Source organism: Halobacillus trueperi (genome assembly GCF_003386945.1).
In the GTDB taxonomy this organism is placed as follows: Bacteria; Bacillota; Bacilli; order Bacillales; family Halobacillaceae; genus Halobacillus; species Halobacillus aidingensis.
The window spans coordinates 1-57,671 of sequence record NZ_QUAE01000009.1 but is presented as its reverse complement, the minus strand read 5'-3'; the positions used below and the strand labels follow the sequence as shown (position 1 = coordinate 57,671).

Here is a 57,671-nt window from a genome sequence, read left to right as displayed (position 1 = left end):
TACAACATCTGCTTCTTCATACATGCCGTAGATGTGAGCGAAATAAATGTTCCGTGAACTCAAGATGATTTTAAGGATAGGAGATTCAATCAGTGCCTGCTCGCCAAGGGCTGCAGCAGCATCATCTCCGCCTTTGGTTCCATCTCCTTCTTCTCCTGAAGGATCCTCACCGGCTCCTTCTTCAATTCCATCTTGATCAGGGTCTTCAGTGGCTTCTCTTTGTTCATTGATCTGACCGACATCTCCTGAAACGTTCGAGAACGTCGGAGAGAAAGGTGTAGCAACCAAGAATAGAATCAAAAAGATCAGAGAGCTGATCAATCGTAAATGCAGGTGAGATTCTTTTGTCGTTGCTTTCACTTTTGAAATCAACCAATAAATAAGATAGCTCACAAAGACAATGACTGAAGCTCCTAAGACGGCGAAGAAACCGACTTTCGTCCCGAGAAGGATGGAAACAAGGGCAATGAAGATCATCGGGATAAAGTAATACAGTTTTTTAAGATGATCGACTTTATTCAACGTATAGATATAAACCAACGGGAAAGAGATGGCGATGATCGAGCCGATTTCATTTCCGGAGTTGAACCAGCCTTTGAATCCGAACTTGCTCCATTCATACGTTTCTGAGGACGTTCCTGTAAGGATGGCAAGGAACATACTGACAGCGATGATGACCATTGCAATCGTGATGGATTTCATGATCCGCATACGTACGATTAACGTTTTATCTAACGTGGTAAACAATAACAGATATGCACCAAGCATAATCGGGAAGTAGACGGTTTTTGCCAGGAACTGCAGTTCAAGGAACGGATTAAAGATCGGTTTTGCAAAAAAGTTATAAATCAATCCGATCGTGAGCACAGCGGCTAAGGCTATTAAGTAAGTAATGACGTATTTCTTTAAGCGGCTGGAATTACCAAAGAAGATAAACCAGAGGGAAGCGGCCATGAAAAGGACTCGGACGATTATGCCGATTGTCAGGCTCGCATTCAACGCTTGCATTGAAAAGTATGTTAAAATATCTAGTATTGGCTGTATGATGATGAAGATCAATAAGAGCTTTTCGAACAGTTCTCTGTTTAATAATTTCGACATGAATAACACCTCAGTAAGTTTCCTTGAATATGGGTTTAGCCACATTGAAGTATAAACCATTACATGGAAGCTGTCTATAAATGATCGAACTTGTCTAACGGCGTTGAGAAGTCGAAATTTATGTTGATGCTCGAAGGGAAAAACAAGTATAATGAATAGTTGTGAATACATGATCATAATTGCAAATTCCCTTGAATCTACAGGATAGAATGCTTCGTGTAAACAGATAATACGAGTAATGGAAACAAGGGATTATTCGCAATAAACAGAATAGTATGAATGTCTGAATGGAACGTCACAAACCGGCTGAAGAAACGAATAATATAAACAAAGCGCTTTTAAGCATAATCGAAACAAAGATATTCAAAGAATAAACTAATTTCTACATAGGAAATTATGTTTTTATATTATCATGGAACAAATCATTACAATTCATCCACATCAGGTCGCCTTTTAAGGATTACCGGCCAATCGTGAGTGCATCTGGTTAAGATGATCAGCAGGAATGTTTGGAAGAGAAAGGGAGTATTGGAATGAAGAAGTCATTATGTGTTGTCGGGTTAGGTTATATCGGGCTGCCCACATCAGTAATGTTTGCTATTCACGGCCATAAAGTTCATGGAGTGGATATCAACCATAAAGCAGTAGAAATGATCAACAATAAACAACTTCATATAGAAGAGAATGGATTGCAGGAACGGTTGGAAGAAGCCGTTGATGCTGGATTGTTCAAAGCTTCGGTAGAACCTACGGAAGCAGATGTCTTCGTCATTGCTGTACCATCTCCGATCCGCGAAGATAAAACGGCGAACCTTGATTACGTCAGGAAAGCGACAGAAGCAATTGTACCTTTTGTGAAAGAAGGAAACTTAGTGATCCTGGAATCGACGGTCCCTCCAAGAACGGTAGAAGATGTCATGATTCCAGTCTTAGAACAAACAGGGCTTTCTATCGGTGAGGAATTGTTCGTATCTCACTCACCAGAGAGAGTCATCCCAGGGAAGGTCTTCCAGGAATTAGTGGATAATGACCGGATTGTCGGAGGAATCAACGAGAAGTCCTCCATCATGACGAAGGAGCTGTACGAGTCGTTTGTTAAAGGAAACATCCATTTAACGGATGCCACAACAGCAGAAATGGCTAAGGTCATTGAAAACACTTACCGGGATGTGAATATCGCTTTTGCCAATGAACTGGCTCTGATTAGTGATAAAATCGGTGTGAATTCATGGGAAGCAATCAAGCTGGCCAATTACCACCCACGCGTGAACATTCATACGCCGGGCCCTGGTGTCGGGGGACACTGTATCGCTGTTGACCCATGGTTCTTAGCAGAAATTGAACCTGATCTTTCTAAAATCATTCAGCTGTCCCGGAATACGAATGATTACATGCCGACGTATACGGCTGAACAAATTCAGCAGGTATCGAAAGAACAATTCATCAACGATCCGAAAGTGGCTTTGTTCGGTCTTTCGTTTAAAGCAAACATTGATGACCAAAGGGAAAGCCCATCTCTTAAAGTGATCATGGAACTCGTTGAAAAAGGGATCAGTTTCACTACGTTTGACCCTCATATTAAAGAAAATGTGGCTTCTAACCAAACACAGGATATGGACGAAGCGCTCAAGGATGCCGACATTCTTGTCATCCTCACAGATCATGATGAGTTTAAACAACTTGACCCTGAGTATATAAAAGGTAAAATGAAAAATAGGCTTGTCTTTGATACGAAAAATGCGTTATCGTTAGATGAATGGAAAAATGCAGGATTCGTAACGAAGCGCTTGGGAGATTCAAAAAACGGATAAGGGTCTAGGTGAAAACATGAAGGAAAAGTTTTTAGGGGTTGACGTTAGTAATTACACATACGATCAGCTCAAGAAAAATATAATGACGGATATTAATGAGCACCGCAAGTCCTTTATTGTGGCCATCAACCCTGAAAAAATATTGCAGGCGCAGAAGGATGCAGACTTGTTACATTTGTTGAATACCGCCACCTATCAGATTCCTGATGGTGTGGGAATTCTTATCGCTTCCAGAATGACGGGCGGTACGATACGTGAGCGAGTCACCGGTATTGATATGCTGCTCGCCTTATGCGAACAAGCTTCCCTTCATGGAAAATCCGTATTTTTATATGGAGCAAAGCCTGGAGTAGCAGAAAAGGCCAGTCATCGTTTAAAAGAAATGTATCCTGACTTGAAAATAGCCGGCATCATCGATGGTTATGAAAAAGACCAGGATCATATAAAAGATACCATTAATCAGGCAAAACCTGACATTGTCTTTGTGGCACTAGGCAGTCCTAGACAGGAATACTGGATTGTCGACCACATGGAAGAAATGGACGCGAAAGTCTTCCAGGGAGTAGGGGGTTCTTTTGACGTTTTGTCTGGACGGGTGAAACGGGCACCAGCTGCCTTCCAAAAAGTCGGTCTTGAATGGTTGTACAGACTCATTAAAGAACCGTGGAGGATCAAACGTCAAATCAAGTTACCTACATTCTTGTTGAAGGTTTTGAAAACGAAAAAATAGAGAGCATCCGACTCAGGATGCTCTCTATTTTTTTTGTTGGATGTGATGCAAAGCCGCTCGGGCCGTTTCCTTCGCTCTCCTCGATAAGGTAGAAACCGTATGTTCCAGCTTTCCTTTGTGAGCGGGCAAATCTCCATACAGTCGCTCGACTTCTTTCGTAATGGCTGAAGACTCCCAACCCGGGTCGTTGACATCGACGGTGACAGGAAAATCGAGTTGGTCTGCCAATGCATCAATTTTAGGATCGTAGGAAAGGGCGACAAACGGCACAGAGCAAACCCCTGCAAAAATAAGGGAATGAAGTCGCATGCCGATCAATACGTCTGCCTCTGACAACAAGTGCAATTTCTCATCGATTGACAAGTGTCCGGGGTGAACCTCCACCTCCTGGTCTAACTGTTGAGCCACTTTTTTAGAAAAGGCTTCATCTGATTCCCCGTGCATAGGGATAAAGCGCAGCCGATACCCTTTTTCCATACAGTCGTTGAATACTTTCGTTAACTTCTCTTCAAGTTTATCTGAGTCGCCCCATTCACGAATACTCACAGCAATCAAAGGTTTTTGTGAATTTCGGTCTTCCTCCATATCCTTGTAGTCGTATCCGAAAACGGGATCTGGGAAGAGATGAATGCTTTTTCTTACCCCGATTCTTTCAAGGAATTCTTTTGATTTCATATCACGAACAGAAATTCCAGTGACCCCATTCAAAGCGATGCGAACCAACAGTCGATGGAAAGGTTTTCGTATAGGTCCCATCCCTTGGGCATAGATGATAACAGGCTTCCTTAACCATTTGGCCATATGCATGATTCCCGTATAGTACAAGACGGATCTCGGCCCGGTGGCATCTTGTAATAAGCTGCCACCACCACTGATCAAGCCATCCGATTCCTTTAATGTTCGAATGATTGCCTTATAATCCCATCGATTAACGGCTGATACTCCATAATCGCTTTCCGTCTTAGATGGACTCTGAGATAGAACAATGATTTGGATTTCAGGGTCGAAGGTTCTCAGATGTTGGATCATCGACTTTAATATCGCTTCATCCCCTGTATTATCGAAACCGTAATAACCGGAAAGTACGACTTTCATTGTTCCCACCTCTTCCACTCACATAAAATATTTAATAACCTCCACCTGTTTACACGTATGGAGAAAACTTCTATATCATTAATTTCAACTAAACTAGAGCGATCACTTAAGCCATTTCGACAATAGAGGAACATGCTGAATCATCTCATGGTCGAAGGCCTTTAACTTCAGTAGCGATAGACAGTAAACCACTACAAAAAGTAAACCGGTCATGGCAACGAACGAAAAGGAGAAAACTCTGGACCATTCGAATGGGGTAGCAAGTAAGTAAGTGGTCGCCGTCATTCCCCCCAACAGGACAGACATCACCAGAATTTTCAACAAGTGTGCCGGAAAGACAGGAACTTCGACAAGTCTCCTGATCATCCTGTTATTGATAGCAACAATTAAAATGTAAGTAATCAATGTTGCTAATGCAGCTCCCTCAATACTGTAAAAAGGAACGAGAACGACATTGGCTGTTGCTTTGATTAGAGTACCGAACAGAATGATTGTCGCTGCTAACCGGGAAGCATTCATTCCTTGTAAAATGGCTGTTCCAACGAGAGTCATAGAGATGAATACAGAGGAAAAGCCAGTAATGCTTAGCATGAGACTTCCTTCAGCGTTGGTGAAAAGTGCAACGTTGATCGGTACAGCTAGGGTGAGAAGAAGGACTGCTGCCGGCCATGACAACACATGTGTCGCCCAGCGCGTCGTCTCGATCAGTTTTCTTGCTTCCTTTATATTCTTTGATTCTAAATGTTTGGTAAGTGATGGAATCAGCGGAAGCACAACAGATGTTGCGAAAACGGTCGCGATTTGCACGACCGCGAGTCCACGGCCATAGATGCCATACAAATAGGTGGTTTCGCTTCCACTTTCCGTCCGTAAGAAATGCGGGACTGTGAGTGAATCGACCACGTTAAAAAGAGCCATAGTGACAGTACCTATGGCAATGGGCAGGGAGACAGACAGAATTCTTTTTCCCCAGACTTTAAATGTATTCAGATTATAGTTGTACTTTTGGTCAACCTTCAATTTAGAACGGTATAGTCGCGTTTTTAAATAGGCCATGGAGCTGAGTACGCCTAATAGGGAACTTACCATCACTCCAGCAGCTATGTAAGGGGGGCTGTACCCTAGCGAAACCATATATGAAGCAACACCGATAATAAAAATCACTCGAATGAACTGTTCAATGACCTGTGATACAGCTGTAGGTCTCATATCTTCATACCCCTGGAAAAATCCCCGGTCTACAGCCATATAAGGGGCGAAGAGTAAGGTTAAGGAAACAGCGATTAAAGCAGGTTCTGTCGAGACACCGCCAATCAGCTGGGATATGGAACGGGAAAAGAGCAGGATGAGGCTCAGGCTGAATGCACCCAGCAGCAAGCCGAGGATCCGTGCAGTCTTTTGAATATAAAAAATATCCTGTTTTGTTCCTGATGCTCGTGCTTCAGCAATCAACTTCGAAATAGCGATAGGGATTCCAGCTACAGAAAGAATGAGAGCGACCATGTAAACAGGATAGACAAGACTGAAAATCCCCAGAACTTCGTCTCCCGCAATATTTTGCAAAGGCACACGGAATAAACTTCCTAAGATTTTTGATAGCAGAGTAGCTACCGTTAATATTAAGGTGCTTTTTAGAAAAGTAGAAGGTTTCACGATTGAGAATCAGACCTTTGTCGGAAAACTTGGTAGGCAAATCTCGGCAGAGCAAGCATCCGTTTCCATCGGCTCGGCTGTTTGAGCAAGCGATAAAGCCACTCTAAATTCATGTTCTGCCACCGTAAGGGTGCCCGTTTTACATCACCAGCCACGACATCAATACTTCCTCCCACACAAATGAATACGCCCCGGTCAAAGTCAGAGAAGTTTTCTGCGATCCATCGCTCCTGTTTCGGTACGCCGAGAGCGACAAATACAATATCCGGTTTCTTTTCTTTGATGTCTTCCGCTACGGAAGAATCATTCCAGGTGAAGTACCCATTTCTATGGCCGACCACTTCGATATTCGGGTAGTCGATATTTATATTTTTTTTAGCTCGATGCAACGTTTCTTCTTTTGCACCGAGTAAATAGATTCGATAGTTGTTTTCGTTCGCTTTTTCAAGGAATTCCATCATAATATCATAACCGGTCACCCGCTCAGGAAGAGGGGCTTTCAAGAGTTGTGAAGCTTTCACAATACCTATTCCATCAGCAGTTATATAGGAAGCTCGTTGAAGGCAGTCCATATAATAGGAATCATCATGAGCACGCATAACAATTTCAGGGTTTGCTGTTACGACGAAGGATTTTTCCTTGTTTTCTATATGTTTTTGTAATTGTTGGACTAAGGTGATATGGTCCATGTTGGTAAAAGGTATTCCTAAAATGTTTACCTGCTTCATTTTATGATGTGACTCCTTTAATTTACACGTTCATGCTCTCCATAATATAACATAAAACGGGGAGTAACATATAGTTGTTACTCCCCGTTTTTCGTGTAGTCGGAATTATTCAGCTATTGGGAGCTTCTCTAAGCTCGTTCCATAAGCACCGTAACCGTGACTGTAAACGAAAGCTTGTTCATAATCATGGTCACTGTAGGCTTTTGGCGTGATTTCATACCATGTGCCATTTCCTTCTATGGTGTTTAGAATCTGCACATTTGATGCAGGTTTTTTCATTTGGTAAAGTAAGTTGTCTGTCCCTGTTTCAGGCGTAGAACGGACATTGACGTTTGATGTTATGGTTTTTGCAAGTTCATATTGACCGTATTCCGGCTCTGTATCGTATTTCTCGCTCAAATAGGCATCTGCTCGATACATGAATCCAGCGATTTTCTGTCCCCAATAAGGATCTGATGCCCAGCGGACATTCATGCCGGAACTCTTGTTTCCTAAGTGAGCTCCATTAGCTTTCCAATTTTCCTGGTTGAAATACCCTGGAACAATAAAGTCTTTAGCAGCTTCTAAAATGCCTGTTTCATAACTCTCATAAGATTTTGCACTTCCCATGGGATCCGTATCGTAGGCTTCAATTCCGAAGAGATTATTTTTTGTGACGGCGATTTTACTTGTTCCCCATGTACTTTCATGGATAGCGTGTGCCATGAGGTAAAGAGCATTCGTGCCATAAAGTTCTTCGGCCTTTTTGAACGATTCTCCCGTCCCGATTAGTAGATTGTCTGGACGACCATATTCTAAGTATTCATTCAGTTGTTCAGCGGTGTAGTTGGTTTCTGTGTACAATGGCATGCGGTTGAAGTACTGATAAGCTTCCCCCACATGGTTTCCGTTCTCGTCATAAAAGCTATTTCCATTATCACTATAATACTTGCTTCCTGCTTCTATAAAAGAAGGAGCTGGACCGTACATGTAGCTCTTAAATGTATCGGTGATTGGAAAATAGATGCGGTGGTGTAGGTTTCCATTTTCGCTGTAGTAATAGCCTTCATTCTTGATCAAATGCTTGGGAATCAAGTTGAAATGTTCCTTTTTCACATATCCTTCTGTGTCTGCAACTTTAACTTCCAGTGAGCCTTGATTCACGTCTAACAATTCGACTTCCATTCCAGGCTCGATGTATGTGGCATGAGCAGAAAAAGCTTCACTTGTATATAGGGTAGCTACTGCATTTGAAACAGCCGTCCCATCAGAGATCCATACAATCTTAGTTCCACTCAGTACGACTTGATTGCCTTCAGCGTTCTCCACAGCTTCCTCGTATGTTTCATATTCGCCTTCAATCACTGGATCTTCCAATTCAGTAAGAGACGCAACTTTAAAATCCATCTCCACAGGTGGATAAAGAACTTTCAGTAAACGATTGATCACAGCAGCCGTTTCCCCGCGAGAAGTTTCATCGTAAGGGGCGAAAAACAATGTTCCATCTTTGTGCTGCTTACCGCTGATAATCCCTAAGCTCGTCAAGCGTTCTACTGATTCAACGGCATAGTCACGGATCTTGTCGTTATCTTCAAAAGCTAACTCTTTCCGTTCAGAAATGACATTCTTGGAATCAGCCGCATTCATAATCATGACCGCCATATCCTGGCGGGAAATGATTTCTTTAGGGCGGAACGTCCCATCCGGATACCCATTGATTAACCCTTGGCTGTAAGCTGTCAAAATGGGGCCATAATACCAATCTTCTGGTTGGATATCACTGAACTGATCAGGAGAAACATCCAGTTCCGTTTCATCCAATTCTAAAGCTTTGTTAATAAAAACAGTAAATTCTGCACGAGTGACTGATTTCTCTGGTTGATATGTACCATCTTCGTACCCGGTCATAATTCCGGCTTCAATTAATGCTCTTAAGTCTTCTTCGAAAGGTGTTCCTGTGATGTCATCTTCGGCATGAACAGCGGAGCCGAAAGACGCGAAGAAGAGGAGAAAAAGCATAAGTAACGATATTTTTTTCACAATCCATCCTCCTTTATTTACCACTATTAATCTATCAAATAATGAACAGGATGAATAGTTTAATTCAAGAATTTTTGGAAAAGTGGGGTCAAAAGAAGGAGAGAATACCCTTTTTTATGATAAATAAATCTATAATTCTACAAAAAATCATTAAATGAGACTTTCGTATGATGTAATTCCTTGATATAGTGAACGATATAAAAAGAGACAAAAATTTGGTTTCGTTTACATAAAATTACAAAATAGCACAGGAACCCACAAAGGAGTGGTCGGTGAGTCATTTTTACAAATGTCAAAATGAACGCGAGGATTATGGACAATCTAAAATACTATTTAGAAGGAGCATGAGAATTACTATGCTGAAGAAAATTGGAAGTCTGCTGTTTGCCCTTTCTGTTTTGTCCCTGGTCATTTTCCATCCGATTCAAGAAGTTTCTGCGGAGACATTAAGTGATATACCGGATCGATCTAAAGAGAACATCAATCTTTTAATAGAAAAAGAGATTATCTTTGGTTATACAGATGGTACATTCAAGCCGAAAAATCCTGTTTCCAGACAAGAAGCTACAGCAATGATTGGTCGTGCTTTAAATTTAGACAACACAAAACAAAAAACGACTTTTCCAGATGTCACCTCTGATATGTATGCTTCAGGTTACATAGCTTCTGCCACAGAAAAAGGAATCATTACAGGACATTCCGATGGGAAATTCCGCCCGAATGAGACGGTAACGAGAGCTCAAATGGCCATTATCATCTCCCGTGCTTTTGATATTAAAGGGGAGACGAAGAAATCTTTTCCGGATGTAGCGAATGACAGCCTTTACTATGAAGCAATCAATTCCATCGCTTCTGCAGGAATTTCTGTCGGTTACCCGGATGGAACATTCAAGCCTTATAATAAGCTGACTAGAGAAGAGTTCTCCATTTTAGTTGCTAAGGCCATCAGCGAAAACGGAGATTACGTTGTTCAGGAACCATCAGAAGAAAAACCTGAACCTCAAGAACCAGAAGAGCCAAAAGATGAAACACTTGATGTGTTGGAAGAAAGAATCGTAACTGCGGATTCTTTAAATGTACGTCAAGGTCCAAGTATTGATTACGATATCGTTGGAAAATTAACGACAGGCAACGCCGTGAAAGTTCATAAACTTGAAGGGGACTGGGCTTATGTTTCTTACGGGGAACTAAAAGGCTATGTCCACACCTATTATCTTGTCGCTAAACCAGGAGAAGCAACACCTCAAACCGTAGCCATTGATCCAGGGCATGGAGGCAAAGATCCAGGTGCATCGGCCAACGGCTTAGTAGAAAAAGAAGTCGTTTTGGATGTTTCTTTGATGGTCCGTGATTATCTGAAAGACTCTGGGATCAATGTGGTGATGACACGTCAGAGTGACTGGTATCCATCTCTGGATGGACGAGTAGCCATTGCTCAAAAAGGCAAAGCAGATGCTTTTGTCAGTGTCCATGCCAATGCATTCATGAGCAGTGCGACAGGGGTTGAAACGTTCTATTATGCGGCGGGCATGACCGATCGTGAAAGAAAGAGTTACCATCTGGCGAAATTCATCAATGATCGTTTATACAAAGCGATGGATATGAATAACCGCGGAGTCAAAAATGCAGGGTATCGAGTGATCAAAGCGACCACTCTACCATCTGTTTTGACAGAGATCGGGTTCCTTACGAACGATAATGATGCAAGAAAACTTAAAACCCAGCATTATCGTGAAGAAGCGGCTCAAGCTATTGCTTTAGGGATCATTGATTATTACAATTGGAGAGATTGATAAATGAAGAGCGGGATTTTGTTCCGCTCTCTTTTTTTTTAGCTTCATAGATTATATTCATAGGAGGTCCTTAAATGAAAGAATGGGTAAAGGTCTGTTTGATCGCTTTTCTAGTAGTCGCTGTAACGCCATCCCTCGTCACTGCATCAACCGAGATAGATGATCCAAAAAGAGTGATTCTCACATATGAAAAGGATGAAGGAATGGACTTTTTGGATGAAATTCCTCACTCAATTCATCATCATTATGAACGGTTAGGAGCAGTAGCGCTAACAGTAAACCAAGACGATCTTCCATTATTTGAAAACGAAGAGGCGGTTACTTCTATTGAGGAAGACCAGCAGGTGAAAGTAAGTGCTCAACAAGAAGGATGGGGATACACAAGTGTAGGCACACAAAAATCTGAACACCTCGGCCTGACTGGTGAGGGAGTGAAAGTGGCGGTCATTGATACAGGGATTAACACAAATCATCCAGATTTAAAGGTCACTGGTGGAGCAAGTTTTGTGGAAGACGAGACATTTGTAGATGATAATGGGCACGGCACCCATGTAGCGGGAATTATCGGAGCTTTAGATAATGATGAAGGAACGATAGGGATAGCTCCTAAAGCACAACTCTATGCGGTGAAAGTATTGGACCAGGATGGAAATGGTCTTGTCAGCTCTGTACTTGCTGGGATTGAATGGGCCATAGAAAAAGAAATGGATATCATCAACTTAAGTTTGACGGCTTGCACTCCATCTGATCTAACGAAACAAGCTTTGCAAGATGCGAAGGATGCAGGGATTATAGTGGTTGCTGCTTCTGGAAATAGAGATGTATGTACATACAATGATGTGACGGATGTTCTTTATCCAGCCAGGTATCCGGGGATCGTAAGCGTAGGGGCGGTCGAAGAGGACCAATCAGATTCCGGCTATACCTATGGAGGGCCATCACTTGATTTTACGGCTCCTGGGATGAACATAAAGAGCACCTATATCGCTACGGAAGATCAACAGAGTGGTTATGAAACGCTGAGTGGATCTTCGATGGCGGCCCCACACGTCACTGGCGTTTTGACCTTATACAAAGAAATGTTCCCGGAGTTCGATAAAGACGAACTGCTGAATATCGCAATCAATAACAGTTTGGACCTTGGAGAGAGTGGCAAAGATAACATTTACGGACATGGGATGATCCAGGCACCTACCACACCTTTTTCTGATTTTGAAAGAGACCGCTGGTACAGCGGAGCCCTTGAATTGATGGCTCGAAACAATTGGATTAGTGGATATAGAGATGCTTCTTTCATGCCACAAAAAGAGATTACGAGGGAAGAAGTTGTTTCCATAATCGGTAGAATCCTGGACTTAGACAATGAACAGAGAGAAACACGATTTTCGGATGTCCCCAAAGAAACGTTTGGATCTGGATATATAGACTCAGCGGTTGAAGCTGGATTTGTTAATGGATATCCTGATGGCACATTTAGGCCTAAAGATTTGGTTACACGCGGAGATGTAGCTATTCTTATTCATTATGCTTTCAATATAGAGGGGGATAAGGAATTAGAATCTTTCCCGGACATATCAACAGAAGATTATTATTACGACAGTGTAACCACCCTGAAAGACTCAGGAATTGTTAATGGATACCCAGACGGGACCTATAGACCTACGGAAGACATCTCAAGATCTGAGGTCGTTTATATGCTTTATAAAGTAATAGAATTGAAATAATGGAGGAATAAAATTGAAATAGCTCCACCGAATATATATTCGGTGGAGCTATTTTTTTGAAAAAATACCAGTAAAATGTTAAAGATCTCATAAATTATGTCGATATTTTCTATGTAAACGCCAAATTTATGTAAATTTATTGGCGCTTTTGGAAGGAATACCCTATTTTGTGTTGTATACCTATGTAATGAGTTTGTAATTGGAATTCGAATCTACTAAAAATATTTTCTTCCAATTTATTAGGTAAAATGGTTGACCTTCCAGTATAAGTGAAATATACTAAGACTTGTGTCATCAGGAATTTGTTGTAGTTTTATTACTTATCTTGGAGATTTGTATACATAAAGACTCATGATGGCATCTACGATCTATGAGTCTCTGGGATCAGTATTATTTTATAGTATATTCAAGGAGGAATTATTTACATGTCTTACAAATCAAAGTCACAACGTAAATTGTTTGCTACATCATTGACAGCTGCTATGGTAGCTTCAGCTGTAGCACCAGTTGCAGTTTCTGCAAGCACGGATTCAAACTTCCCTGACCTTCCGGACGGTTACCAGTTCAACGAAGCGATCAATGCCCTGGTAGCTAAAGACGTCATCAATGGTTACCCAGATGGTGATTTCCACCCAACAGCGAGCATCAACCGTGGTCAAGCGGCTGTTATGCTTACAAAAGCGCTTAAGCTTGACACTGATGTTGCAGCGGCTGACTTCCCTGATGTCGATCAAGAAGCTTGGTATGCAGAGTACGTTAACGCACTTGTAGCTTCCGGTGATATCAATGGTTATCCAGATGGAACATTCGGTCCACTTGATAACATCAACCGTGCTCAAATCGCTGTACTTCTAGTCAATGCATATGACATTCCGAAAAAATCTGCTGATACTACTTTTGAAGATGTAGATGGAGATGCTTGGTACACAGAAGCAATCGAAACTCTTTACGCACACGGTCTTATCTCTGGTACGAATGAAGAAGGAACAGAGTTCAGCCCGATGGAAGACATGCGTCGTGACCACTTTGCATGGTTGCTTTATAACGTTGAGAAAGAATTCGGAAGCCTATTCGATGAGGAAGAACCAGCACCAGAAATCACAGTTGAGAGCGCTACTGTAGTAGACGCTGATACTATTTCTGTAACTTTCTCAGACGGAGAAACTGTTGAATACGATCTAGATGAAGCACTTGTCGACGGTGAGAATGAAGTCGCTGTTGAATACGAAGGTGAAACTTTCACAGTTACTGTTGATTTTGATGCACCAGACAACCCTGGTGACGATGGTGACGATCCTGATGTTGAAGCGGATACAGCTATCCAAGGTTTCGTCACTCCTGGCGCAACAGTTAAAGTCGGCGACGAAGAAGTAGTTGCTGATTCAAATGGTTATTACTCAATCCCTGCAAATCCAGGACTTGTTGAAATTGAAGTAAGCAAAGAAGGTTACTTCACGAAGTCTGAAGAAGTAAATGTTACTCGTAACCACAAAACGGCTGAGAACATTACACTTGAGCTGGTAAACCTAAGTGAACTAGCAATCGAAGGTAACATTGTCGATGATAAGACGGGTGAATCGGTTGAAGGTGCTGTAGTTACTCTTCAAGAGAAAAATGGTGATGAGTGGTTAACTCTTGACTTCACAACTACACAGGACGATGGTAAGTACGGTTTCTATAACAGTGGTGTTTCTGCTGACGATGGTCGCGCATCTGTAGAGTTTAAGAATGTCTTGAACCAGCGTGTAAACGAAATCAGCACAGATAGTGAGTACCGTGTCGTAGTATCCAAAGATCTTTCAAGTGAAAATCTTGATGATGTTTACCACGAAACGACTACAGAATTCACTTCTAGTGATGACAAAGCTCTTACAACAGTCGGTACAGAGTTCACACCAGTTAAAGAAATCGAATCTATGAAGCTATCAGGCGTTTGGAACACGCAAAACGGTTCCGTGGAACTGCTTGATGTAGACGGCTCTTCTGTTCTAGCTTCCCTGGAAGATGTGAACCTTGATGATGATACTAAGAACAGTAATGATAAGTTCGAAGCGGAATTCAACTTGGTTGAAGCATTCGGAAAAGAAGCAGTAACTCTTCCATCCGGAACTTACTTCCTTCGTATCAATGATGAGAATGCGGCAACTGAAATTGTTGCTGTTGAAGTGACTGAAGGAAACAATACTTCTTCTACTGTTTCTCTGGAAGCAGCTCAAGAAGTAACAGCTACAAGCACGTTCACAAGCTTCCCTAAAGATTCAACTGGTGAAACATTCGCTGGGGATTTGAACGTTTATAAAGAAGTAAGTGGCGTGGAAGTATTGGTAGAAACACTTAATGCTAACGATACATTGAAGTATTCCATTGATAACGATGCTCTAGTAGCTTCTTACGACTTTGACAAAGCTGAGACGACAGATTACAAGTTTGAAGTTAGTGGTGAATACATCTTAAACCCAGTCTCTGAAACAGTTTCTATCGTTAAAGATAAGACGACATCACCGTCCTTGGAAGTTGAACCAGCAGGTACCGCTTCCGCAGATGTAGCCTTGTTGGATAGCGAAGGTGAAAATGAGCTTAACCTTCCTGTAGGAACTCATGTACCTGTAACAGCTGAACTTCTAGACGCATCTGGTGAAACTGTTAAGACTATTAACTACTCAGAGCTGGATAAATATAATGATGGAAGTCAAGACCTTACAATTCCTTCAGACGCTCCATTCTTTAGAAGTGTCAATCCTGGTAAATATACAATCAAAGTATCTGCACCTGGTTTCGAAAGTAACACATCTGAAGAATTTGAAGTAGTTGAATTCTCTGATCAGTCACCTGCAAACTTTGGTATCAAGGCAGATCCAGAAGTAACTGTTGAAGGATATGTACGTTATGATGGAGACCTTGAGAATCAAGATGTGACTGGCGAAGTGTTCGTCTATGACCAAGATGGAGAATTCGTATTAAGTGATGATGTTAAATTCAATAATAATACGAATAAAGGAACATACGTAATTGGTGATGACGAAGATCTAGCTGAAGGTTCTTACACATTCGTTGTTCGTGGACCTGGAGACTTCGAAACAGTTACAGATACCATCACTGCTAACAAAGGTGAGCAAACGCTTAACTTCGCAGTTGAAGGTGGATCTCAAGCAATCGCTAACCTTACATTGGTAGATACACTAGGTAATAAAGTGTCTGGAAACGATGTTAATGTTACGATTACAGATAAGTGGGATGACCCAACAACAACCGCTGATAACGTTTACTCTGTAAACAGTTCTAAAGCAGGTAGCTTCGTAACTCCAGCTTACCTTTCTGAAGGAACATACACAGTAGATGTAGACGGTGATGCTGGCGTTTACAACGATACAGAGTTCGGTCTATCCGTTGGTAAGAACGAAACAGTTTACGAGCGTATCACAGTTCAAAACACTGAAAATGACCTTCTATTCAACGTATCTGGTACAGTTACAGGACTTAATGGATCAGACGTTGTTGTAGCAGCAATCGATGAAAATGGAAATGTTGTTGCTAAAGATGCTGGCGTAACTGGATCTTATTCCCTAGACGTGCCAAACGGTAACTACGAAGTAGCTGTCTTCGCTGACGGTACTTATGTAGGCGACCAAGAGGTATCCGTAGAAGATACTGATCTTGATAACATCAACTTCTCACTAACTGCTACATCTCGCTAATTTAATCTAGCTCATTAACCCTGCAGAGGATATTCTCTGCAGGGTTTTTTATGAATCTTTGAAAGTACAAAATTTGTAAATAAATCGTTTGAAAATCTTTAAAGTTATGAAAATTGTGTAGGAAATGATAGAAAATTCTTGTAAGATATAAATGTATGGGGGTATTTGTCCCTTATTAAGTTACATAGAATGGGACCGAAGTCCGCCAGATTATATATTCAAGGAGGAGTCATTTTAATGAAGAAAGTTAATAAGAAAAGTGCTTTATTCCTATCCTCAGTGAGTGCCGCGCTGGTTGCATCAGCTGTAGCCCCAGGTACAAGTGTATCCGCAGAGGATGTATTTCCAGATGTCCCTTCCGATCATTCCTACCATGATGTGATTCATGCTCTAGCTGAAGCTGGAGTTGTAACCGGTTACGAAGACGGAACTTTCCAATTGTATTCTTCTGTCACTCGTGCGGAAGCAGCAGTCATGATGGCTAGAATTCTTGATTTAGATATGGAAACAGGAGAGGGTTCTACTTTCTCTGATGTATATGAAGGAGATTGGTACGCTGCATCCATTAATGCTTTGCATGAAGCGGGGTACATCAGCGGTATGGAAGACGGTACTTTCCAACCGAAAAAAGAAATGACTCGTGGTGAATTTGCTCAATTGATTGTAGAAGCCTATGGTCTTGAGAGTGATGCAAGCGAACATCCATTTGAAGATGTCCAAGAAGGTGCCTGGTATGAAGATGCCATTGCGACTCTTTATAATCTTGATCTAGTAAGCGGTCAAAGTGAGACGAAATTTGGACCGAAGGATGACATCCGCAGAGGTGACTTCGCCTGGTTGCTTGCGAACACAGATTATGAGTATGGAATAACCCTTGGTGATGAGCATTTTGAACTTTCTTTAATGCATACCAATGATACGCATGCTCACTTGGATGATGTCGCTAAACGTGTGACAGCAGTGAATGAAGTGAGAGCAGAAAATCCGGATGCACTTCTTCTTGACGCTGGGGATGTTTTCTCTGGAACGTTATATTTCAATGAATTCAAAGGTCAGGCAGATTTAGAATTCATGAATATGATGGGTTACGATATGATGACACTTGGAAACCACGAATTCGATCTTGGCTCCAGTGAAGAGGGTCATAAAGCTCTTGCTGATTTCGTCGGAGGAGCAGATTTTCCTTTTGTAAGTTCGAACGTGAACTTCTCTCAAGATGAGAATATGAAAGGACTTTATAACAGCTACATCAGCAAGAAGCCTGCAGATGGTGAAATCTACAATAGTGTCATTAAAGAAGTAGACGGGGAAGAAGTTGGTTTCTTCGGATTGACTACAGAAGAAACGGCTGATATCTCTAGTCCTGAAGCTATTACTTTCGATAACTATATTGATACAGCTGAAGAGCGAGTGAAAGCACTGGAAGCTCTTGGTGTTGATAAGATTGTAGCCTTAACTCATATTGGATATGATGATAATCCGAATTATGACAATGACCAGTTGCTAGCCGAAGTAGATGGAATTGACGTCATTGTCGGAGGGCACAGTCATTCAAAGCTTTCAGAACCAGTGGAAGTGACAACCGATGAGAATGGAGATCCTAAAGATCCTACCGTCATCGTTCAAGCCGGCCAGTATGGAGACTCCCTTGGTACATTGGATGTAGAATTCGATGATGAAGGTGTCGTCGTCGGTTACGCGGGCGACTTGATTGATGTAAGTGAAAAAGAAGCAAACGCTGAAGCTGCTGCAGCTCTCGAAAAATACACATCCAAGATTGAGGATATCCGTGACGAAGAGAGTGGAGCCGTTGCTACAGAAGCCTTCCCGAATCCACGTCTGGAGGATGGGGACGAGGTAAGTGTACGTAACAGTGAAACGGCACTAGGGAACCTCATCACAGATGGAATGCTGGATAAAGCGAAAGAGTATAACCCGGATACAGTCGCGGCTTTCCAAAACAGTGGCGGAATTCGTGAAGCGATCGACAAAGGACCAATTACGATTGGTGAGATCCTAACGGTTATGCCATTTGGTAATACCCTTGCAACGATGGAGCTGTCCGGCGCTGAAATTATGGAAGCATTAGAGCACAGTGTGAGCAATGCTCCTAAAGAGTCTGGTGGATTCCTGCAAGTTTCTGGGTTGAACTATACGTACGATAGCTCCCTGGCTGTTGGTGAACGTGTACAATCTGTTGAACTGAATGTTGATGGAGAATGGGTTGCGCTAGATGAGTCTGCGACTTATACGGTTGCAACAAACGCATTCACAGCTAAAGGTGGAGACGGTTATGATGTCTTTGCTAACGCCTATGACGAGGGACGCGTGACAGACCTAGGTTCATCAGACTGGGAAAACTTCCGTGACTATGTTGCTGAACTAGGAGAGGTAACACCAGTAATTGAAGATCGTATTGTAGACGTAGCATCAGAGGAAGAATAAAAAACAATAAAGACGCAGGAGATCATCTCTCCTGCTTTTTTTTAATGTGGATATATGGAATAAAATGCCACACCAGGTCATCCAATATATGGATGACCTGGTGTGGCAATGTTTTACAATTGATATTCACTTGGAGTTGGGGCGGTTTTTCAGGGCTTCTAGTTTTGCTTTAGCTTGTTGTCTGCGTTTTTCGGTTTGCTTTTGAAGGATACGGTAGTCACCGTTGTCAGATGTCTCTAGTAGGTCTCCTTCTTTAGCAGACTCGGGTAATACGTTTCGATCTACCAGTTTTTCTGTAGTCTCGTTTCCTTTTAACAACAAGACAGCCTTGTTACCTTCAAACCGATCTATCGTGTACGTTGGCATAAGATCACCCCAGTGTAATTTCTGGTCGCATTTCTTCTAATGTAACTTCTCCAATATAGCTGACATTTAACAATTCGCTATACGTCTCAAATGGACCATTCGCATTTCGATAATCAATGATATTTTGTGCGATCGTCGGGCCGACGCCTGTAATTTCCTGAAGCAATTCAAAACCAGCAGTATTTACATTGATAGGATAGGAGACCTCTCCATCATCGGATCCATTTCCACCACCAGATCCTGAATCATTATCATTATCTTCCGTCGTACATTCATCACTTCCGTCAAAGGGAGAACCATGGACATCATAAGTGGTTCCATTTGTAGTTATGGTAATGTCGCCTGTATCACATGTGGAATAAAGATCCGTTCCGTGATCCCATAAGCGGTTGGTTACTTCGGATTCAGGGTGACCGTAATGGTTGTCCCCGTAAGATAAAATCCCGACTTCCGGGTCTACATAATGGACAAATTCATCTGAAGTCGAGGTGTCAGCTCCATGGTGGCCGACCTTTAGGATTTCTGCTTCGACGTCATATAAACGACTCATCGTCTGTTCATTTTCTACAGTAGCATCTCCCATTAATAAGAAATCAATCTCATCATAAGAGGCCTTCAGTACAACCGACGACTCATTATTATCACTCGATGTATTTTCAGAATTAAGGATTTGAATCTCCAGTTGTGGAAAGTCTAACGTATTTCCATCTTGCGCAATTTCAAGCGGAATATCTTTTCTCTCAATAATATCCAGGTATTCAAAATAAGTATCCGTCGTATGTGTCTTTCCACTATCCAGCACTTTATTTACTTGGATGTTTTCCATGACATCGATCAACCCACCGATATGGTCCGCATCCGGATGCGTAGCGACAAGTAAATCAATCGTGTTGAATCCAGCGTTTGATAAGTAATCCACGACTTCTTCGCCAGCAGATTTCCTACCACCATCAATCAGGATCGTTTTTCCTGAGGGTGTTTCGATAAGGGTGCTGTCACCTTGACCAACATCGATAAAATGAGCGGTCATTTCAGGGTCTGGTCGCAGATCTTCATTAATGGTGAATGCAAGAATAACAGAAAACTCAGCACGAATGATGGATTTCTGTGGTTGGAATGAACCATCTCGATAACCATTAATGATTTGGAGTGAAGCCAATTCTTCAATCGATTCTTTGGCCCAGTGATATTCCAGATCATTAAATGTTGCTGTGTGATCTGTCCCTTGAACGTCATAGGCTTGGTCGATCATGTAAGAAGCTTCGGCACGGGTGATGGGTGCTGATCCTCGGAATGTACCATCCGGGTAACCACTGACCAGTCCTTTTTCTTCAGCAATGGCTATGGCCTCATAATAAATACTATCTTTATCCAGATCACTGAAATCCGGGTGAGATTGAGGCGTTTCATTCGGATACAAGTCATTCACGAGCATCATGGCTGCCTGCTGGCGTGTAATAGGGTCCCTCGGCCCAAATAAGCCATTTCCGTAGCCGTTGATAATTCCTTCATCATTCAGATATAAAATTTCTTCTTTCGCCCATGGGGTCTGGTCTAAATCATGAAAGGTTTCTTCCGCGCTCACCATATTCCACTGTCCAGCTAACAAAAGAGTGAGCATGATGATCCATGTTGTTAAAAACCTCATCCAAGTTTCCTCCTCATTTTATGTTTAATATCTCTAATACTAGGAAATTAACATTATAAAATGGTTATGTAAATAAAAAGTAAAAGATTGACAACTTTTGTAACATAAATCTTATAAATGGTCGTTTATGTTACAATTAGATTACAAGCAATAGAATAGTAGGAGGAACTCTCATGAGAAAAAGACCCCTGTTTTTAGTACTAATGACTTGTTTTATGATCACTTTGTCGGGTGTCTTCATTCATACCAAGGTAAATGCATCTTCAGATTTTCAGAACATCCAAGAATCCTATGAAAAGGAACAATACCAAAAAAGTTCATTGAGAGTAGATCTTTCAGAAATAGACCAACGTAGTATAGTAGTGAAAGGGCAAGAAACCTCCGTCCAACAGGTTATACATACATATAATCTAAACCCACTGGGTGTATCACAGACACTAAGTAAGCGAAACTTTCATGTACTTCAAGTGCCGGAATCACAGAATTACCAGGAAGTTTTGCAGAAACTGAAAAGTGAAGCAGACCTTCAACGCGTGGAACCGAACTACATCCGAACATCGACAGCTGCACCTCAAGACCCTTATTACGAGGAACAATGGCAATTCGATCCTTTGAATATGAGTGGCGTTTGGGGGATGCGCGGCTCCCATGATACAGTGATCGCTGTTTTGGATACAGGAGTGAACGCTGATCATCCCGATTTGAAGGGGAAGATCTTACCGGGTTATAACTTTTTAGATGATACAACAGATTCCTCAGATGATCATGGCCATGGAACCCATATTGCTGGATTGATTACAGCGAATGCAAATAATGAAGGAATTGTCGGTGTGAATCCATCAGCCAAAATCCTTCCCTTGAAAGTAGCTGGAAAGGAAGGGAATGTCAGTTTTTCCGCAAGTTTGGATGCGATCTACCATGCTATTGATCAAGGTGTCGATGTGATCAACATGAGCTACTCCAGTTATCAAAAGATGGACAGTGAGCGGGAGGCCCTCTATGAAGCCTATAAAAAGGGGATTGTATTGGTAGCTGCCGCATCCAATGATGACTCTTCCAAACCTGCGTATCCAGCTTCTTATCGACCAGTCATCAGTGTTGCGGCAACAGACGAAATGGATCGCCCAACAAGCTTTTCTAATTATGGAAACTGGATCGATTTGACAGCCCCGGGTCAAAACTTAGTAAGTACGCATTTTGAAGGTGGATATGCCTATAATGACGGGACTTCTTTTTCATCTCCTCTTGTGGCGGGAGTGGCAAGTTTAGTGAAAAGTCATCATCCTTCCTGGGATCCTTCGGAAATTGAATGGGCCATGCAAAATACAGCGAAGACGTTTACGGGAGTGACTTGGAACTTATATGAGGGATTCGGTATTCCTGATGCATCTCTATCTATCAATAGTCAGCCCTATGACTCAAGTGCAGATGCAGCGGACACGTATGGAGATGCTTACCAGATGACAAGCACTGACGTAAGCAACCGAATTGGAAAACCGGGAGACACAGACTGGTACACGTTCGAGGTTGAGGGAGATGGAGAAACAAAGATCAGCCTTGACCAGTTGGATGACCATATGGACCTGGTGGGAGTTCTTGTAGACGAAGAAGGAGACCACACCGTCCTGGATGACAATGGAAAAGGTGAGAAGGAATCCTACACATTTACAGCAGAGCCAGGTCAATATCACTTGCAGGTTTTTGAATATTACAATCATTGGTCATCAAAATCTTACAAACTGAATGTAACGACCCCAAATGGTGAATATGAACCAGCAGCTCAAACCTTCCCGGACGTCAAAGGGACATGGGCTGAATCTTATATCAATGATCTAGTAGAAAGAGAATTGATGGTCGGCTACCCAAATGGCAATTTTGGTTTCAAAGATTCGATTACACGCGCATCTGCTTCGGTCATGATTGCCAAAGAGATGGATTTACCACTGAAAGAATCACGCTTCCCTGATGTCAGCCCCGACCATTGGGCAGCGAAGTATATAGGAGCGATGGAAGAAGCAGGGATCTTTCTTGGCTATGATGACGGGACATTCAAACCGAACAGAGCTTTATCTCGTGAAGAAATGGCGGGTTTGGTTGTCCGTGCTTATGAGTTAACAGGCGACAGGGAGAATGAGTTTACGGATATTCAAGAAGGAACATGGTCGTATAAACCGATTTCTATTCTAGTATCCAACGATCTCGTATCAGGGTTTCCAGACGGTACATTCCAACCTAAGAAAGAAATCAACAGAGCTGAATTCGCCACGCTCATGGCTCGTTTATTAAATAATGATAGGTAAAAGAAAAAGCCAGCTTCTGTCCAAGAAGCTGGCTTTTCAGATTGAAATAGACAACAATTCCTTTACGTCAATGTCTCTAATAATCAGTCGATCCTCACTTCAAAAGGAAGGTATAAAAATTGGTGTGAGAGAAAAGTTATAAGAAATAAACTTAAAAAATAATATAATCTTCTAGTGATTGAGATTTATGGAACCAAGAAACATGTAAATACATTTGACTTAGTATTATCCAACCACCTTTTACCATATAAGGCCTTGAATGAAGGATAATGAGAGGAAGAAAAAGTTTACAAATTTGGTGGAATGTTAATAATCCTTATGATAATCTATGAATAATAATCTTAACAACCATAGGTAATGGCAAAAGAAAGACAGGGGGACATCAACGAAGATGAAAAAGCAGGTAAGTGTAAGGGTCAGTGAGTCATTAAATGATGAAATTGAGCAGAAAGCGAAAGAGCTGGGGCTTAGTAAAAGTTCCTTTATTTCATTCTCCACGCAATTTTTCCTTAATCAATTGAACCATATGGAAAGCTCACCAGCTTCTAAAAGTGTAAACATGTACGAATTGTTAAGAACAAATATGGAAAATACATATAAAGAACAATAAAAAAGCCACTAAAAAGTGGCCTTTTTTATGTTTATTTAGGGTAAACCTTCCATCTCGATAAGTCGACCTCATCACGGTTTACCTTGTTTTTTGGGAATACAAAAGTCCATGGCTTACTTGTATGGGCTTTTACTTTTAAATCATTCAGTTTAAATCCACCCTTAGCAATGACCTTTCCTGTTGCATCTTCAACTATAAGGGGAATGGATTTTAAAGTAATATCTTCTTCATTTCCATTTCTCACAAGAAGAGTCACATGCAAATTTCCCTCGTTGCCAAAAGTCACTTGCAATCCTAAGAAGTTGACTTCTCCGGGCTTTGGTGGGTTTATATTACTCACATATTCTTCAAGTTTATCAATTTCTTCCGTATCCAAAGATTGTTCCCAAGTCTCTTCAAGATCCAGGGAGTGTTTTCTTGTGTGGGTCTCGAAAGCTAACTTCCAACCATTGACCGGAATGTTGGTATCACCATTGATAAAGTCCTTTTGATGAAAGTCGAAAATCCATGGACGGCTGGATCGACCCGGTAACAACCCTACGTCAGTGAGATCAAAATGCTTTCGAGCCATTAATTGTCCTTGTTTATCTAATAGCAAGATTGAGGTAGGTTTGAAATGAATTCCTCTTTGCAAAGAATTACGTAGAAAGGCTTTGACGAGAATATTTTGATCCTTCTTTTGAATATCAAACCCCGAGACACTCACTTGATTCGGTTTGAGCGGAGGCAAATCACTGTTATAAAAGCGATAAACATACGCTTCTTCTTCGGGAAGGTGCCAGTCCGGATGGAGGGAAAGTTCTGTGTAAACTTCATCCGTATCTTGAACCTCTTCTTCTTTTCCGGTGAATAAGGAAGCATCGACCGCTCCCTCGTCATACGATTTCGTTTCTTTCTCTTTCTTTTTCCATTTAAACATTCGCTTCATCCTCCTGTTCCGCCTTTTCCTGTTGTTTTATGAGCTGCGGCTTCATCACTTGAGCTAGCATGAACACCATCTCTTTATTGATTTCGGCATAATTATGCTGGAAGATGTCATACCCATCCTGCTGGTAAAGGCGCAGCGGATCTTCTTGTTGGTATTGTCTGATCCCGACCCCTTCTTTTAATCGTGTCATCATTTCTAAATGGCGGACCCAAAGCTTGTCTAATATACCAATGGAGAACTGGCGCAGCTTCATTTGAAGCGACTCATCCTCAGACCATGATTGGAGTTGGGCGCAGTACTCATCAGCATAGGAAAGAACATCTGCTTTTAATTGCTCTATATCTTCATAGTGCTTTTCTGATAAAGCTGGAGCGGCACCAGGTGCACTTCGCTGAATTTCATTTTCAAGCCTTTCGATCGGCCAATTCTCTGGAACAACCGTTTCTGGACATAGCTTCTCTATGAGGTGTAAGAAATGCGTGCGAACTTGTTTGGAAATAAGGTTAAGAATATCTTTTTCAACCAGGAGCTTCTCTCTGAATTCATAAATGACCTTTCGTTGATCATTGACGACATCATCCATTTTCAGTGTAAACTCCCGCACGTTATAGTTGCTGCCTTCACTGATCAGTTGAGCGGTATCGACGAATTTGTGAATGTCTTTGTTCGTCACCTGTCCCTGGTCATTCGTTTTGATGGATTTCATCTTTCTTTCCTTTTCATCTCTGGCAAAACGAACAATCAAATCGTCCTCTAGAGAGATAATAAACTGCGAAGAACCAGGGTCTCCTTGACGGCCGGATCTCCCTTTTAATTGATTATCAATTCTTCTCGCTTCGTGACGCTCGGTTCCGATGACATGGAGACCGCCTAACTCCGCAACTCCTTCTCCAAGAACAATGTCGGTACCGCGGCCAGCCATATTGGTAGCGATAGTGATTTGACCTTTTTGTCCGGCTAAGGAAATGAGGCGTACTTCCTGCTCTACACTTTTCGCGTTCAATAGTTCGTAGGAAAGATCGGCCTCATCCAAATAGCTGGCGACTTCATCTGACTGCAAAATGGAAGTCGTCCCAATCAGAATCGGTTGACCGGTACGGTGGACGTCTTGAACTTCGCGCACCAATTCTTCGTACTTCTGTTCTTTTGTAAGGAATACTTTATCAGAACGGTCTTCTCTGGCAACGGGTTTGTTCGTAGGAATTTGGACAACATCCATGCCATAAACCGTTTGGAATTCTTTTTCTTCCGTTTTGGCTGTTCCGGTCATTCCAGCTAGGGAAGGGTACATACGGAAATAGTTCTGGACAGTGATTGAAGCTTGAGCTTTGTTTTCTTCGGTAATCTCAAGACCCTCTTTGGCTTCGATGGCCTGGTGAAGACCATCAGACATTGTACGTCCTTCCATCATTCTTCCTGTAAACATGTCAATCAGTTTGACTTCCTGGTCATGCACGATATAATCCACATCTCTTTCAAAAAGAACGTTGGCTCTTAATGCTTGAATCATATAATGATAGAGCGTTTGATGTTCGAGATCATAAAGGTTATCAATACCGAAAGCACGCTCGATTTTGTTCATGCCATCATCCAGTAGATTGACGGCTTTCGTTTCAGGGTCAAAGTGATAGTCGACATCTGCTTTGAAGGAACGGGCAAGCATAGCGCCCACTTTATGTAAATTAGCACTTGGTTTCATTTTTCCAGCAATGATCAATGGGGTTTTCGCTTCATCGATCAAGACGCTGTCGATTTCATCAACAATGGCATAGTGGTACGGGCGTTGTACTTTTTGGTGGACGGCTGTCACCATGTGATCCCTCAAAAAGTCAAAACCGAATTCTGTTCCTATTCCATAAGTGAGGTCAGCCATGTAGGCCTTCTTCTTATCCGATGATGAGATTCCAGGAACATTCAAACCGACCGAAAGACCTAAAAACTCATATAAAGGACCCATGATTTCTGCATCTCTACGAGCAAGATATTCGTTCACCGTAATGACGTGGACGCCTTTGCCTTCCAATGCTTTTAGGTACGTAGGGAGGGTTGCGACCAATGTCTTTCCTTCACCCGTCGCCATTTCCGAAATATCCCCATCGGTCAGCACAAGGCCGCCAATCAATTGGACATCAAAGTGACGCATGCCAATGACACGTTTCGCCGCTTCACGTACGACCGCAAACGCATCATTCCGAATGTCGTAAATCGACCGTCCATCTTCCAGTTCTCTTTTGAACTCATCTGTTTTCGCTCGAAGTTGATCATCGCTGAGATTCTTGTACGTTTCCTCTAGTTCATTCATACTCTCTATGTATTTATTATACTTTTTAAGCTGCCGATCACTTTTATTCGGCAGTATACGCTTCACTGAATCTATCATTAGTCCTAGACGCTCCTTGATGTAGTAGTCATTATCTTTCATTTTACCATGTTCCTGGTAGTCATTTCTACACAATAGAAAGAGTGTTTAGGAAATTTGTAGAAAAGAACTGGTAATTGTTTGATTAGTAAGAATAATACGAATATAATGGAGGAGCATGATGAAAGGGGGAGTATGGTCGCACGATTCTGGAAATTATTTGAGGAGGAGAAATATTGAATTTGAAAAAGACGTTAATTTTGTTCTTTGTATTCCTTCTAGCATTCTCTCATTCTGTTTTCGCTGCAACTGGAATTCCAAACAAAAATTTGGAAGGTTCAACCCAATCCGCAGATAAAAAGACAGAACGAGTATTTTCGCTGGAAGATGACCGTGAGAATTATGGACCAAATGATGAAGTACGAATCATTGTTGAACTAGAGGAAGAGCCTACCATTTATTCGGCTCAGAGTTTAGGGAAGAGTTACAGCGAATTATCAGAAGCGAATAAGAACAAATTGCGGGAGGAAGCTTTAGATGCGCAGGCGAAAGTGAAAGCTGCCATCAAGAAGCAATCCGTCCCGATGGATTACAAGCAAAGCTTTACAACAGTAGTGAACGGCTTTAGTGGTACAGTGAATTTCAAAGCTGTAGAAGTGATTGAAACACTACCAAATGTCGGCAAAGTACATATCACAAATGAATACCAACGCCCGACAGAACAGCCGGAGATGCTTTATAGTAAAGAGCTTGTCAATGCACAAAAAACTTGGCAGGAGTATGGCTATAAAGGGGAAGGAATGACGGTAGGTGTCATCGATACAGGAATCGATCCGGAACACAAGGACATGGTCCTGAGTGACGAAACAGATCCTGAGATTAGTAAGAGTGATGTCGACACACTAAAACAGTCTGGTGAATTAAAAGGGAAGTATTTCACTGAAAAGGTCCCTTATGGTTACAACTATGCAGATGAGAATGACACGGTACTAGACCTTGGGCCTGATGCGAGTATGCACGGCATGCACGTATCCGGAACAGTAGGTGCCAACGGAGATGAAGACAATGGAGGAATTAAAGGGGTCGCTCCGGAAGCGCAAATCCTTGGATTGAAAGTTTTCGGTAATGATCCTCAAATGCCATCCACTTATGGAGATATTTATATTAAAGCAATTGATGATGCGATCCTTCTGGGAGCGGATGTCATCAATATGAGTCTTGGTTCAACAGCAAGTTTCGTCGATGCTGAAGACCCTGAACAGAAAGCGATTGCAAGAGCTGTTGAAAATGGCGTTATGATGGCTATTTCCGCAGGTAACTCTGCACGCTTGGGAGAAGGCTTCGCTAATCCGCTGGCTTCGAACCCTGATATCGGGGTAGTGGGCGCGCCAGGTCTTTCAACAGAGTCCCTGCAAGTCGCTTCTTTTGAAAACGAGTACCTGATGCTGGACGGATTCAATACTCGTGTAGATGGGGAAGAAGGCATACCGGTCCCATTCCTTTCAGCGAGTGATGTCCATCCTGATACTTTAGAAGAAGGATACCATGAATTGGTTTATGCTGGACTCGGACGCACACCAGGTGATTCAGAGGCTAACCCGGAGGCGAACGATTTTGAAGGCGTTGATGTTGAAGGGAAGATCGCTCTCATTCAGCGTGGGGAATCCACATTCGTAAGTAAGACGCTGAATGCCCAGGAACGCGGGGCAAAAGGAGTCATCATCTTCAATAATGTTTCTGGTTATATCAGTATGGCATCAAGCGGGGAAATCACTATTCCTCAATTGTCCATTCTGAAAGATCTTGGGGAGAATTTGAGAGATCAATTACTAGAAGGAAGTACAGTTGAAGTTTCCTTTGAAGGGGAAGAAGTAAAGTCGATCAACCCTGAATTCGGCAATCTTTCTTCCTTCACTTCATGGGGAGTAACACCGAACCTTGACTTCAAACCTGAAATCACAGCACCAGGTGGAAACATTCTTTCAACCTTGCAAGATGATGAATATGGTTTGATGAGTGGTACATCCATGGCTGCTCCACACGTAGCTGGAGGTTCAGCGTTAGTGATGCAACGATTGGAAGATGAATTCGATCTTGCTGGTGAAGATCGTGTAGAAATGGCGAAGAACCTTCTTATGAACACGTCTGTACCACAAGTAGATACAGGTTTGTACAATGACTACTACCAGTCAGGACTTGCATTCTCGCCACGTCGACAAGGGGCAGGGCTGATGGACCTTCATGCCGCTATGCAGACTCCTGCCATTGTTACTGAGAAAGAAACAGGTTTAGGTAAAGTCGCTTTGAAAGAAATGGATGGTAAAGAATCCTTCACATTGACCGTTGATAACTTCAGTGATGAAAACACGGTGTACAATGTGTCGGGTACCGTTCAGACAGACCTTGTATCAGCGGGTGAAAACCTTGTAGAAACACAAGGAATTTACAAGGAAGGAACAATCAGTGAAGAAGCACCGTTCGCAGGTGATTTCCCTATTGAAATCACTTCAGATGCTGGAAGTGAAGTGGATGGGGAGTATCAAGTGCTTGTACCAGCCAACTCTTCTATTGAAATTGATGTAACCGTTGATTTATCAGAAGGTATTGACTGGTTCGGAAACCAGCCGTTGGATGAAATCTTTGAAAATGGCTACTTCGTAGAAGGTTTTGTAACACTTGAAGACCCTAATGATGTGAATGCACCACTTAATGTTCCTTATGTAGGCTTTGATGGAGAATGGGATCAAGCACCAATCGTTGATGATACCATCTATGAAAAAGATGGGGATTCTTTCTATGGTCAGTCAGGTCTCCTTGCTCCATTCGGATTGGAGCTTCAGTATTTAGGAGTCGATCCATTGCTGGGTACAGATGAAGAACTTGTCGGCTCCCGAAATAATATTGGTTTCTCACCGAACGGGGATGATATGGCCGATGAAGTCATGCCGATTCTCTCATTCTTGAGAAACGCTAAGGAAGTAGAATTCAATATTTTGGATGAAGATTTGAATGAGTTACGTACGATCAGTTCCCAAGAAGAAGTAAGAAAGAATTACTATGACGGAGGAGCAGCCCCATCGTATTCCATTTACGATCAAGGCGCATGGGATGGAAAAGTAGATGGAGAGTTCGTCGAAGACGGTCTTTACTATTATGAAGTGAAATCTGTTGTCGACTATCCAGATGCTGATTGGCAGTCCAAAGTGATTCCGGTCCGTGTCGATACGAAGACACCTGATTTAGATGTATCCTACGATTCTGTATCAAAAGAAATCACTTGGGATGCGGAAGATCAAGGTGCTGGACTATCCCACTATGATGTCATTGTTAACGGGAAAGATGTCACGGAAACACCTTTAGCTGCAGATACAGATGCTTACACGGTTAAGGCAGAGGAAGTTTCAAGCGTGAAGGTCGTCGCTTATGACTATGCGGGTAATACGACAACAGACAGCGCGCTTGAAGGTGAAGATGATACCGTTCCATCTGTGAATGCTCTGACACCTCTAGCTCTAGAGCCTACAGACAGTAGAGAAGTAATCGTCACTGGTTATGTGACGGATGATTCCAAAGTGGAAAAACTTACAATGAACGGTAAAGAAGCGAAACTGACATGGGATGCAGAGAATGATCGTTATTCTTTCAATGAAACCATCAGCTTCAAATCTGACGGTTTCAAAGAAATCGAATTCCATGCCGTGGATGACAGTGGAAACGATATTTCATTCATGCGTCGTTTCATGATTGATTCTACAAGCCCAGAGTTGGCGGTTGAAGGTCCACACTACACGGATCAAGATGAAGCAACTCTTGATGTATCTATGGCAGACAACTTTGATGAGCTTCGCTTGACTGTCAACGGGGACGAAGCCTACTCTAAAGTGTTCAAAGAGCCATTTGAAATGAGAGCAATTGAAGAAACGCTCGAGCATACGGTCGACTTAAAAGATGGCAAGAACACGTTTGCAATCGAACTCGTCGATCTTGCTGGAAATACAACGACGAAGAATATTACAATCTACAAATCTGACGACGCACCAGCTTCCTTCGACGATGTAGCGGATGGTTACTGGGCGAAGGATGCGATTGAAAAGCTGAACGTTGCTGGTATCATTTACGGTTACCCGAATGGTGACTTTGGTGTAAACGATGATATTACACGTGTTCAAGCGGCTCAAATGATTACTCGTGCGCTTGGTTTAGACACAGACGATGTCGAAGATCCAGGATTCAGCGATGTTGAAGCGGGCGATTACGGATATGATGCCATTGCCGCCATTGCCGAAGCAGGCATTATGGTCGGTTCACCAGATGGAGAGTTCAATCCGAAAGCTACGTTGAAGCGTTCTGAAATGGCGAAGATCGTTGTCGATGCTTATGACTTGGAAGGAAGTACGGATGATCGATTCAGCGACGTTCCTGTCGCACATTGGGCTTCCAGCTATATCAACACGCTGGCAGCCAATGAAATCACTGTCGGTTATCCTGATGGAACGTTCAAGCCGAACAAAGAAACGACACGTGCAGAATTCGCTCGTTTCCTTGCGAAAGCAGAAGACGATCGTTTCTAATCACAATCAATAAGAAAAGCCGGATGGGTGGATGCCTATCCGGCTTTTTTACGTTTTGAAATTAGAATATTTTCATAGGTTGAGTATGCATATATGGAAGACTTTGTAGGAGTTGATTTCGACAGATGAATGTGAGGAACGGGCAGGGGAAATATTAGATATTTTTGACTTACTTGGAGGGCTTTCTTCTTAGTAGCAATTAAGTAAAAACACACTATGATAGTGAATAGTTTCCAAGTATAATAGCAATAGAAACGAAAAAACTCGAGAAAGGGAGATTTTTGGAGAATGTTGCAAAATCGTATAAAAATGTTGGTGTTCCTTTTAGCTTTAGTCACAGCAGCTGTTTGGCCATCGAATGTGGCAAACGCTGATTCGTTATCGGATATACCTGATCGGTCACAGGAAGAAATCAATTACTTGATGAATCAGGGAGTATTAAGCGGTTACCCGGATGGAACCTTCAAGCCCCATAAGGAAGTCACAAGGGAAGAAGCGGCGACATTAATTGCTCGGGCGCTTAAACTCGACGGTACTCAGAGAAATACGGTATTTTCGGATGTTTCACGTTATTCCTACGCTTCTGGATACATACAGTCTTCTTATGAACAAGGAGCCATTTCAGGATATCCTGATGGTACATACAAACCAAAAGAAACGATGACACGTGGACAAATGGCTGTTTCGGTCTCTAACGCTTTTTCGCTAGGTTCTGGAAGTAATGGAAGCTACGGAGACGTCAGCCCATATGCGTACTATTATGACGCCGTCAAAAGCGTAACAAGTGCCGGGGTAGCTGCAGGATACCCGGACGGTACTTACCGGCCGGAATCAGCGATTACAAGAGAAGAGTTTGCCTTATTTGTTGCTCGCGCTTTGAACGAACAATTCAGAGTTTCCACGGACATTGACTCCTACGAAGAACGCGTAGTCACAGCAGGTATTTTAAATGTCCGTTCCGGTCCAAGTACGGGTTATTCCATTGTCGGTAAACTATCCGAGGGAACAACGGTTCAAGTTCACAGAGATTTAGGTGATTGGCTGAAGATTTCATATGGTAGTTTAAACGGTTATGTGCATGAAGATTATACGACCACCGACCAGTCGGGTTCACACATCATTGCTATCGATGCAGGTCACGGTGACTTGGACGGCGGTGCCACAGCTAACGGGTTGGTAGAGAAAGAGATCAACCTTGATGTAGCACAGCGTGTTCAGAAGTATTTAGTGGATGCAGGTATTCAGGTAGTGATGACAAGAGATGATGATACTTTTGTTGAATTGGAAGACCGCGTAGATTATGCCGTCAATCGTAATGCGGACACGTTCGTAAGTATCCATTCGAATTCTTTCTATATGGAAAGTGCCAATGGTATTGAAACGTACTATTCTTCTGCAAGTTTAGATGAACGAGCGAGAAAGAGTAAACAGTTGGCTACATATATCCAAAACCGACTGGTCCCAGCGCTGGATTTAGCGGATCGTGGAGTAAAGGATGTTCCTTATCGTGTAATCAGTGAAACTCCATTACCTTCAGCTCTTGTAGAATTAGGATTTGTTACAAACGATACCGATGCATCAAGACTAGGATCGGATTATTGGAGAGAACGTGCAGCAGAAGCCATCGCACAAGGTATACAAGACTATTACAATTGGGTAGATTAATAGCCGCCCCTCTGCAAAAGCAGAGGGGTTTTTTATGTTTGGATTCGTTAAGTGTAGTGCGGATATTTATAAAGGATAGCAGCTAATTTAATTAGAAATAACAATCTTGGATGCTTTTAATCCTTCCCTGCTACTGCTGCTTGTATTTATATCTTGTTCTTCAGCCAGATCGACTTTAACACCTTTAGGGGTGTTTGTTTTTTCTACATCCAACTCAGCCAAATCATTTACATTTAATTTTTTGCCATCTTCGGTTTCAATGATCGTATTTTCAGTGACCTCTACCTTGCACATATAGCCTATATCTGTATCGTAAGGATCATTTTCTTGGACCGCTGAAGAACAATCAATTCGTAGTGTGTTAGAAGCTTCGACAGTATGAAAATAACCCTCAAAGGATTTAATAGGTCCAGCGTTGGTGCATCCAGTGATTAAACAAAGCGTCAACACAACAAATAAATATCTTATTATTTGCACCTCCCAGCCTAAATCCCATATACCTGCTCCACTAGTTGAACAAAAAATAATAGTTCCAATGAAAATTTGAAATGGTTAAGCTAAGCGTATCATATGTCCAGGCTCTTGAACCAAAAACCAACAGAAGACTTAAACAGAATTAAATATTTAAATGCAAAGAGATTTTCTCTGCCGACTATAGTGTATAAACAAAATCGTTTTACTTAGCATGGCAAGGGATAGGGAAGGGGATCAACACGCTCCCGTGGAAAGCGAGCACCCCATATCCTGCATTCTGAAGTGAAAGCTTAAAAAATAGGGAGTATATCTTGAATTTTGCTAGTAATATAGAGGTGAAAATATTATAAAAAGGATGTTTGGATCTTAAAGCGAGCGGGAAATGTCTTGTAAATATTACTTAAATAAATGAAGATTATGTTCTTTCCCTGTAAAGGAACAGAAAAGAAAGGCAAATATGATAACTAACGTTCATTAAAAAAAGACAACAAAAAAGCCCAGAGTCATAAACTCTGAGCTTTTATAGGAATCTCTTATTGATAGAGAGCTCTGTACAAGAATACAGCGAACTCACTACGGATTGTTTCTTTACCAGGCTTGAATGTGTTATCAGAATAACCTGTTGCGATGGAGCTTGCAGACAATGTCTGGATATCTTCATAAGCCCAGTGATCAGAACTTAGGTCACCGAAGCTGCCGGATCCGCTTGCATCAAGGTTGAATGCACGAGTGAATAGAGCGGCGATTTCTGCACGTTCAATCGGCTCGTCCGGTTTGAAAGTACCGTCTTCATATCCGGAGAAATAACCTTTCGCTGTAACACCGTTGATGTAATCCGAAGCCCAGTGGGAACTGGATACATCAGAATATTCGCTATGAGAAGAAGTCGGAAGGTCCAGCGCGATGCTTAACATTGTAGCGGCTTCCGCACGTGTAACTTTGTTGTCAGGCTTGAAGAGGCTTCCTTCATATCCGTTGATGATGCCTGTTTCTCCAAGGTGGCTGATGTGATCAAAAGCCCAGTGGTACTTGTTGACGTCGTGATATTCACCTGCTGGAAGTTCTTTAACAGCAGACTCTGTGACAGTTTCTCTTTCTTTGATGATGCGTTTCGCACCAGCATAGTTGCGATCCCAGTAACCTGTAAGAGAAGCGACTTCGATATCATCTGTCGGGTTTTCCGCAGAAATCATTTTGTTATTTCCTATGTATATACCTACGTGCCAGATCGGGCTGCCGAAGAAGACTAAGTCACCTTTCTGCAAATTGGAGCGGCTCACATATTCGCCTTGCTGATACTGTTGACGAGAAGTTCGATTAAGGTCAATGCCCGCTTTTGCGAAAACATACTGCGTATATCCTGAGCAGTCAAAACCGTGTGGCGATGTGCCTCCATAAACATACGGTGAACCTGAGTAATCATATGCAATATCTACTACTTGGTCCCGAACACTTTGTCCTGCGAAAGCATTAGGTGTAAATAGTAGAAAAACCGTGGCAAAAGCGACAATCGACGTTAAGAATTTTCTCATTCTAGTAAGACTCCCCTTGTGTTTTTTTTGTCTGTCCTTGTAATCCTTTACAAGCGTAACATAACAAGATTCGTCATAGTTTTACAGTTGTGTAACAATTAAGTTTCATAGATTTTACTAGTGGGGAATAGTCTCTACATACATAACAAAAACGACCAGCAGATGCTGGTCGTTTTTCCTTGTTTTTGATTAACTTGCTTTCATCTTTTCTTTCAATGGTGCTGATGACTTAGGTGCATTGAACTTGCCGACAATCAAAGCCCCGTATGGTACCTTGTTCAATAGATAGGTGACCAATATCGGTCCGCCGACGCCAATGATGAATAAGAGTAAGATATGCACACCGAAGTTTGTGTAAAAGGGCATGCTTTGCAAAAAGTCGATCGTGTTGAACTGGAATAACGGGTGAAGCAGATAAATTCCATAGGAACTGCTGCTGATCCACATGACGATCGTTGGTGTTTTCTTCAGCTGTCTGGCAATGAGATAGAGCAGACAGAAGATGAAGAAAGTATAAAGCACGACGTCAAACCGTTTCGATGAGACGACCGAATAAATGTGGTTGTATCTCATTAATAACGGCACCATTCCAGTCAGTGCTGCGCCTGCAAGTAGATAGTATTTATACTTCTGAATGAAGGTCAAGAATACATCAATGTTTTTCCCTGCGTAGTAGGCAACCGTAAAGTAGAAGATCCAGCCAAGGAATGGCAGTTTATAATAAGGTCTTAGAGCAGCGACGAATGAAAAGTCATGGAACCAACTAAAGTTATAGATCGCCAGGTAGAACATATTGACGATAAGAGAGATTCCAATCATCAACAGTGCCGGAAACCGGTCGAAATACTTCTTCAATAAGAAATGAAGGGCATAGAACTGGAAGATGATTAAGACGAAGTAACCATGCCACAGTCCCAGGAACCCTTTCTCAAAGAACAATTCCATAAAACGTCCCCATGTAAAGCCTGTCCCTGATAATAGAGGATAGGCGGAATAGATAACAGCCATGACGATATAAGGCACTAAAATATATATAATTCGCTTCTTCCAAAAAGCTTTTGGAAGTTTGTCTGGATAAGAGTAGGATAATAAGAATTCAGAAATCATAACAAAAACGGGTGTCGCAAACATAATGGTCAGTTTGAACATATACAACAGTTCATCCGTTAATCGGAACAGCTCATAATTATGCTGGGTCATCGTCATGGAATGGATGAGCACGACACATAAGCAAGCAATCGCCCGGATGAAGAAAATCTCGTTGATCATCGTACGTTTCATAGGATGCTCCTTTCTCATAACTCCTATAGTTTATAGGGTATAGATGGAAAAGAAAAGGAGAAATTTCACCCATCTTTCGTCGTGCTTCTATGTATTCCGTTCACCCATCCCCACAGCTGTGGTAAAATCATGCTAATGGATTTTTATTGTCAATTTATGAAGAGATATGAAAGAGGTATAGAAATTGAAATCGAAGTTAGGGATTGCAAGTCTATTATTTATCGGAGCGACACTGCTCCTGAAAGTCTCTGGTTTGATCCGGGATATGGTCATTGCCTATTATTTCGGAGATAGTTATGTCGCAGATGCGTATTTGGCTGCATTCATCATTCCAAATATGCTCATTCTGTTCATGACAAACGGGATGAAAAATGCGCTGGTACCGAGCTATATCGAATCGGTGGAACAAAATAAGGGGAAGAGATACTTAGGTCAGGTGTTCAAAGGGACGCTCGTTCTTGCCTTCATTTTATCTGTCATCGGTATGCTGATCGCTCCTGTGCTCATGCCGCTGCTTTACCCGAACTTCAGTGAAGAAGCGACACAGATCGCGACATGGGTGATGATCATCTTCTTTGCCTGCATCTCCTTTGTCGGGATGAACAGTGTGCTGGAAGCGTTTTTTGATGCAGAGAGCAAGTTCTCATTGTCGATCGTTTCCCAAATCATCGTCATCTTAAGCTCAATTGGGGCTGCCTTTTTGTTCGCCAATCAAATTGGTGCCTACTCGCTGGCGCTCGGGTACTTGGCGGGGACGATCTTATCATTGATTTTCAAGTTGTTCCTTGTTGTCCCGAGAAAAGTGATGGATGTGAAGCAGAAAATCGATTGGCCGGAAGTGAAACAATTCTACTGGATCTTTTTACCCGTCGGGCTGACGGTTGCTGTCGGACAAGTGAACTTGATGGTCGGTACGATCTTCGCTGGCTACCAGGGCGAAGGGGCTGTGACGTACATCAACTACGCGAAAAACCTTGTCCATATGCCACAGGCCATCTTCGGTGTAACGATCGCAACGATTATCTTTCCGTTGTTATCGAAAGCGGTCACTGCCAACGACAACGATCAGTTCAAGAAAGGCATCGAAAAGGGACTGACGACGATGTACCTCGTCCTTCTCCCTTCGGTTATCGGAATGATGTTGTTAATGCCGAACTTGATCGAGCTTTTCTATGAACGAGGACAGTTTTCTGATCAAGCGACAGCCGCTACCACCCAGGTGGCATACTTTTATTTCGGTTCCGTCGTGTTCTTCAGTTTGAATAACGTTATCAACAAAGGGTTCTACACGATGAAGAAGGGCCACCTGATTTTGATGATCAGTATCGGGTCGATTTCTCTTAATGTGTTGTTCAACTTCCTGTTCGCTGAGTGGCTCGGCTACTTGGGAATCCCACTCGCCGCATCCGTCATGGCTTTGTTCTATACGGGCGCATGTTTGATTGTCTTCGTAAAACTCGTCGGCGGACTCGACTTCAAGTATTTAACGATCGACTATTTGAAAATCACCCTGGCTGTTGCTGCAATGAGCGGAGTGGTCATTGGTATTCAGCAGCTCATTACGGGTTGGCCGAATATCGTCCAGATCATCACAGTCGCCATTGTTGGTGGCCTCGTGTTTGCCGCTGTAGCTTTTGTATTAAAAACACATGCCTTCTTGTTTTTGCTAAGAAATGTCACGAAACGTAAGGGGTAGGGATCATGAATAAAAAAGAAACCTTAATGAATATCGCGAGGCCGGTCAACCGGCCTGTCACGCGCAGAATATTGAAAAGACATTACAGTGCCGACTTAGAGGTAACCTCTGTTGAAGGGGAGAAAAAAGTGCTTGTCCTCGCGCCTCATATGGATGATGAAACCATCGGTCCTGGTGCCACTCTCCGGAAACATGCGGATCATGGGGCGGAAATCCACTGCCTTTTCATGACCGATGGGGGCGGAAGTGTCAGTGATTTGAGTGAAGAAGAACTGAAACAAAGCCGGAAAGATGAAATCCATCAAGTGATGGACATTCTGAAACTATCCGACGTTTCTTATATGGACCTTCCTGATGGCGGAGTATCCAGCAGTGAAGAGAATATCCAATTTCTTAAACAAAAGATCGAAGAAGTTTCACCTGATGTCATTTATACGACACCTTATGTCGATGCCCACACCGATCACACAGCCACGGCCCAGCTTCTCGCGGACACGTTAAAACAGATGGGTTACCAAGGGAAAGTCCGCATGTACGAAATCAACTGTGCGTTTCCACCGGACTTCATCAACTGTCTTGTCGACACATCTGATCAGTTCGGCAAGAAGGTGCAGGCGACCGAAGTTTTCGCTTCTCAGGCGATTGCTTTCGACGGCTTCCTTGAGTTGAACCAGCTGAAAGGAAATCTCGCCAAACCCTCCGTGCAATCGGCCGAAGGGTTCATCCAACTGGACAAGGATGCGTTCATTAAGCATTGTGACACGCTGAAGGAAAAGGAAATCAACTTCCCGAAAACGTTCAAACAAGTCAACCGCACGGATACGCTGCTGTGGGCGATCTTCAAAAACTATGACCAGAAAAAAGATTTCTATCGTCACTCGATCAAGTAGTGGCCGGGGAGGATTCATCTATGAGTAAACGTGTACTAGTCATCAGTAATATGTATCCCAGTCGGAAGAACCCGACCTACGGCATCTTCGTGAAGAATCAGGTCGAAGCTTTGAAGAAAAAGGGGCTGAAGATCGACATCGCCGTCAACCGCGATAACCGTGGCGGGAAAGTCAACCTATTGAAAAAGTACGGCCTTTGGTTCCTGAAAACGATCAGTAAATTGCCGTCCGGCCGTAACTACGATGTCGTCCACGCCCACTACATCTTTCCAAGTGGACTGCCTGCACTCCTATTTAAGAAGCTCTTCGGGACGAAGCTTGTCGTCACTTCCCACGGTGGGGACCTCGATCAGATGGCGAAAAAGAACAAGTGGATTCGGAAGATGACAGAATATATTTTGAAAGAAGCGGATCATGTCATTGTCGTTGGAGAAGCGCTGAAAGAAGAAGTCCTCCAAGGGTTTGGCATTGAGGAATCCAATGTTTCAGTCATCAACATGGGAGTGAACCGAAACGTCTTTGCCCCAAGACCTAAAGAAGCGACGAAGCAGGAACTCGGCCTCTCAACAGAAGACCGTCACATTCTTTTTGTTGGAAACTTGATAGAAGCAAAAGGTTTGCGTGAATTGTTGAAAGCATTTCAGTTCTTGAATGGAGAAGAGGGGGATCTCGAGCTCCATATCGTTGGCAGCAAGAAGAGTGAGAGTTTCTTACAGGAACTAAAGTCTTCGATTCATTCTAATCAAAAAGACCGCATCCATTTCCACGGCACGAAAGATCAGGCGACCGTCGGGAAGTGGATGGCAGCGGCTGACCTATTCGTCTTACCATCACATATTGAAGGTTTCGGACTTGTCGCGCTTGAAGCGATGTCCGCCCATACACCTGTCGTCGCTTCTGATGTTGGAGGATTGTCTTATCTCCTGAAAGACGAAGCGGGCGAACTTGTTCAGCCAAAGGATGCACAAGCTCTTGAAGAAGGGATGGCCAAAGTGTTGAATGATACTTACTTGAGAGAGGCTAGAGTTCAAAGAGGAGAACAGCTTGCTCAGGAGAACGATGAAGAAGTCATGCTGGAGCGGATCATCAATATTTATAAGAAATGAAAGTAGAAAAGCCATGAGATCACAGGGATCCCATGGCTTTTCTTTATTCCTCTTCTGAAGAAGACTCTTTCTCTTGTTCAAATACGGCCGTTACCTGTTTGTTTCGATTCATCGTCATCGATGTACTTGCAGAACTTCCTGATCCATCGCCTTCCCAGCGGACAAATGTCCATCCCTCGGCAGGAACCGCCTGGATTGAGATACTTTCTCCTGCCTGCACCGTCTGTTTGGAAACTTTAACGTAGCCTTGTCCATTCGTGGATGTCGATAAGGTGTACATTTCCGGTTCGGGTTCAGGTTGAGGCTCGGGCTCAGGTTCTGGTTCCTGGGCGGCCTCTTCGAATACGGCATTTACAGAATAATGACTGTTCATTTTAACCGTAACCGTTCTCGATGAATGAGTAACATCTCCGTGCCATCCCGCAAACACATAGCCGTTAGATGGGGTTGCGGTCAATGTCACAAGTGTTCCATCTTCAAAACTTGAGCCGGAGCGGCTTTGCTTAATTGTACCTTTTCCGCTCTTCCCTACGTTCAGTCGGTATTTCGTTGTTTCTTTTACTTCCTCTTGTTCCTCTTCTTCTTGCACTTCCTCGTCCTCGTCCTCATCCTGTTCTTCTTCAACGAAAACGGCTCGCACCTGCTTATCCTCATCAAAAGTCAAGCGAGCCTTCGGTGTTGATGACGTCAGATCGCCTTCCCAGCCGGCGAAAGTCCATCCAGGTGCCGGACGTACCCTCAACGAAATCGTTTCACCGTGCGAGTAGGTGTTGGGGAGCGAGTCACGGAACACTTCGCCTTCTCCTTCAATCGTAAGGTTTAACTCATGACTGTTGGATTCAAAAATGGCGGTGACCTTCAGGTGTTCATCGATCGTATGTTCAATGGCGCTCTGAGTTCCTTCGATATCGCCTGCCCACCGTACGAACGTCCAACCTGGTTCAGCTATAGCTTGAAGCTGGACGGCATCTCCCGTTTCATAACTCTCTTGATCTGGTGTAACAGCGATACGGCCTCGCCCTTCGACATTTGTTTGGACAAAGGATTCGGATTCGCTTTCCCCTTCAACCATCACTGGAAATTCTTTCGTAAAGTCTTGATAGGAGACGGTCAACACATCTAACCCGGACTCTTTAGCCGTCAATGTCGCTGATGGACCGTCGGACATGAGTTGAACCTTTCCTTCCGTTACTGCCCAATCCGGTTCAAAGGTCATCTCTTCACCGGCCGCGTCTTCTCCTGTTGCTTCTATTGTTAGACTTTCCCCGATCGAGAAAGCGTCCCATTCTTCAGGAGAGAAGGTGACCTCTTCCAATACCTGTTCTTCGACATTGACATTCATCGTTTGGGTAAAATCCTCCCAAGTAACTACAACTTCCGTCTGTCCCGTTTCTATCCCCTTGAACGTAACCGCAGGCTCTTCTTCCACAGGAGTGACTTCTCCAATCGAAGCATCCTCGACCGTCCATTTTGCTTCAAGGGGATAAAGATTTCCATCGCCATCCGACCAGACAAGACGGTATTCCCGTTCGTAACCTTCTTGGACATAACTTCTTTCTTTGTCGATGGACATTTTGGAAAGAAAGTGATCGTAAGTTTCTTGAATAGATGGGTCTTTACTATAGCGGAGGCCTTTTTTCAGCGTCCGGTACGCTTTTTCGATATCTCCTTCCTTACTGTACACGTCGGATAGAAGGGTGTATAAAGCCCCCGCTTCAGGTGCAGCATAGATTCCTTCATTCAAGGTTTGCACAGCTTCTTCCATTCGATCTAAATGTATGTAGGATTGTGCAAGTTTCCGTCTTGCTTCCTGATGGGAAGCGTCCATCTCCAGTACTTCTAAATACAGCTCCACACTCTTTTCGAATTCTTCTGCTTGGAAAGCTTCATTTGCACGCTCATACTGCTCTTCAAGTGTATTGGCCTGAACAGCGTTGACGGTAAAAATAGTTGTAGCTACCGCTATCCCGAGCAGAGCGATAAAAACCAGCAATCTTTTGACGTTCATCACATCACATTCCTTTCTTAGAAACTAGTACCAATTCCTCTTATTGTACATCGGATAGAGAAAAATCGGAATACTAGGATAATTGTCGTGTTTTCACTATATATATCGGTTTATCCTACAATTTGTCGAAGAGATAACCGATAATTAATTTTAGAAAGCCGTCATTTCTTTGTAAAAAAATAGTTAAAGATTCAAGATTCCAAGGTCAATAGAAAGATATCTTATGCTATAATGCTGATATCTGTTTATTCGACAAACAACAGGAGGTTTATTCATGGAGGAAACAATTTCCTTGAAAGAGATTTTCGAGGTACTGAAGAAACGTATAGGGCTGATCATCAGCTTAGCCATTTTAGCTGCAGGACTAAGTGCGGCGTACACCTATTTCCTTGCAACTCCCACGTATGAAGCATCTTCGCAGTTTATTGTCAGCCAGTCTCAAGGTCAACAGGAAAATACCCCTTATGATATTAATGACATCCGTACGAATGTGGAGCTAATTAATACATATAACGATATCATCAAAAGTCCAAGAGTTTTAGATATCGTTGTTGAAGAGCTTGGAGTGGATTACTCCTCTGCTACATTGGCAGAAAAACTGCAGGTTTCAAGTTCTGAACAATCTCAGGTCGTGAGCGTAACAGCCACGGACAGTAATGCGATGCTTGCTGCTGACCTAACGAATACGACGGTTCGCGTATTTAAAGAAGAAGTACCACAGCTGATGAATGTCGATAACGTCAATGTGTTATCAAGTGCAGAAGTTGGACCCGATCCTTCCCCTGTAAGCCCGAACCCGGCGTTGAACATTGCCATTGCTCTAGTCGTTGGTCTCATGGCTGGTGTAGGAATTGCATTCTTACTGGAATACTTAGATAACTCAATTAAGAGTGAACAAGATATCGAAGAAAGCCTTGGTTTGCCCGTCCTTGGGGTAGTCTCTACGATAACCGCTGATGAACTCCCAGCTCCGGGGCGTTCCAGAAAAAAGTCGAACGTGACAGAAATGAGAGGTGAGTCTGTTGGCACGTAAAAAGAAACCGATGGTAAATACGAGAGCCCGAAATATTATAGCCAATGAAAATCCGAAATCACCAATTGCAGAACAGTTTCGTACGATCCGTACAAACTTGCAGTTTACAACCGTAGACAGCGAGTTGGAAACGATGCTCGTTACCTCTGCAAGCCCATCGGAAGGAAAGTCCATTACAACAGCAAATACAGCAACCGTCTTTGCCCAGCAAGGGAAGAAGACATTGCTGATTGATGCGGACTTAAGAAAGCCGACGGTGCATTACACATTTCGTGTCTCTAATACGAGTGGGTTGAGCAATTATCTTGTAGGGAAGCAGCGAGTGACTGAACTCGTCCGTGAAACCGATGTAGACAACCTTGATGTTATTACTTGTGGTCCCATTCCACCAAACCCATCTGAATTGCTCGGTTCTAATAAAATGAAGCAGTTTATCGAAGAAGCGAAGAAAACGTACGATATGATCGTTTTTGATACGCCACCGGTACTTGCAGTGACTGACTCACAAGTTCTATCAAACTTCGTAGACGGTGTCTTGCTTGTTGTGCGCAGCAAGCAGACGGAGAAAGAAGCGGCTGTTAAAGCAAAAGAAACACTGGAACAAGCCAAAGCGAATATTTTAGGCGTCGTTTTAAACGATCAAGATTTGAAATCCAGCAATTATTATTACTATTACGGACAATAGTTTGCAAGAAGAGCTGCCCCAGCTCTTCTTTTTTGTGTTTTTTTCAAAAAATAATATATGAATCTCACAAATAGAGTGATATTTTTTAAAAAGAAGCTATTTATTTTAAAAAAGCGTGAGAATCCCCTTCAAAAAGCTGTATATAATTGGTATAATCGTTATCAGATTATAAAAACAAAGATAGAATTATAACAATAGGTGTAGAAAATTTAGAGGGGAGTAGGTCTTTTGATTGATATTCACAGTCACATCCTACCAGGCGTTGATGATGGGGCACAGACAATCGAAGAAAGCATCCAGATGGCGGAAGCAGCAGTGAACGATGGCATCACGCATATTGTTGCCACCCCCCATCATAACAACGGAGCATACAACAATTATAAAAACAACATCAAGATCCAAGTCGCAGAGTTGAACCGGACATTCAAGGAAAAAGGGATTGATCTGCAAGTCCTGCCCGGGCAGGAAACAAGAGTATATGGAGAGATGATTGAAGGATTGTCAGCTAATGAAATTCTTCCAATCAATGATGACACGAACTATGTGTTCGTCGAATTCCCCTCCGGTTCCGTTCCGCGCTATGCCTCCCAGCTGTTTTTTGATATGCAAGTAGCCGGATATCAGCCGGTTATTGTGCATCCTGAGAGAAATAAAGCGATCATCGAAAACCCTGATCTTCTTTATTCGTTCGTGAAAAGAGGAGCATTTGCCCAATTGACAGCGGCAAGTGTCTGCGGTAAGTTCGGCAAAAAGGTCAAGAAGTTCTCTGAACAATTGATCGAAGCGAACCTCGCCCACTTGATCGCAAGCGATGCTCACAATACGACATCCCGTGGTTTCTGCATGTCAGAAGCTTACAGTGAAGTCAGAAAGAACTATGGCCTTGATATGGTGTACATGCTTTCTGAGAATGCAGAAGATGTCATAGCAGGACAAGTCCTGCAGGCAGAGCCGCCCCAGCACGTGAAGAAAAAGAAAAAAGTTCTTGGTTTGTTTTAGTAGATGAGTGAAGAAGTGATTTTGGCTTTACATGCTGGAATCACTTTTCTTATATCAAAAAATATTAAATGAAAGCGTTTTTTTACAAAATATATAAAAATTATGTAAATATCCACAAGAATCCCCTTTAAAGGATACAAGGATATTGATACAATAACTTGTGTTACAAAATAGTTACAATGAATTGTTAATCATATCCAACAGATGTAGAAAAAGGTCGTGAAGAAACGTGAAAAACTGAAAATTACCTAAGTCTGCAATTAAAACAATTCGTTATATTAAATACGAAGCGTCAGATGAAAAACTGCCACTCTTAGAAAAGGAACTGGCTAAAGCTATGAAACAACGAAAAGCATCTCGCTTAGACAAGGAGGGAATGTGTTGACAACGGCTTATAAAAAAAGACTCCTATTACTTATTTTGATCGATTCCTTTATCGTATTCTTCTCAGTTTACATGTCCCACTTCTTTTTAAATCCTTACGTCGCTGTCTTTGACAATGTCATGATTGTCCTTTCAGCTACTTTACTTATCAGCCATCATCTATTTTCCAGCATTACCGGCATGTACAAGAAGAAATGGCGTTATGCCAGTACAGAAGAATTAATTGGAATTATAGGCGTGGTAACGTTCTCCATATTGACGGCCGTTCTGGTTCAATGGGTTACGTTCGGAAATGTGTATGAACGCGCCTTAAGCATCACTTGGATGTTACATATCTTACTGATAGGCGGTGTACGATTCGCCTGGCAGTATTATAAAAACTACGGAATTACACTTAAACCGAAGCTGAAAAGAGCGAAAGTCATCAATGATCCCAACCGTCAACGCACATTGATTGTAGGTGCAGGCGCTGCCGGTCGGATGCTTGCAAGGCAAATGAATAATTCAAAAGAATTCAACGGAGATGTCATCGGCTTTGTCGACGACGATCCCACAATGCACCATTTGACGATCTCTGGTCTACCTGTGCTGGGTAGTACGAAAGAAATAGAACGTCTAGCTGAAAAGCACCATATTAATCATATCGTCATGGCCATGCCATCTGTTAAGCAGGAAACTGTAAAAAATTTAATTCAAATGTCAAAAAAAGCTGTCAAAAATGTCCAAACTTTGCCGATGATTGAGGATATTGCCCTAGGTAATGTGTCTGTCAATCAAATTCGAGACGTGCAGATTGAAGATCTTCTAGGCCGTGAGCCGGTCGAACTCGATATTGATTCCATCGAGTCTGAAGTCAAAGGCCGCACGGTCATGGTTACAGGTGCTGGTGGAAGTATCGGTTCAGAAATTTGCAGGCAGCTCGTCAAGTTCGGGCCGGAACGACTCATTTTACTTGGACATGGAGAAAACAGCATTTATACGATCCATATGGAATTAAAACAATACGATATCGATACAGACCTTGTGACTGTCATTGCGGATGTTCAGGACAGAGAGCGCATTTTTCAAGTGGTACAAGACTACTCACCATCCTACATTTACCACGCAGCCGCTCACAAGCACGTGCCACTAATGGAAGCAAATCCGAAAGAAGCGGTGAAGAACAACGTTATCGGCACGAAAAACGTTGCTGAAGCTGCACACCATGCAGGGGTGAAAGCCTTCGTACTTGTTTCCACAGACAAAGCTGTCAACCCGCCTAACGTAATGGGCTCTACGAAACGGATTGCGGAAATGGTCGTGCAGAACCTTGGCCGACAAAGCCAGACGAAGTTCGTTGCTGTCCGTTTCGGTAATGTACTTGGAAGCCGTGGTAGTGTGATTCCGTTATTTAAGAAGCAGATTGCTGCAGGTGGTCCAGTTACGGTTACTCACCCTGATATGACACGTTACTTTATGACGATTCCAGAAGCGTCGAGGTTGGTCCTTCAAGCTGGGGCACTTGCACGGGGTGGAGAGGTGTTTGTGCTTGATATGGGCGAATCGGTGAAGATTGTTGATCTTGCGAAGAACTTGATTCATCTTTCAGGATTTACGGAAGAGCAGATTCCCATTCAGTTTAATGGTATTCGACCTGGGGAGAAGATGTATGAGGAGCTTCTGAGTGATAAGGAAGTGAATAAGAAGCCGGTATTTCCGAAAATTTTTATTGGGAAAACGGTGGAGTTTGATTATCAGCTTGTGGAGTATTTGGTTGAGAATCATGCGGAGAGCAGTGTGGAAGACTTGAGAAAGTATGCAATTGACTTGGCCAACAATAGACTTCCAGCTAGCAAAAAAGTTTTGGAGCAAGTGTTATAGGATTGTAAGGGGGAGCTCGTTATGAAAAAGGTAAAGAAAGCAATTATCCCAGCTGCCGGATTAGGAACACGTTTCCTTCCAGCTACAAAGGCGATGCCGAAAGAAATGCTGCCGATTGTCGATAAGCCGACAATTCAGTATATCGTTGAAGAGGCAATTGAGTCTGGGATTGAGGATATTATAATCGTGACGGGTAAAGGGAAGCGTGCAATTGAAGATCATTTTGATAAAAACTTTGAGCTTGAAGATAACTTGATGCAAAAAGAGAAGTACGATCTTCTTGAGAAAGTGAATGCGACTTCGAATGTTGAGATTCACTTCATTCGTCAGAAAGAGCCAAAAGGGCTCGGACATGCTGTATGGTGTGCGCGTAAATTTATCGGGGATGAGCCATTCGCTGTTCTTCTTGGTGATGATATTGTACGTGCAGATAAGCCTTGCCTTCGACAGTTGATGGATCAACAAGAAGAGACATTATCCTCAGTCATTGGTGTCCAAACGGTTGCGGAAGAGGAAACCCATCGTTATGGCATCATCGATCCGCTCGATCAAGACGAACGCCGTTACCAGGTGAAAACATTTGTTGAGAAACCTGAGCAAGGCACTGCTCCTTCAAACCTTGCGATTATGGGACGTTATATTTTGAACCCAGAGATCTTCATGTTCCTTGATAAGCAGGAAAAAGGTGCAGGTGGTGAGGTTCAGCTGACGGATGCTATTCAGAAGTTGAATGAGATTCAGCGTGTGTTTGCTTATGATTTTGAGGGTAAGAGGTATGATGTTGGGGAGAAGCTTGGTTTTGTGAAGACGACGTTGGACCTTGCGCTTGAGCGCACAGAACTGAAAGATGACGTGATAAGCTATATGGAAGAAGTTCTCCAAAAAAACAAAGTACCTATGAATCAATAGAATATATAGAAGGTTGCCAAACGGCAACCTTCTAATAATGAAGAAGCATAAGTTGGTTTGTTTGGAGTTGTTTGTAAGAAATATACAGGTAAGTCCAAGCAAACCAAATATAGAAGAAACGAATGGAAGGAAGTTGGAGACAATGGGAGAACGGATATTTCTTTCATCCCCTCATATGAGTGATGAAGGGTATGAACAACAATACGTACAAGAAGCTTTTGATACCAACTGGATTGCCCCATTAGGTACAAATGTTAATGAATTTGAAAATGAAGTGGCAACTAAAGTTGGGTCAAAATCAGCCGCAGCCCTATCTTCAGGAACGGCCGCTATTCACTTGGCATTAAAGGCAGCTGGTGTAGGTGAGGGAGATATTGTGTTTTGTCCAACATTAACTTTCTCGGCAACAGCGAATCCTATTATTTATCAAAATGCCACACCCGTATTTATAGATAGTAACTATGAAACTTGGAATGTGTGCCCATATGCTCTCGAGAAAGCTTTTCAGAAATATCCGGAAGTGAAAGCTGTTATTGTTGTTCACTTATACGGACTTTCAGCAGATATGGATCAGATCATGGAGGTTTGTAATAAACATAATGTCGCTGTTATTGAAGATGCAGCAGAGTCGTTGGGTAGCTACTATAAAGGGCAACATACTGGAACGTTTGGAGACTATGGAATCTTTTCTTTTAATGGGAACAAAATCATTACAACATCCGGTGGTGGGATGCTTGTATCAAATAATGAAGAAATGGTTCAAAAAGCACGATTTTGGGCTACTCAATCACGTGACCAAGCAAGACATTACCAACACAGTGAATTAGGGTTTAATTATCGTATGAGTAATGTGGTTGCTGGTATTGGGCGTGGGCAATTGAAGGTGCTGGAACAAAGAGTAGAAAAGAAAAAATATATCTTTGATTATTATAAAAGTGAACTCAGTCACCTTGATGGAGTTGAGTTTATGCCAATTAATGATTGGGATCAACCGAACTATTGGTTAAGTGGAATGAAATTGAATGATGACATTCGACCAATTGATGTGATGGAAGCGTTGGAGAAAGGAAATATTGAATCTAGACCGATCTGGAAGCCGATGCATATGCAGCCTTATTTTGAGAAATATGATTTCGTTGGTAGTAGAGTTTCTGAAGAGTTGTTTCAGAATGGTATTTGTTTACCTTCTGACACAAAAATGTCAGACGAAGACCTGAAAAGAGTTGTACGAATAATGAAAGGTTTGTGGATGAAATAATGACACATACAAAGAAGGGGATTTATGAACGTTACCTAAAGAGGTTAGCTGATATTACACTCTCTGCTCTTGCCATTACAGTATTAAGTGTTCCTATGATATTAGTGTCTATTATGGTGAGAAAGAAGCTAGGATCTCCTATCTTGTTTAAGCAAGAACGCCCAGGACTTAATGGTAAGCCTTTTTTTATGTATAAGTTTAGAACGATGACAGATGAAAAAAATCAAAAAGGTGAATTACTACCAGATCATACACGGTTAACTAAATTTGGGACGTTCTTGCGTTCAACCTCTCTAGATGAGTTGCCTGAATTATTCAATATACTAAAGGGTGAAATGTCCATTGTTGGACCAAGGCCATTACTTATGAAATATCTCCCTCTTTATAACTCTCATCAAAAACGAAGGCATGAGGTGAAACCAGGGCTTACTGGTTTAGCTCAAGTAAATGGTAGGAATGCGATTGGTTGGCAAGAAAAATTTGATTTAGATGTTCATTATGTAGATAATATTTCTTTCGTTAAAGACATAAAAGTCATCTTAGCTACGATAAAAAAGGTATTTATTCGAGAAGGGATTAATTCCGAAGAAGCAGCCACTGTAGAACCCTTCATGGGAAACAAAAAGGATGAAGATAATGAATAAACTGCTAATCATTGGAGCCAGCGGGCACGGCAAGGTTATTGCTGATATAGCTAAGAAGTCGGATGAGTGGGAACAGATCCTATTTATAGATGATAAAAGTGAACAAGCAGAAATGTTAGGATATCAAGTCGTAGGTAAAGTTAAAGATGCATGGGAGTACATAAATGAATGTGCTTTTGTTGTAGGTATTGGAGATAATTTCATAAGACAGTCATTACAAGAAGACTTAGAATCAAAGGGAGCAACTATAGCATCATTGGTTCATCCTTCTGCAATTATAGGGACCGACGTGTCAATTGGTATGGGCACAGTTGTAATGGCCGGTGTAGTCATTAATAGTGGAACTTGTATTGGAAGAGGTTGTATTATCAATACTTCATCCAGCATTGACCATGATAATACCATTGGCAACTACGTTCATGTTTCTCCAGGATCTCATTTAGCTGGAACAGTGAATGTGGGGAAGAATACATGGATGGGAATTGGCAGTGTAGTAAGTAACAATGTAAATATAACCAGTGATTGTAAGATTGGTGCAGGAGCTGTAGTAATTAAGGAGATTAATTCCCCTGGTACTTATGTGGGTGTACCAGCAAGAAAAATATAAAAGGGCGACTGTTGTTTTTATTTATAGTTGTATTTGAGGTGTGAAATATGGGAAAAAAAGTTTGGTTGTGGAATCACTATGCAACAGATATGTACAAAAATCGTGGGGGACGACATTACTGGTTTGCAAAAAATCTTATTGAACGAGGGTATGAACCTACAGTTTTTTGTGCAAACACTTTTCATAATAAAGTCGGTTTTATTGATACAAATAATAAAAAGTACACTACAGATAACTTAGATAATATACCATTTGTCTTTGTTAACACAAAAGCTGCGTTAGAGAACGGTTTGGATAGATTGAAGAATATGGGTCTTTTTTATAAGAACTTATTTTCTGTAGCAAAAGAATATGCCAAGATATATGGAAAACCTGATGTGATTATAGCGTCCAGCGTACACCCCCTAACCATGGTAGCCGGACTACAAATAGCTAAAAAACTAGGTGTGCCTTGTATTTGTGAAATACGTGATCTGTGGCCGGAAGCTATTTTTTCATTTAATAAAGTAAAAGAAGGAAGTCTATTAGGGAGAATTCTTATTAGAGGAGAACATTGGATATATAAAAATGCTGATGCTCTAATTTTCACCAAAGAAGGGGACACCGATTATATAAAAGAAAGAAAATGGGATACTGCCCAAGGGGGAAGCATAGACCTTTCAAAATGCTATTACATTAACAATGGGGTAGATTTAAAAGCCTTTGAAGAATCCACATTTAATAATGAGGTAAATGATGAAGATTTAGATTCTGAAAAATTTAATGTAGTATACGTTGGCGCTATTCGTCCTGTTAATAATGTAGGGAATATCCTTGATGCAGCTTTATTATTAAAAGATGAAGAAAATATTCAGTTCTTAATATATGGCGATGGAAACCAAAAAGGAATGTTAGAGGAAAGAGTTAGGAATGAAAATATAACGAATGTAAAAGTAAAAGGGTTCGTAAATAAAAGCTTAATTCCCAACATTTTAAGTAAATCTTCAGTGAACATCCTTAATTATTCCAATACTCAATACAATTGGGCGAGAGGTAATAGCTCTAATAAACTCTTTGAATACATGGCATCAGGAAAACCTATAATTTCAACAATTCAAATGGGGTATTCAATCTTAGAGAAATACCAATGTGGAATAGAACTAGAAGAAAGTACACCACAAAATTTAGCTGATTCCGTATTAGCTATAAAAAATATGTCAGAAAAGCAGTATCGTATTAAATCTCAAAATGCAAAAAGCGCTGCTGAAGATTTTGACTTTGGAAGATTAACTGAAAGATTAATAGACGTTATTAAAGAAGTACAGTAAGTATATAAAGAATGAGGTATTGCTATGATCAAGTCACTAATAAAAGAATATGGTCTGTCTTGGGTTTTTAATCGATCCCTTTATTCTGCAAAACTAAAAATGATGAGAGCAATACCGCCCACTGAAAAGTTTTTTGAGAAAAAAGTAGATATAAAGAGAGTAAATATATTTGACCTAAACGTTGATTTGTTAGAAGAGTTCTTAAGCAACTTATCTAATGAAAATAAAAACAAGATAATATCTATTGCTGACAATGCAATAAAAGGAAAGATATTGGGCTTTTCATCTGTTCAACTGGATTATGGTAATCCAATCCGCTGGCATTATAATCCAATCACAAAAAAAGAAGTAAATAAAAGCCTTAAATGGTATCAGATTTCTGATTTCGATCCAGAACGTGGTGATATAAAAGCGATTTGGGAAGCTTCAAGGTTTACTCATTTCTTCTATTTTGTTAGGGCTTATATGTTAACCAAGAATGATAAGTATTATCAAGCTTTTTCCAATCAACTACAGAATTGGTTAAATGAGAACGAATATTCTTATGGTCCTAATTATAAGTGTGGTCAAGAAGCAACTTTGAGAATGATTAATGCAATTATTGCTTATTCTGCTTTTAATTTATATGAGTTGACCGATTCGAAAGATGAGGATAACCTATTTCAACTTGTAGGCGATAGTTATAAAAAGGTATTATCTAACTTCTTTTATGCACATAAGTGTATAAAAAACAACCATACATTATCTGAGATTACAGGTCTTATTATAGGTGCCTGGGCATCTAAAAATGAAAAAGGATTAAAAAGTGCATATATATTGTTCGATAAAGAAATCGATAAACAGTTTCTACCAGATGGTGGTTACTTACAATATTCTTTTAACTATCAACGGTTTGCACTTCAAATAGCTGAGTTTGTCATGAAAATTAGTGAGAAAACAAGGTATCAAATTTCTGATCATAGTAAGAAGCTGATAAGAAACAGTGCACATTTACTTTATCAAGTACAAGATGAATCAGGAGACGTGCCTAACTATGGATCTAATGATGGCGCATTAATTTTTCCGGTCACTTCCTGCGGGTATAGAGATTTTCAGCCGATTACTAATACAATATTCGCTATTGTTAACGGTCAAAGAGTTTTCCCTTCAGGCCTATATGATGAAGAATTAATTTGGTTCGGCACAAAAGGACCAAAAGAGTATCCTTTGTCATTAATAGAGAAAAGAAATGAGATGTTTAAATCATCAGGCTTATATTCTTTGAGACATTCTGAAGGTTTCTTAATGACGGTTCTTCAACATTTTGAAACTCGCCCAGCACAAATGGATCAGCATCATATTGATTTGTGGCATAAAGGTGTAAATGTTTTTTGTGATAGTGGAACTTATTCCTATGCAACTGATATCGGTAAGAAGCTGGCATTAACATCAGCCCACAATACTGTAAAAATTGATAAAAAAGAGCAGATGAAAAAGAGAGAACCATTTTTGGTATATGATTGGACTAAACGTAAAAGTTTCAATCAAGTGGAAGATGGATTTACAGGAACAATGCTTTCCCAAAATGACTATGAACATACAAGAAATGTACAAAAAACAGAGACAGGATATTCAATAACTGATGAAGTTACCGGAGACGGTGAATACTGTGTTTTCTATTTACACACACCATGTGAAGTAAGAAAAGGTGAGAGAGGCTTTGTATTATTCAATGATGGTCAAGTCATTGGAAATGTTAAAACTGATGGGGAGATAGAAGTGAAAAAAGCTATTAGAAGCTTGTATTACTTAAAGGAAGAGGAAATTAATGTCGTTTGTATTAAGGTTAGTATGAACGAAAAAAAATGTAATAATAAACTTGAAATAGTACTAAAAGAAGGGTAGCGATTTAATGATTAATATAATTGGTTTGGGATATATTGGTTTACCTACAGCATTAATGTTTGCTAAAAGCGGTGAAGTAGTGGTAGGGACTGATTATAATACAGATCTGGTAAATTCTTTAGAAAAAGGAATACTTCCTTTCGAAGAGGAAGGGCTGGAAGAATTACACCAAAAAGCACTTAATAATGGGATTACTTTTTCAACTGAATATCAAAAAACACATACTTATATTCTTGCGGTCCCAACCCCTTACATAAAGGAGAGTAAAAAACTGGACCCTAAGTATGTCATCTCTGCATTAAATAGCGTCCTTGACGTATGTGATAAGGGAGCGTCAGTAATTATTGAATCAACAGTATCTCCTGGCACAGTGGATAAGTATGTAAGGCCTGAGATAGAAAGAAGAGGATATGTTATTGGTGAAGATATACACTTGTTACATGCACCGGAAAGAATTATTCCAGGTAATATGATTTATGAACTCGAACATAATTCAAGAACAATCGGTGCGGATAACATAGAAATTGGTGAAAAAATTAAAGGATTATATTTAAATTTTTGTAAGGCAGATATTGTCGTTACAGACATAAGATCAGCAGAGATGTCAAAAGTTGTAGAGAATACTTTTAGAGATATTAATATAGCATTTGCTAATGAATTAGCCAAAATATGTCAAATGGATAATATGGACGTATATGAAATTATAAGAATTGCAAATATGCATCCACGCGTGAATATAATGCAACCTGGTCCTGGGGTTGGTGGACATTGTATATCTGTGGATCCATGGTTTTTGGTTGGTGATTATCCAGATTTAACCAATCTCATCCTTACGGCACGCAAAATAAACGACTCTATGCCAAAACATGTTTTAGGCAGAATTAGAGATATTATGAGAGAACATAATATTAAAGATATATCAAAAGTAGGTTTATATGGATTAGCGTATAAAGAAGATGTTGATGATACTAGAGAAAGCCCTACACTACAGTTGTTAGAGCGGATGGATGAACATTTGGCATTTGGTGTGAAAGTTTTCGATCCACATGTAAAAAACAGTGTAGTAGATTATCAATCAGCAAATTTTGAAGAATTTCTAAATGAAATAGAAATACTTGTGATAATGGTGGGTCATAATCATATAAAAGAAAATCTAAATTTAATTAAGAGTAAGCATGTACTCGATACTAAGAATATTTGTACTTTTGAAGGTGTTTATAAATTATAAAGTAAGGCAGGTAGTTATAGTTGAAGAAAAAAGTAATGGTAGTTTTTGGGACAAGACCTGAAGCAATAAAGATGTGTCCTCTCGTCAAAGAACTGAAACCAGAAATAGCTTAGATACGATTGTATGTGTTACTGGTCAACATAGAGAAATGTTAGACCAGGTATTAAGTGCTTTTCATGTCAAACCGGATATTGATTTATCAGTAATGAAAACAAATCAAACGCTCTTCGATGTTACTGGTAATATTCTTGAGAACATGAAAGAGGTTTTAGAACAAGAAAAGCCGGATGTTGTATTAGTTCATGGCGATACATCTACTACTTTCGTAACATCATTAGCTTGTTACTACTTACAAATTCCAATTGGTCATGTTGAAGCGGGGCTTAGAACTTACAACATTTACTCACCATTTCCTGAAGAGTTTAATCGTCAGTTAGTGGGAATTATAGCTAAATATAACTTTGCCCCAACTGAAATGTCTAAAAATAATTTAATATAATGAGGGAAAGAATCCCTCATCAGTATATGTTACAGGTAACACTGCCATTGATGCTCTTAAAACAACTGTAAAAGTTGATTATCTTCACGAACATTTAAATTGGGCAGCGGATAGCAAACTTATTATGATAACAGCACATCAAGAGAAAATTTAGGTAAACCAATGAAAAATATGTTCAAGGCTATCAAAAGAATTATTGATGAGTACCCTGATATTAAAGTGATATATCCTATTCATATGAACCCAGTTGTAAGGGAGTCTGTATATGAAGTATTTGGTAATAGTGATAGGGTTAGAATTATTGAGCCTTTGGAAGTGTTAGAATTTTACAATTTTCTTTCGAGATCATATATTATTTTAACTGATAGTGGTGGGATTCAAGAGGAGACTCCGAGTTTAGGAAAGCCAGTTTTAGTTATGCGTGACACAACTGAACGGCCAGAAGGGATAGCTGCTGGAACTCTTAAATTAGTAGGTACAGAAAACAAACTATCTATAAATATTTTAAGTTATTAGTTGAAGATATTTCTGAATATAATAAAATGAGTCGAGAAAGTATTCCATGTGGAGATGGTTTAGCAAGTAGCAGGATAGCGGAGATATTAGAAAAAACATTGAAGCATAATAATCTATAAGATGTTACTGACCCTCCATTATTATAGACCTGGAATTATATATAAAAATCTCTTTAACCATTATTAAACCTAATAATTATAAGAACTAACAAGTGTAAAAGTTTTTAGGGGGAGAGCAATGAAGGTAGGTTTAATTTTACCAGCAAATATATTACATGCACCATATTTGGAATACTATACAGAAGTATTAGATTACAACGATATAGAATATAATATCATATACTGGAACAAAGCGAATATAACTGAAAAAGTTGAAAAATCAACAAGTTTCGACTATTTTTGTTCATACAATTCAAGTAATGCAAAGAAAGTAATAGGTTATTACCTTTTTTCAAAGTTTGTAATCAATAATATTAAGAAGCATAAATATGATAAACTTATAGTTCTTGTTCCACAAATCGCAATCTTTTTAGCAAATTTCTTGAAGAAACACTATAAAAATAATTATATATTAGACATAAGGGATTATAGTAAGATGAATAGATTAGCTAAAAAATATTACTCAGTAATAAAAAACTCCAGTTTTACAGTAATTTCTTCGGAAGGCTATAAAAAGTGGCTACCTACTTTTGATCGATATGTAATATCACATAATGTTTTTTTAAAGCGACTTCAAGAAGAAGAAGAGTTAAACTTTGACTTAAAAAATAAAGATGACATTGTTATAAGTAATATTGGGTCTATTAGGCATTATGATGAAAATATAAAAGTGATGAATCATTTTAAAAATTCCGAAAGAATCTGTTTGCGTTACATAGGAACTGGAATATGTGAGAAAGATTTAGAAAAGTACTCTCAAAAAAATAAAATAGACAACGTGTATTTTCATGGTAGATATAATAGAAATGAAGAGATGAATTTTTATTATAGTAGTGATTTAATAAATTTAATAATGCCAACGAATGATATGGGGCCAAAGACATTGATGGCAAATAGATTTTATAATGCTTGTATTTCAAAACGTCCGGTAATTATATCTAATAATAGTTATATGTCTCGTCTAGTAGAAGAGTATAACCTGGGATTAGTTATCGATGTAGATGCAGATGACCTGGAAGATAAAGTAAATAGATTCATTGAATCTTTTGATTATCAAACATATCAACTAGGATGTAAAAAGTTTTTGAGTAGAGTGCAAATTGAGGAAGAGAAATTTGAGAATAGCTTAAAACAGTTTCTCGCGATAGAAGGAAGTTGATATAATGAAAATTTTATACATTACCTCAACATTAACTAGAAAAGCTAATTCTGCGTCTATTAGGAACGTATCGTTAATAAACGGTTTAATTAAAAATGGTGTAGAGGTAGATGTTCTTACTTTAAATTGGCCTATTAATGTTATTGATGACTTTTTGGAAGATAGTGTCTCTGATAAGGTGAAAATATATCGAGATGAATTGTTTATCTTAAATAAATACTTTAATAATAAATTAAAGAAAGGTATGTACTTGGAAAAAAACAATTCGTTTTATGATAAAGTCAAGAGAACAATTAAGAGCATTATTAAAGAT

39 protein-coding genes and 1 pseudogene (1 of these 40 running past the window's edge) are annotated in these 57,671 nt (G+C 41.1%); 27 read left to right on the top strand and 13 right to left on the bottom strand.

The window, feature by feature from the left end; genetic code table 11:
• Window positions 1–1,101, bottom strand: partial view of an O-antigen ligase family protein gene (locus DYE48_RS12295; RefSeq protein ID WP_167449509.1) — the 5' portion only. 351 nt of this gene lie to the left of the window's left edge; 1,101 of the gene's 1,452 nt are visible here — the first part of the coding sequence; the start codon lies at window positions 1,099–1,101; the stop codon falls past the left edge of the window.
• A 533-nt stretch (window positions 1,102–1,634) separates the two neighbouring features.
• On the opposite strand from DYE48_RS12295, the gene DYE48_RS12290 reads away from it, so the two are divergent.
• Window positions 1,635–2,912 carry a nucleotide sugar dehydrogenase gene (locus tag DYE48_RS12290; protein ID WP_115823898.1) on the top strand — a complete coding sequence of 426 codons (1,278 nt, stop codon included), beginning with the start codon at window positions 1,635–1,637 and terminating at the stop codon, window positions 2,910–2,912.
• A gap of 16 nt (window positions 2,913–2,928) precedes the next feature.
• The gene (locus DYE48_RS12285; protein WP_115823897.1) at window positions 2,929–3,642 is read left to right on the top strand and encodes a WecB/TagA/CpsF family glycosyltransferase; all 714 of its coding nucleotides are present in this window, start codon (window positions 2,929–2,931) and stop codon (window positions 3,640–3,642) included.
• Window positions 3,643–3,666: 24 nt separating this feature from the next.
• On the opposite strand, the gene csaB is transcribed toward DYE48_RS12285, so the two are convergent.
• The 4 genes from csaB to DYE48_RS12265 all read right to left on the bottom strand — a co-directional run bounded on the left by csaB (window position 3,667) and on the right by DYE48_RS12265 (window position 9,137).
• Entirely contained in the window at window positions 3,667–4,737 is a 1,071-nt protein-coding gene (csaB, locus tag DYE48_RS12280; RefSeq protein WP_115823896.1) for a polysaccharide pyruvyl transferase CsaB, read from the bottom strand.
• A gap of 102 nt (window positions 4,738–4,839) precedes the next feature.
• Window positions 4,840–6,390 carry a putative polysaccharide biosynthesis protein gene (locus DYE48_RS12275; RefSeq protein ID WP_115823895.1) on the bottom strand — a complete coding sequence of 517 codons (1,551 nt, stop codon included), beginning with the start codon at window positions 6,388–6,390 and terminating at the stop codon, window positions 4,840–4,842.
• The gene (locus DYE48_RS12270) at window positions 6,387–7,118 is read right to left on the bottom strand and encodes a WecB/TagA/CpsF family glycosyltransferase (protein WP_115823894.1); all 732 of its coding nucleotides are present in this window, start codon (window positions 7,116–7,118) and stop codon (window positions 6,387–6,389) included. The genes DYE48_RS12275 and DYE48_RS12270 overlap by 4 nt, the downstream gene beginning before the upstream one ends.
• 105 nt (window positions 7,119–7,223) lie before the next feature.
• On the bottom strand, window positions 7,224–9,137 hold the full coding sequence (locus tag DYE48_RS12265; RefSeq protein ID WP_115823893.1) for an S-layer homology domain-containing protein: 1,914 nt from the start codon (window positions 9,135–9,137) through the stop codon (window positions 7,224–7,226).
• Window positions 9,138–9,493: 356 nt separating this feature from the next.
• Between DYE48_RS12265 and DYE48_RS12260 the strand changes: the two genes are divergently transcribed.
• The 4 genes from DYE48_RS12260 (at window position 9,494) to DYE48_RS12240 (ending at window position 18,794) form a co-directional block, all read left to right on the top strand.
• Window positions 9,494–10,930, top strand: a complete 1,437-nt coding sequence (locus tag DYE48_RS12260; protein ID WP_167449508.1) for an N-acetylmuramoyl-L-alanine amidase — start codon at window positions 9,494–9,496, stop codon at window positions 10,928–10,930.
• A gap of 74 nt (window positions 10,931–11,004) precedes the next feature.
• On the top strand, window positions 11,005–12,654 hold the full coding sequence (locus tag DYE48_RS12255) for a S8 family peptidase (RefSeq protein ID WP_115823891.1): 1,650 nt from the start codon (window positions 11,005–11,007) through the stop codon (window positions 12,652–12,654).
• 425 nt (window positions 12,655–13,079) lie between these two features.
• Window positions 13,080–16,349 carry an S-layer homology domain-containing protein gene (locus tag DYE48_RS12245; RefSeq protein WP_115823890.1) on the top strand — a complete coding sequence of 1,090 codons (3,270 nt, stop codon included), beginning with the start codon at window positions 13,080–13,082 and terminating at the stop codon, window positions 16,347–16,349.
• 237 nt (window positions 16,350–16,586) lie between these two features.
• On the top strand, window positions 16,587–18,794 hold the full coding sequence (locus DYE48_RS12240) for a 5'-nucleotidase C-terminal domain-containing protein (protein ID WP_115823889.1): 2,208 nt from the start codon (window positions 16,587–16,589) through the stop codon (window positions 18,792–18,794).
• A 126-nt stretch (window positions 18,795–18,920) separates the two neighbouring features.
• On the opposite strand, the gene DYE48_RS12235 is transcribed toward DYE48_RS12240, so the two are convergent.
• Window positions 18,921–19,160: a DUF3006 domain-containing protein gene (locus tag DYE48_RS12235; RefSeq protein ID WP_115823888.1), complete on the bottom strand. Its 240-nt coding sequence runs from the start codon at window positions 19,158–19,160 to the stop codon at window positions 18,921–18,923.
• A gap of 4 nt (window positions 19,161–19,164) precedes the next feature.
• Window positions 19,165–20,808, bottom strand: coding sequence for an S-layer homology domain-containing protein (locus tag DYE48_RS12230; RefSeq protein ID WP_115823887.1), 1,644 nt, complete (start codon window positions 20,806–20,808; stop codon window positions 19,165–19,167).
• A gap of 173 nt (window positions 20,809–20,981) precedes the next feature.
• On the opposite strand from DYE48_RS12230, the gene DYE48_RS12225 reads away from it, so the two are divergent.
• Window positions 20,982–23,108, top strand: coding sequence for a S8 family serine peptidase (locus DYE48_RS12225; protein ID WP_115823886.1), 2,127 nt, complete (start codon window positions 20,982–20,984; stop codon window positions 23,106–23,108).
• A gap of 391 nt (window positions 23,109–23,499) precedes the next feature.
• Entirely contained in the window at window positions 23,500–23,718 is a 219-nt protein-coding gene (locus DYE48_RS12220) for a ribbon-helix-helix domain-containing protein (RefSeq protein WP_089651948.1), read from the top strand.
• A 31-nt stretch (window positions 23,719–23,749) separates the two neighbouring features.
• Here DYE48_RS12220 and DYE48_RS12215 read toward each other — a convergent pair whose 3' ends face one another.
• Both DYE48_RS12215 and secA2 read right to left on the bottom strand, forming a co-directional pair.
• Window positions 23,750–24,637, bottom strand: coding sequence for an accessory Sec system S-layer assembly protein (locus DYE48_RS12215; RefSeq protein ID WP_115823885.1), 888 nt, complete (start codon window positions 24,635–24,637; stop codon window positions 23,750–23,752).
• Window positions 24,630–27,026 carry an accessory Sec system translocase SecA2 gene (gene secA2, locus DYE48_RS12210; RefSeq protein ID WP_115823986.1) on the bottom strand — a complete coding sequence of 799 codons (2,397 nt, stop codon included), beginning with the start codon at window positions 27,024–27,026 and terminating at the stop codon, window positions 24,630–24,632. Before secA2 ends, DYE48_RS12215 begins: the two co-directional genes overlap by 8 nt.
• A gap of 215 nt (window positions 27,027–27,241) precedes the next feature.
• Here secA2 and DYE48_RS12205 point away from each other — a divergent pair, with 215 nt between their 5' ends.
• Together DYE48_RS12205 and DYE48_RS12200 are read left to right on the top strand one after the other, a co-directional pair.
• Window positions 27,242–31,576 (top strand): S8 family serine peptidase, encoded by a 4,335-nt coding sequence (locus DYE48_RS12205; RefSeq protein WP_115823884.1) that lies wholly within the window; start codon window positions 27,242–27,244, stop codon window positions 31,574–31,576.
• A 288-nt stretch (window positions 31,577–31,864) separates the two neighbouring features.
• Window positions 31,865–33,241 carry an N-acetylmuramoyl-L-alanine amidase gene (locus DYE48_RS12200; RefSeq protein WP_115823883.1) on the top strand — a complete coding sequence of 459 codons (1,377 nt, stop codon included), beginning with the start codon at window positions 31,865–31,867 and terminating at the stop codon, window positions 33,239–33,241.
• Window positions 33,242–33,328: 87 nt separating this feature from the next.
• Here the strand turns inward: DYE48_RS12200 and DYE48_RS12195 are convergent, their stop codons facing one another.
• The 3 genes from DYE48_RS12195 to DYE48_RS12185 form a co-directional block, all read right to left on the bottom strand.
• A complete protein-coding gene (locus tag DYE48_RS12195) occupies window positions 33,329–33,718 on the bottom strand; it encodes a hypothetical protein (RefSeq protein WP_147299280.1) in 390 nt (129 codons plus the stop codon).
• A 530-nt stretch (window positions 33,719–34,248) separates the two neighbouring features.
• Window positions 34,249–35,247 carry a C40 family peptidase gene (locus DYE48_RS12190; protein WP_115823881.1) on the bottom strand — a complete coding sequence of 333 codons (999 nt, stop codon included), beginning with the start codon at window positions 35,245–35,247 and terminating at the stop codon, window positions 34,249–34,251.
• A gap of 189 nt (window positions 35,248–35,436) precedes the next feature.
• Window positions 35,437–36,528, bottom strand: coding sequence for an acyltransferase family protein (locus DYE48_RS12185; protein WP_167449507.1), 1,092 nt, complete (start codon window positions 36,526–36,528; stop codon window positions 35,437–35,439).
• A gap of 184 nt (window positions 36,529–36,712) precedes the next feature.
• Between DYE48_RS12185 and murJ the strand changes: the two genes are divergently transcribed.
• Genes murJ through DYE48_RS12170 form a run of 3 tightly spaced genes read left to right on the top strand, consistent with a single transcriptional unit; the run spans window position 36,713 to window position 40,220 of the window.
• Entirely contained in the window at window positions 36,713–38,224 is a 1,512-nt protein-coding gene (murJ, locus tag DYE48_RS12180) for a murein biosynthesis integral membrane protein MurJ (protein ID WP_115823879.1), read from the top strand.
• Window positions 38,225–38,229: 5 nt separating this feature from the next.
• Window positions 38,230–39,114 (top strand): PIG-L deacetylase family protein, encoded by an 885-nt coding sequence (locus tag DYE48_RS12175; RefSeq protein WP_115823878.1) that lies wholly within the window; start codon window positions 38,230–38,232, stop codon window positions 39,112–39,114.
• Between the two features lie 20 nt (window positions 39,115–39,134).
• A complete protein-coding gene (locus tag DYE48_RS12170) occupies window positions 39,135–40,220 on the top strand; it encodes a glycosyltransferase (protein ID WP_208639660.1) in 1,086 nt (361 codons plus the stop codon).
• Window positions 40,221–40,263: 43 nt separating this feature from the next.
• Here DYE48_RS12170 and DYE48_RS12165 read toward each other — a convergent pair whose 3' ends face one another.
• Window positions 40,264–42,228, bottom strand: a complete 1,965-nt coding sequence (locus tag DYE48_RS12165; protein WP_115823877.1) for an InlB B-repeat-containing protein — start codon at window positions 42,226–42,228, stop codon at window positions 40,264–40,266.
• Window positions 42,229–42,502: 274 nt separating this feature from the next.
• Here DYE48_RS12165 and DYE48_RS12160 point away from each other — a divergent pair, with 274 nt between their 5' ends.
• The 14 genes and pseudogenes from DYE48_RS12160 to DYE48_RS12095 form a co-directional block, all read left to right on the top strand.
• Complete coding sequence (locus DYE48_RS12160; protein WP_115823876.1) at window positions 42,503–43,261, top strand: YveK family protein; 759 nt, start codon at window positions 42,503–42,505, stop codon at window positions 43,259–43,261.
• Window positions 43,251–43,946: a CpsD/CapB family tyrosine-protein kinase gene (locus tag DYE48_RS12155; RefSeq protein WP_115823875.1), complete on the top strand. Its 696-nt coding sequence runs from the start codon at window positions 43,251–43,253 to the stop codon at window positions 43,944–43,946. The genes DYE48_RS12160 and DYE48_RS12155 overlap by 11 nt, the downstream gene beginning before the upstream one ends.
• A gap of 228 nt (window positions 43,947–44,174) precedes the next feature.
• On the top strand, window positions 44,175–44,945 hold the full coding sequence (locus DYE48_RS12150; RefSeq protein ID WP_115823874.1) for a tyrosine-protein phosphatase: 771 nt from the start codon (window positions 44,175–44,177) through the stop codon (window positions 44,943–44,945).
• Window positions 44,946–45,323: 378 nt separating this feature from the next.
• The gene (locus DYE48_RS12145; protein WP_244199420.1) at window positions 45,324–47,189 is read left to right on the top strand and encodes a polysaccharide biosynthesis protein; all 1,866 of its coding nucleotides are present in this window, start codon (window positions 45,324–45,326) and stop codon (window positions 47,187–47,189) included.
• A 21-nt stretch (window positions 47,190–47,210) separates the two neighbouring features.
• Window positions 47,211–48,098 carry a UTP--glucose-1-phosphate uridylyltransferase GalU gene (galU, locus tag DYE48_RS12140; protein ID WP_115823873.1) on the top strand — a complete coding sequence of 296 codons (888 nt, stop codon included), beginning with the start codon at window positions 47,211–47,213 and terminating at the stop codon, window positions 48,096–48,098.
• 142 nt (window positions 48,099–48,240) lie between these two features.
• Window positions 48,241–49,356 carry a DegT/DnrJ/EryC1/StrS family aminotransferase gene (locus tag DYE48_RS12135; protein WP_115823872.1) on the top strand — a complete coding sequence of 372 codons (1,116 nt, stop codon included), beginning with the start codon at window positions 48,241–48,243 and terminating at the stop codon, window positions 49,354–49,356.
• Window positions 49,356–50,000: a sugar transferase gene (locus DYE48_RS12130; protein ID WP_115823871.1), complete on the top strand. Its 645-nt coding sequence runs from the start codon at window positions 49,356–49,358 to the stop codon at window positions 49,998–50,000. The genes DYE48_RS12135 and DYE48_RS12130 overlap by 1 nt, the downstream gene beginning before the upstream one ends.
• A complete protein-coding gene (locus DYE48_RS12125) occupies window positions 49,990–50,607 on the top strand; it encodes an acetyltransferase (protein ID WP_115823983.1) in 618 nt (205 codons plus the stop codon). The genes DYE48_RS12130 and DYE48_RS12125 overlap by 11 nt, the downstream gene beginning before the upstream one ends.
• 47 nt (window positions 50,608–50,654) lie before the next feature.
• Window positions 50,655–51,914 carry a glycosyltransferase family 4 protein gene (locus DYE48_RS12120; RefSeq protein WP_115823870.1) on the top strand — a complete coding sequence of 420 codons (1,260 nt, stop codon included), beginning with the start codon at window positions 50,655–50,657 and terminating at the stop codon, window positions 51,912–51,914.
• A 24-nt stretch (window positions 51,915–51,938) separates the two neighbouring features.
• A complete protein-coding gene (locus tag DYE48_RS12115; RefSeq protein ID WP_115823869.1) occupies window positions 51,939–53,798 on the top strand; it encodes a heparinase II/III domain-containing protein in 1,860 nt (619 codons plus the stop codon).
• A 7-nt stretch (window positions 53,799–53,805) separates the two neighbouring features.
• Complete coding sequence (locus DYE48_RS12110; RefSeq protein WP_115823868.1) at window positions 53,806–55,026, top strand: nucleotide sugar dehydrogenase; 1,221 nt, start codon at window positions 53,806–53,808, stop codon at window positions 55,024–55,026.
• Between the two features lie 35 nt (window positions 55,027–55,061).
• A pseudogene (gene wecB / locus DYE48_RS12105) lies at window positions 55,062–56,160 on the top strand (non-hydrolyzing UDP-N-acetylglucosamine 2-epimerase).
• A gap of 118 nt (window positions 56,161–56,278) precedes the next feature.
• A complete protein-coding gene (locus tag DYE48_RS12100; RefSeq protein WP_115823867.1) occupies window positions 56,279–57,358 on the top strand; it encodes a glycosyltransferase in 1,080 nt (359 codons plus the stop codon).
• 4 nt (window positions 57,359–57,362) lie between these two features.
• The coding region (locus DYE48_RS12095) for a hypothetical protein (RefSeq protein WP_208639659.1) at window positions 57,363–57,671 on the top strand (309 nt) is incomplete at its 3' end.

Excerpts from the sequence above, each read along its gene's own strand:
- DYE48_RS12290 (WP_115823898.1), top strand. The coding sequence starts at position 1,635 with ATGAAGAAGTCATTATGTGTTGTCGGGTTAGGTTATATCGGGCTGCCC.
- DYE48_RS12285 (WP_115823897.1), top strand. The coding sequence starts at position 2,929 with ATGAAGGAAAAGTTTTTAGGGGTTGACGTTAGTAATTACACATACGAT.
- csaB (WP_115823896.1), bottom strand. The coding sequence starts at position 4,737 with ATGAAAGTCGTACTTTCCGGTTATTACGGTTTCGATAATACAGGGGAT.
- DYE48_RS12270 (WP_115823894.1), bottom strand. The coding sequence starts at position 7,118 with ATGAAGCAGGTAAACATTTTAGGAATACCTTTTACCAACATGGACCAT.
- DYE48_RS12260 (WP_167449508.1), top strand. The coding sequence starts at position 9,494 with ATGCTGAAGAAAATTGGAAGTCTGCTGTTTGCCCTTTCTGTTTTGTCC.
- DYE48_RS12255 (WP_115823891.1), top strand. The coding sequence starts at position 11,005 with ATGAAAGAATGGGTAAAGGTCTGTTTGATCGCTTTTCTAGTAGTCGCT.
- DYE48_RS12245 (WP_115823890.1), top strand. The coding sequence starts at position 13,080 with ATGTCTTACAAATCAAAGTCACAACGTAAATTGTTTGCTACATCATTG.
- DYE48_RS12240 (WP_115823889.1), top strand. The coding sequence starts at position 16,587 with ATGAAGAAAGTTAATAAGAAAAGTGCTTTATTCCTATCCTCAGTGAGT.
- DYE48_RS12235 (WP_115823888.1), bottom strand. The coding sequence starts at position 19,160 with ATGCCAACGTACACGATAGATCGGTTTGAAGGTAACAAGGCTGTCTTG.
- DYE48_RS12230 (WP_115823887.1), bottom strand. The coding sequence starts at position 20,808 with ATGAGGTTTTTAACAACATGGATCATCATGCTCACTCTTTTGTTAGCT.
- DYE48_RS12225 (WP_115823886.1), top strand. The coding sequence starts at position 20,982 with ATGAGAAAAAGACCCCTGTTTTTAGTACTAATGACTTGTTTTATGATC.
- DYE48_RS12220 (WP_089651948.1), top strand. The coding sequence starts at position 23,500 with ATGAAAAAGCAGGTAAGTGTAAGGGTCAGTGAGTCATTAAATGATGAA.
- DYE48_RS12215 (WP_115823885.1), bottom strand. The coding sequence starts at position 24,637 with ATGTTTAAATGGAAAAAGAAAGAGAAAGAAACGAAATCGTATGACGAG.
- secA2 (WP_115823986.1), bottom strand. The coding sequence starts at position 27,026 with ATGATAGATTCAGTGAAGCGTATACTGCCGAATAAAAGTGATCGGCAG.
- DYE48_RS12200 (WP_115823883.1), top strand. The coding sequence starts at position 31,865 with ATGTTGCAAAATCGTATAAAAATGTTGGTGTTCCTTTTAGCTTTAGTC.
- DYE48_RS12190 (WP_115823881.1), bottom strand. The coding sequence starts at position 35,247 with ATGAGAAAATTCTTAACGTCGATTGTCGCTTTTGCCACGGTTTTTCTA.
- DYE48_RS12185 (WP_167449507.1), bottom strand. The coding sequence starts at position 36,528 with ATGAAACGTACGATGATCAACGAGATTTTCTTCATCCGGGCGATTGCT.
- DYE48_RS12175 (WP_115823878.1), top strand. The coding sequence starts at position 38,230 with ATGAATAAAAAAGAAACCTTAATGAATATCGCGAGGCCGGTCAACCGG.
- DYE48_RS12170 (WP_208639660.1), top strand. The coding sequence starts at position 39,135 with ATGAGTAAACGTGTACTAGTCATCAGTAATATGTATCCCAGTCGGAAG.
- DYE48_RS12165 (WP_115823877.1), bottom strand. The coding sequence starts at position 42,228 with ATGAACGTCAAAAGATTGCTGGTTTTTATCGCTCTGCTCGGGATAGCG.
- DYE48_RS12160 (WP_115823876.1), top strand. The coding sequence starts at position 42,503 with ATGGAGGAAACAATTTCCTTGAAAGAGATTTTCGAGGTACTGAAGAAA.
- galU (WP_115823873.1), top strand. The coding sequence starts at position 47,211 with ATGAAAAAGGTAAAGAAAGCAATTATCCCAGCTGCCGGATTAGGAACA.
- DYE48_RS12135 (WP_115823872.1), top strand. The coding sequence starts at position 48,241 with ATGGGAGAACGGATATTTCTTTCATCCCCTCATATGAGTGATGAAGGG.
- DYE48_RS12130 (WP_115823871.1), top strand. The coding sequence starts at position 49,356 with ATGACACATACAAAGAAGGGGATTTATGAACGTTACCTAAAGAGGTTA.
- DYE48_RS12120 (WP_115823870.1), top strand. The coding sequence starts at position 50,655 with ATGGGAAAAAAAGTTTGGTTGTGGAATCACTATGCAACAGATATGTAC.
- DYE48_RS12115 (WP_115823869.1), top strand. The coding sequence starts at position 51,939 with ATGATCAAGTCACTAATAAAAGAATATGGTCTGTCTTGGGTTTTTAAT.
- DYE48_RS12110 (WP_115823868.1), top strand. The coding sequence starts at position 53,806 with ATGATTAATATAATTGGTTTGGGATATATTGGTTTACCTACAGCATTA.
- DYE48_RS12100 (WP_115823867.1), top strand. The coding sequence starts at position 56,279 with ATGAAGGTAGGTTTAATTTTACCAGCAAATATATTACATGCACCATAT.